Here is a 55460-nt window from a genome sequence, read left to right as displayed (position 1 = left end):
GATCGTCGGCTTCATGCGCCGCACGCACCATGCGCCGGCAATGGTGGCGAGTGGAGCAAACGGCAGCAAGGTCGCGGAGGTCGCCAGATTTTGCGTGTCGAGCTGGCCGAGTGCAAAATAGGGTACAAGCTTGACGGCGTTCAGGATTGCAAAGAAGCGAACGCTGGTGCCGGTATATTCCCGCGGCGGCAGCTGCAAGGGCAAGGCGTAGATCTGGAACGGCGCGCCGCCGGCATGGGCAACAAAGCTGCCGTAACCCGATAGCGTGCCCCACATGGTGGCAAGCAGCGGTCGTTGACCATGGGGCGGTGTGGTCTTTCCTGCTCCGGGCCCGAAGTTGTTCCAGAAATAGCGCAGGCAGAAGAGAATGGTCACGACGCCGATCACGACGCGGAGAACATTTCCGGGAACCAAGGCCGACGTGGCCCAGCCAAGTGCTATGCCGGCGATCGCGCCCGGCAGCATGATCGTCAGCGTCGCGTTGTCGCCATGTTTGCGCCAGACGACGAGCGAGATCATGTCCATGAAAACCAGGATGGGCAGGAGGATCGCTGCTGCCTGGACCGGTGATACCACGAGGGCGAGGATCGGAAGTCCGATGAGCGAGAGTGCGTCGCCCATACCGCCCTTGGCGAGGCCCACAAGCAGCACGGCAGGCACGGCGGCGTAGTAGAATGACAGGTCTTGCGGCATGCTTTTGAAATCCTCCCCTTGCCAGCCCCCTCTAACGGAATTACTCACACAAGACGAGTGCGGAGCGGCCGGGAAGCGGCGAAATCCGCTGCAAATGGAAAGAGTTCATGGCCGAACCTGCAAACCGCTGCCGCCTAGTTCTGATCGTTCCTGAGATCGCCGACGCGGACGAACAGGCAAAGATCGTCGCCGACGCCCTCAAGGGTGGCGACGTCGCCTCCGTGATCGTGCCGCAATACGGTCTCAACGACGGCGAGTTCCAGAAACATGCCGAGAAGCTGGTGCCGCTGATCCAGAACGCCGGAGCGGCGGCTCTAATCGCGGGTGACAGCCGCGTCGTCGGTCGTTCGAGGGCCGACGGTCTGCATCTCACCGGCCCCGCGACGGAGATTGCCGAAGCGATCGACAAATATGCCGACAAGCTGATCGTCGGCGGCGGCAATGCGGCTGACCGGCACCATGCGCTCGAAATCGGCGAGGAGCGGCCGGACTATATCTTCTTCGGAAAGCTCGAAGGCGACATTAAGCCGGAAGCGCACCCGAAGAACCTTGCGCTTGCGGAGTGGTGGGCGTCGATGATCGAGATTCCCTGCATCGTCATGGGTGGCACCGATCCGGCCTCGGCGCTTGCCGTCGCGGAGACCGGCGCCGAGTTCGTGGCGCTGCGGCTTGCGGTATTTGCGGAGCCGGCGCGTGCGCCGGCAATCGTCGCGGAAATCAATGCGCTTTTGGACGAAAAAGCGCCACGGTTTGAGGATTGATATCCCGCCCATGCCGATCATGAGCCGTTATTTGCGCATTTCCACTTTTGCCGCCGCCGTTGCCGTGGCGGCGATTGCGCATGACGTGTCGGCTCAGACGGTCGACAATGTTGTCACACGGCCGCTGTCCGGGTCGCAGGGGGCGCTGAAGAGCGGCCGCCCTCAGGCCGACGGCACTGTGCCATCGACCGGTGTCGGCGTCTTCGACCGCATGGGCGCAAAATTGCCGGATCTGCCGCCGGAGAAAGACTACAAGGGGCCAGTCGACGAGGCATATGGTGCCTATCAACGCGGCTACTACCTGACCGCGATGGATCTGGCGCTGCCGCGTGCCCAGCTCGGAGACGCGGCCGCTCAGACGCTTGTTGCTGAACTTCTGACCGGCGGTCTGGGTGTCCGGCGCGATGTCAAGAATGGCGCCTTCTGGTACGGCAAGGCTGCCGAGGGCGGCGATGCCGCGGCGATGTTCAAGTACGCCCTGATTCTCATGGAGGGCAGGATCGTCAAACGCGACAAGGCACTTGCGGATGAGTACATGCGCAAGGCCGCGGATGCCGGCAACCCGTCGGCACAGTTCAACTGGGGGCAGATCCTCACGGCGGACAACCCCGGCCCGAAAGGCCTGAAGCTTGCCCTGCCTTACTACGAGAAATCTGCCGAGCAGGGCATTGCCGATGCGCAATATGCCGTTGCCGAGATCTATTCGGCGCTGCCCGATCTGCCACAGGAAAAGAAGCAGCTTGCCCGCGAGTGGATGGCCCGTGCCGCGCATGCCGGGTTTGATACGGCGCAGGTCGATCTTGGAGTCTGGTTCGTCAACGGGACCAACGGGCCCAGAGATTTCGTCAAGGGCTTCCAGTGGCTGAGCATTGCCGCCAACGACGGAAATGTCGTTGCGCAGAACAAGCTTGCCCATCTCTATATCAATGCACTGGGCACCAAGCCCGATCCTGTCGAAGCCGCGAAATGGTATGTGCTGTCGCGCCGCGCCGGCCTCGCTGATCCGGCGCTGGAAGATTTCTACCTCGGGATCAACGACGATCAGCAGAAGGCGGCGATCGACGCCGCCAACAAGTTCCGTCGTCGCCGCTGATCCTTAGAACAGCGCGTCCGCGAAGAGGTCGTCGTCCTCGGCCGCTGCACTGGCGGTTTCCTCGACCTGCGTTGCCGCCTCTTCAGTCGCTGGAACGATATCGCGATGCACGGTGCGTTCCTGCGCCATGGTGTAGAGCTTGAAGATCCTCTTATCGAGCGGAGCGACGGCTTCCGCGATGTCGGAGATATCGGCGATCTCTGCCCCGGCGATCTCTTCAAGCACGTCGGCACATTGCGCCAGAACGTCGCCAAGGTCGCTCTGGAAGTCCAGCTTTGACGTCAACAGGCTGATCTTGCTGGCAACTTCGCGACCGTGCTCCGACAGGATCTTGAGTTCGTCTTCCATGGTGTCGGCAGCGGAGCGAATGTTGCTGACCGCCGAGGTCAGATCCTCGGCAAGGCCGCCAGAACCATTTCCGTTGGTCGGCACGACGTTGCCGGCAGCCGCTTCCAGGGCGGGAAGGCCGGTGACGATAGCATCGGCGGAATCGTCCAGCTTGCCGGCGAAGATGCGCAATTCCGCGGTGACGACGTTGATCGATTTGCCTTCCTCGCCCAGCCTGCTGCAGCGCAGGTTGGTGTTCAAGGCCATGTAGTGAATGTCGGTCTTGACGGCGCGGATGTTGCCGATGCTCTGCAGAAGTCTGGCGGCCGTGCCGAGCGTCGACTGACCGACCCGGTCTGCCTGCTGCGTGGCGGCATCGACCTGCTTGACGATCTCGTGCGCGGCCGAGACGCTGGTCTCCAGGGCGCGCATGAAGTTGCCGCCGCCTCCGCCGCTCATCTGGTCGCGAAGCCGCATGATCTCCTGCGTATCATGGCTGAAGCTCGCGATCGTCTTGACGACGTTTTGTGAATCCCTGTGGAAGTCCTTGCACATGTCATTCATCTGCGCGGCGGTCAGATGGTGGATGACGTTCTGCAGACGCTTGCGCGCGTCGCCGTCAAGGCTCGCGCTTTCATCGCCAGCCAGGAATGTTTCGAGGAGTTCGAACGTGCTCTGCACGTGCTCGATGCGTTGGCGAGTGATGTCGCCGATCTGCAGGGCCGACAGCGTAGAAGCCACCTTGCTCTGGATGCCGCGGGCAACGGCGGACACATCACGGGCGACCGCGGCGAGATGCTGGCGGTGGTCGGCGATCTTGCGGGCGTCGTCATGCAATGCCTTGGCGACCTCAGGCACGGTCTCCGAGTATTTGAGGGCGATATTGGTGCCGAATGCTAGCGCGGTCTTGACGTCCTTTTCCAGGCTTTCGAGGTGGCGGGCGAAGCCGTTGACCTCTTCGGTCCCCGAGGAAATGCGTTCCAGGATTTCCTGGGCGAAGCCGGCAAATTCCGGCAGGCCGGCGCCGGTGATCTTCACGGTGACGGCAAAGGTGCGCAGGTAGCGCATCGTCTCCTGCATGTCGGCGACGTGCTTGCGCAAGGCGTAGCCGGTCTCTGCCAGCGAAGAAAGCGCGCCCTGGCGGGCTCTCTCTACGCCTGGAAGGTCGGTGAGGCTCTTTACGGTCGAGCGCAGATCCGCGCCCGTATCGCTCGACTCGTTGGTGTCCAGTGCCTTGGAAATGCTGTCGAGGGAGTTCAACAGGCGGTTGAGTACATCCATCACCGACAGCAGCACGGTGCCGCCTTCGAGAAAGCGTGCCTCAACCTGACTTCTGGCAGATTCGAGCGTCTCGCTGATGCTCGATCCCGACGTCTGAAATGCGGTTAGTGCCGATGTCGCCCCGTTTGTCACGTTATTTCCTTTACTTATAACACTGGCAATTTCCGCGTCAGTTTTAGGAGCGGTGTGGAAACGTCAGGTAAACGGAACCGGACTCGAAGGCGTTGTGCTTAACGGAGCATGAAAACGCGGCCCTTTCGGCGCCGAACATGGTTTATTCGCGTTAACATGCTGCTTATAAAAGCTTTTTTTCAATGTGAGTGTGCCTCGTTATAAGTTCTCCCGGGTAAGAATTCGGGGAGTCCAGACTCGTCGTAATTGCATTCCACCACAACCGAATTTTACTCGTCGTTAAGGCTGTCATGAGATTCGTCTTTAGGTCGAAAAAGTATTTCTCCGTCCCAGGAGGCTGAGTTGAGTGCGAGTGGACAATATATTGATTCTATTTCCCTGCCAGACGTTCTAAGTATTAGAAACGTTTCAGATTTGAAGCAGAGAATTACTGAATCTTTCTCGAGTAACAATTCCGTTATTCTTGACATTCCTGAAAATGCCGAAGCGGATCTGAGCTTCATTCAGCTTGTTGAATCCGCGCGACGCCAAGCGAAAGCAGCCAACAAGACGCTCGCGCTTGGCGTTCCGGCCAAGGGACACGTCCTTAAAGTCCTCGAGCGCGCAGGCTTCATCGAAGCGTTCAACGGCGACGACACAAAATTCTGGTTGCATAAAGAGGTGACGCGATGAGCGCAAACATTCTGACTGTCGATGACTCCGCAAGCATTCGTCTGACCACGAAGGTCACGCTGACCAACGCAGGCTACTCCGTCACGGAAGCGGTCAACGGCGCGGAGGGGCTTGCGACTGCCAAGTCGGCGCACTTCGACCTCATCGTGACCGATCTGAACATGCCGGTCATGGACGGCCTGACGATGATCGAAGAGCTGCGCAAGCTGCCGACACACACTGGCGTTCCGATCATCTTCCTCACCACGGAATCCGACGCCGACCTGAAGGCGCGCGCCAAGGCCGCCGGCGCGACCGGTTGGCTGACCAAGCCCTTCGATCCGGAAAATCTGGTGAAGATCGTCAGGAAGGTATTAGGCAGATGAGTACGCTCGACCCTGTAGCGGTCTTTCGCACCGAAGCGGCGGAATGCCTCGAAACGATCGAGGCCGGTCTTCTCGACCTGACGCACCAGCTTGACGACAAGGATCTTGTCGACGCTGTCTTCCGCGGCCTTCATACGTTGAAGGGCTCGGGCTCGATGTTCGGCTTCGATGCGCTGGCGGCCTTTACGCACCATTGCGAAACGGCATTCGACCGCGTTCGCAAGGGCGAGGTGCCGGCAACGGCGGAACTCGTGGCCGCCGTTCTGGCCGCTCAGGATCATATGCGGGCGCTCGTCGACCAGCCGGACGCCGATCATGGCGACACCGGGCAGAAGCTACTGGCGCAGCTGCAGGCTGCGGTTGGCGAGAAAGCCACTGGCGCGGCGGCTGCGGTCACACCTGTCGCCGTTGCTGCGCCGGTCGCAGAGGCCAAGAAGAAGACCACCTGGCGCATCCGCTTCAGCCTGCCTTCGAACGCGATGGCGAACGGCACCAATCCGCTGGGCCTGCTTGATGAACTGCGCGATCTCGGCGAATGCAGCGTGCGGGCGAATACCGCCGGCATTCCGCCGCTCGACGAACTCGTGCCAACGGAACTCTACGTCGCCTGGGACGTCGTGCTCACCAGCGAGCAGGACCGCTCAGCGATCGATGACGTCTTCATCTTCGTGATGGACGACATGGAACTGGATGTTCAGGAAATCGCAGCGCCTGCCGCGGCCGAGGCCAAGGCTACGCCTGCTCCCACCGCTGCCGTTGCGACGCTGCCGGTTGTCCCGGTCCAGCCTGTTGCCGCCGCCGTGCCGGAGTTCAAGCCGGTGGAAGCGGTTCCCGTCAAGCGCGATGCCGCCGCTGCTAACGACCAGCGTCAGGCCAAGGCCGCCGAAAATGTTCGCGTCCCGGCCGAGCGCCTGGACGAGCTGATGGATCGTGTCGGCGAATTGGTCATCGCGCAGTCCCGTCTCAGCCAGCTCGCAGGCGCCAGCACCGACATTGCGCTTCGTTCGGTGTCGGAAGAAATCGAGCGCCTGTCCGGCGAGCTTCGCGACACGATGATGGTGCTGCGCATGGTGCCGGTGGCAACGCTGTTCTCGCGCTTCCGCCGCCTCGTTCACGATCTCGCCCGCGAGACCGGCAAGGTGATCGAACTGGTGACCGAGGGCGAAAGCACCGAAGTCGACAAGACGGTTATCGAGCGGCTCGCCGATCCGCTGGTGCATCTGGTGCGCAACTCCATCGACCATGGGCTTGAGACGCCCGAGGATCGTCTGGCGGCAGGCAAGCTCGAAGCCGGTACCGTGACACTGTCCGCCCGGCAGGCCGGCGGCGAAGTCATCATCTCGATCAAGGACGACGGCCGCGGTATCAACCGCGAGCGAGTGCGTGCAAAGGCTGAATCCTCCGGCCTCATTTCGCCCGGCCAGCCGCTGTCCGACAGCGAGTTGCTGCAGCTGATCTTCGCGCCGGGGTTCTCGACCGCCGCTGCCATCACCAACCTGTCCGGCCGCGGTGTCGGCATGGATGTCGTCAAGAAGACGGTCGAGGCCCTTCGCGGCGCGATCGACATCGAAAGCGTGCCGGGGCAGGGGTCCGAGGTTTCGCTCCGCATCCCGCTGACGCTGGCCATCATCGACGGTCTGCTGGTGCGGGTCGGTTCCGGTCGCTACGTGATCCCACTCTCGGCGGTCGAGGAATGCCTTGAGCTGTCGCTGGAAGAGGATCTGCGTTCGCGCGGTCGCAGCTTCATTTCGCTGCGAGACAGCCTCGTTCCCTTCCTGCGCCTGCGTGATCTGTTCCGCACCGGCACCAAGCCGGATGTGCATCAGAAGGTCGTGGTCATCTCCACGGGCACGGAACGCGTCGGCCTAGTGGTCGACCAGATCATCGGCGACCACCAGACGGTCATCAAGTCGATGTCCAAGCTGCACAACGACGTCGCGACCTTCTCCGGCGCCACCATTCTTGGCGATGGCAGCGTTGCCCTCATTCTCGACGTCGGCCACCTCGTGGCCGCCGGTCAGCAACAGGAAACACAGATGCGGGTGGCAGGATGAGCGCGGCAGTCGAAAAGATCGATCATCATTGGAATTACGCCGATGAAGTGGAGGTCCTGACCTTCGACATGAACGGCGAGACCTTTGCGCTCGAGGCTGTCATGGTTCAGGAAATCCTGGACCTGCTGCCGGAGACGGCCGTGCCGGGTGCGCAGCCCTTCGTAGCCAGCGTCATCAACTTTCGCGGCAAGGTCATTCCCCTTGCCGATCTTCGCCTGGCCTTCGGAATGGAAGGCACGGAAGCCACCATCGACAGCCGCATCATCGTTATCGAGATCGATATCGAAGGCGAGACAACGCTCGTCGGGCTTCGGACCGACAAGGTCAACGAGGTGACGACGCTTGCGAGGACCGCAAGCGAGCCGCCACCAAGCGTCGGGATGCGTTGGCGTCCCGACTACATCAACTGCCTGGTCAAGCGAGGAGGGGAATTCATCATTCTCCCCAACCTGCAGGCAATCTTTTCAGCTCGGCACGATGCTTCGGGATCCGCCGCCTGAAGCGTCGTCGAATAAAAAGGGGTTTTTATTATGCGATTGACGATCAAGACAAAGCTGGTGACCGCGTTCACCTTTATTATCCTCATGCTCGTGGGCACCGCTGCCTACGGCATCTTTAGCCTGGGCAAGATCAACGACACGCTGGGCGAACTGCTGGCAGGGCCAGCCGCACGACTGGAATTGACGCAGGCGGTAAACATTGCCGAGCTGGAGGTTATCCGCCAGCAGAAGAATCTCGTCGCTGCCCGCGACGACAAGGAAATGAAAGGCGCGTTTGAAAGTGGCGATGCCGCCCGCAACGACCTGACCACGGCGCTGACATCGGTTATCGCAATCGCGGAGTCGGAAGACCGCGCTCGTTGGGTCGAGATCGAAGCGATCGCCAAGAAGTTCATCGCAGCCGACGACCAGATCAGACAGTTGCTGCAGGCCAGCGACCACGACGGCGCGACGGCGGTTTCCGTCGGCGACGCACGTCAGTTCGCGCACCAGATGGACGGCGCTCTGGATGGCATGCTGGCCATTGAAAAGCAGAAGATGAAGGAAGCCGACGACAGCGCCGACCAGCAGTATGCGTCGACCCGCCTGACGCTCATTGTTGCCGCTGCGGTGGCGACGCTGATTGCCGCCATAACTGCCTTCTGGATCGCGAACACGATCAGCAAGGGTCTTGCCCGCGCCAACACCGCTGTTCGCGAAGTTGCCGAAGGCGACCTGACGAAGACTGCCGAGATCACCAACCGTGACGAAATCGGCGAGCTCCTCGGCAACGTCAACCTGATGATCGAGCGTCTGCGCGGTGTTGTCGCCGATGCGCTCTCGGCGTCGGAAAACGTCTCTGCCGGCAGCCAGGAACTCTCGGCTAGCTCCGAACAGGTTTCCCAGGGTGCGACCGAACAGGCCGCATCCGCCGAAGAAGCCTCCGCTTCGATGGAGCAGATGGCTGCCAACATCAAGCAGAACGCCGACAACGCGGCGCAGACCGAAAAGATCGCTCGCCAGTCCGCCAAGGATGCCGAGGAGAGCGGCGCGGCCGTTTCGCGTGCCGTCGATGCCATGCGCACGATTGCCGAGAAGATCGGCATCGTCCAGGAAATCGCTCGCCAGACCGACCTTCTCGCTCTGAACGCAGCTGTTGAAGCAGCGCGTGCCGGCGAACATGGCAAGGGCTTCGCGGTTGTTGCCTCGGAAGTTCGCAAGCTGGCTGAGCGCAGCCAGTCGGCAGCCGCTGAAATCAGCGCGATGTCGAGCGATACCGTCAAGGCAGCAAGCAATGCCGGCGACATGCTCGGCCGTCTGGTGCCTGACATTCGCAAGACCGCCGAACTGGTCTCCGAAATCAGCGCCGCTTGCCGCGAGCAGGACATCGGTGCCTCGCAGATCAACGAAGCGATCCAGCAGCTCGACAAGGTGACACAGCAGAACGCTGGCGCATCGGAAGAGATGTCGGCGACGTCAGAGGAACTGGCTGCCCAGGCGGAGGAACTGCAGGCTTCGATCGCCTTCTTCAAGGTCGATACCGCAGGCACCAAGACCGGCGTCCGGAAGGTTGCGGCAAACACGGCTGCCAAGCCTGCCGCACGCCCTGCCAAGCCCGCCTTCGGCAGCAACAACAACACACATGCCCGCTCGGTTTCGGCCCAGCAGGCACGCGTCAAGGGCTTCGCGCTCGATATGTCGATGGGCGGCCCCGATGCCGGCGACGACGACTTCCGCGAAAGCGCCTGATCAGTGACAACGCCGTGGCCAGGCGACTGGCCGCGGCACCGCAGATGCCAACGGATGTAAACGTTGGAAGCGTGGCTGGCACCGCCACCCGCTCACGCAAGAGTAGATGTACGGCTCTTTATCTCCTTCTCCCTCCCACACCCATCTACCGGGCAATCTTGCCCAAGCGTTCCAAGTCTCTGGAGTCTACTCATGCGCTTTACGATAAAGCTGAAGCTAGCTTTAGTCTTCGCCGCCGTCATCCTGCTCAGCGGATCGATGGCAGGCCTCGCGATCTACAATCTTTCGTCTCTGAACTCCGCGATCACGCAGATGGTCGACGAACCGATCAAGGACCTGAAGAACGTTGTTTCGCTCAGCGAAATGTTCAACGGTACGGTTCGCGCCGAAAAGAACGCAATCCTGAACTCCGACCCGACCGAGATTGCCGGTTTCGTGAAGTCGCTGCTTGATCGCCAGGGCAACATCAAGGATCTGACCGAGAAGCTCGCAGCCTCCGCAGATCCTGATGTTCGCGCCCAGGCTGACCAGTTCAAGTCGCTCTACGAGACCTATGCGCCGATCCAGAAGCGCATTGCTGATCTCTCGACCCAGAACACGACCGAGTCCAATGCCCAGGCTACAACCCTCACGATGGGTGAAGGCCGCGACGTCATGAACAAGGCCTTGAAGGTCATGGAAGACATGACTGAAACGATCTCCGGCAATGTCAACGAAACCGATCAGGCGACCGACATTCAGTACGCCAACTCTCGCTTCCTTCTGGTATCGATGACTGTCGTGCTGATCGTCTTCTCGCTCGGTTGCGCCACCTGGATCTCGCTCAACATCTCGCGCGGTCTGAAGCGTGCGGTCAATCTTGCTGACGCCGTTGCCATCGGTGACCTCGATCAGAACATCGACCACAAGAGCAACGATGAAATCCGCGATCTCGTCAACTCGATGTCCACGATGACCGGCAACCTGCGCGTCACCGCCGGCATTGCAAACCAGATCTCCAACGGCGACCTGACGGTCTCGCCGAAGCCGCTCTCCGACAAGGACACGCTCGGCATCGCCCTGGAACAGATGGTCGAACGTCTGCGCGGCGTTGTCGCCGATGCACTTTCCGCCGCCGAAAACGTCTCCGCCGGCAGCCAGGAACTCTCGGCCAGCTCCGAGCAGGTTTCCCAGGGTGCGACCGAGCAAGCAGCGTCCGCCGAAGAAGCGTCTGCCGCCATGGAAGAAATGGCCTCCAACATCAAGCAGAACGCCGACAACGCGGCTCAGACCGAGAAGATTGCTCGCCAGTCCGCCAAGGACGCCGAGGCAAGCGGTGACGCCGTTTCGCGTGCCGTCAACGCGATGCGCACGATCGCCGAGAAGATCGGTATCGTTCAGGAAATCGCTCGCCAGACCGACCTTCTCGCTCTGAACGCAGCGGTTGAGGCAGCACGCGCCGGTGAACACGGCAAGGGCTTCGCGGTCGTTGCCTCGGAAGTTCGCAAGCTGGCTGAACGCAGCCAGTCGGCAGCCGCTGAAATCAGCGCCATGTCGAGCGATACCGTCAAGGCAGCCAGCGACGCCGGCGACATGCTCGGTCGTCTGGTGCCCGATATCCGCAAGACCGCCGAACTGGTCTCCGAAATCAGCGCCGCTTGCCGCGAGCAGGACATCGGTGCCTCGCAGATCAACGAAGCGATCCAGCAGCTCGACAAGGTAACCCAGCAGAACGCCGGCGCATCGGAAGAGATGTCAGCGACGTCAGAGGAACTGGCAAGCCAGGCCGAAGAACTGCAGACCTCGATTGCCTTCTTCAAGGTCGACATGGCCGGCAGCCGCCAGAGCCGTACGCCTGCTGCTCGCGTCAGCGTCCGCAGCCCGGCTCCGGCCGCCGCTCGCAAGCCGGCGACTGCCAAGGCACCTGCCAACACGGTCTCGGCTCAGCAGGCACGCGCCAAGGGCTTCGCACTTGATATGTCCATGGGCGGCCCTGATGACGGCGACGCCGATTTCAAGGAAAGCGCATAATATGGCAACGGCATCCCTGGAAGCGCAGTTCGTGACCTTCAGCCTCGGCGATGAGATCTTCGCCGTGCCGGTGGAGGTGGTGCGGGAAATCCTCGACTATGCGGAAGCTTTCAAGATTCCAAATGGTCCTGACTATCTCCTTGGCCTCCGCGACGTGCGCGGCCAGGGCGTGCCGACCATCGATCTGCGCCTGAAACTCGGCATGTCGAAGACGGTGCCCACGCCGCATACGCGGGTCCTCGTCCTCGATATTCCGATGGACAGCCGATTGCTCACGCTCGGCCTCGTCGCAGATCGCGTCTTCGAGGTCACGCCATTCCGGCGTGACCAGATCGAGGCGGCGCCGGATATCGGCGTGCGCTGGCGCTCCGATTACATCGCGGGTGTCGTTCGTCGGGAAGGCGGCTTCGTCGTGATCGTCGATCTCGCGCGGCTGTTGTCGCGCGAAGATGCCTCCGTCTTGCAATCGGCCGCCTGAGCGGACCAGCTGGAGTATTGCTATCAATGAGTATGGCAGCAGTGGAAACCCAACTGGTCGGCGACCGGATCAGCAAGCGCAATTTCGATAAGCTTTCGCGGTTCATCTACGACTACAGCGGCATCAAGATGCCGCCGACAAAGCTGACGATGCTGGAAGGCAGGCTTCGCCGCCGTCTGCGGGCGACGAACCATGCGACATTCGACGATTATTGCGATTTCCTGTTTCAGGAAGACGGTCTCGAGGACGAGACCGTCTATCTGATCGACGCGGTCACGACCAACAAGACAGACTTCTTCCGGGAAGCGCGTCATTTCGAATACATGCAGCAGGTGGCCCTGCCGGCACTGGCGAACGCCGGCATCCGCACGCTGCGTACCTGGAGTTCGGCATGCTCGACGGGTGCCGAGCCCTACACCATGGCGATGGTGCTTGAGGAATTCGTCGGTGGTCGCAACGACCTCAACTACAGCATCCTCGCAACGGACCTCAGCACCGACGTGCTGAACACGGCCCGGCTCGGTATCTATTCCGAAGATATGGTCCATCCCGTGCCGCGTGACCTGATGCGGAAATACGTCATGACCGCAAAGCAGCCGGGGCGTCGGGAGGTGCGGATCTCTCCGGCCCTGCGTGCCAGGGTCGGTTTTGCGCGCATGAACCTGATGGACGACAGCTATCCTGTCGGTGACGGGATGCACATCATCTTTTGCCGCAATGTGTTGATCTATTTCGACAAGCAGACGCAGGCGCTGGTTTTGAAACGGCTGTGCGACCGCCTCTTAACAGGGGGCTATCTGTTCATCGGCCACTCCGAATCCATCGCCGGTATCGATCTGCCTCTCAAGCAGGTATCCAACACCGTCTTTCAGCGCGTCTAGGTAAAGGTCGCCCATGGGCAAGAAGATACGAGTTCTCGTCATCGACGACTCCGCCAGTGTTCGCCAGACGCTCGTCCGCGTCCTGCAGGAGGATCCCGATATCGAGGTCATGGGGGTCGCTACCGATCCGTTCATGGCCGCGAAGAAGATCCAGGAAGAGATTCCCGACGTCATTACGCTGGATGTCGAGATGCCGCGCATGGACGGCATCACCTTCCTCCGCAAGCTGATGTCGCAGCGTCCGATCCCTGTCGTCATGTGTTCGTCGTTGACGGAGGCGGGTTCGGAAACGTTGCTGCAGGCGCTTGAGGCGGGTGCTGTCGATGTGATCCTGAAATCCAAGATCGGCGCGGCGGATAGCCTGGCCGATGACGCGGTGCGGATCCGTGAAGTCGTAAAGAGCGCGTCCCATGCCCGGATGGGCAATGTGCGGCGCGGCGCAAGCAGCCTTCGCCCCGGCAAGGAGGCGCCTCCGCAGAAGCTGACGGCAGATGCGATGCTGCCGCCGCCGACCGGTCGCGCCATGGCCAAGACGACGGAGATGATCGTCTGCGTCGGCGCCTCGACCGGGGGCACCGAGGCGCTCCGGGAATTTCTCGAAGCGCTGCCGGCGAATGCGCCCGGCATGGTCATCGTGCAGCATATGCCGGAGAAGTTCACGGCGGCCTTCGCCAAGCGGCTCAACGGTCTTTGCGAGGTCGAGGTCAAGGAAGCTGTCGATGGCGATCCGGTGCTGCGCGGGCATGTGCTGATTGCTCCCGGCGACAAGCATATGCTCCTGGAGCGGCAGGGCGCGCGCTATCATGTATCGGTCAAGACCGGGCCACTCGTCTCGCGCCATCGCCCGTCGGTCGACGTTCTGTTCCGCTCCGCCGCCCGGGCCGCCGGCTCGAACGCGATGGGTATCATCATGACCGGCATGGGCGATGATGGCGCCAAGGGAATGCTGGAGATGCACCAGGCCGGTGCCTATACCGTGGCACAGGACGAGGCGACTTCGGTCGTCTTCGGGATGCCGAAGGAGGCGATTGCCAAGGGCGGCGTCGACCGGATCCTCCCGCTCGACCAGATTGCCCGTGAGGTTCTGATTACCCAGCAGAAATTCTGAGCCGAGCCAATCATGACGCGAGCCGGTGGCGTGCGAGCGCCGCCGGCTTTTTGTTTGCCTTCAAGCAAGGTAGCCGCCGTCGATCGTCAGGGCGGAGCCGGTGACGAACGACGCCTCGGGACTGGCGAGATAGGCTGCAAGACTTGCGATCTCGCGGTCTTCGCCCATGCGGCCCAGCGCCATCAGCGGTGACAGGTGCTCCTCTGTGCCCGGGGCGCCATTCATGTCGGTTGCTGTTGGTCCCGGCTGAATGGTGTTGACGGTGATGCCGCGCGGGCCGAGATCGCGCGCCATGCCGCGGGTCATCGAAGCAATGGCGCCCTTGGTCATGCTGTAGACCGCCGATGTCGCAAAGCCGCTGCGGTCTGCAACGACGCTTCCTATGTTGATGATGCGGCCGCCGGCCTGCATGTGCCTTGCCGCCGCCTGCACGCCGACAAAGACCGCGCGAACGTTGACCGCGAACATCCGGTCGAAATCCTCCAATGCGAATTCGTCGAGCGGGGCCAGCATCAGGATGCCCGCATTGTTGACGAGAATGTCGAGTGCGCCGAAGTGTCTGACGGTGGTCGCGACGGCATTTCGCACAGCCTCGGGATCGGCGCTGTCTGCCTTGATTGCCAGAGCCTTGCCGCCGCTCGCTTCGATCTCGGCGGTAAGCGCCTTGGCCCGGTCATCGCTACTGGAATAGGTGAAGGCCACGGCAGCGCCGTCTTCGGCGAGCCTGCGGACGATCGCCGCGCCGATGCCGCGCGAGCCGCCGGTGACCAGGGCGACCTTTTCGGTGAGGGAATGAGACATTTGCATTTCCTTTCTATTTTTGGATCAATCAGTCTATAATTGAGCATGAAGAAACGGCGTGGCCGCTTGGTGCGCCTAGCGGAGGCTGCGGATGGTCATGCGGGCGATACCGCGGAGGGTTTCAGGGGAAGCGCCGTTGCGGGCGCTGACTTTCATGCCGGAGAGGGTCGCGCCGAGGAAGTGGACGGCCTCGTCGGGGTCAATGTCGGATGCGATGGCACCGCTCTTCCGGCCGTCTTCGACGATTGTCTTCAGCGCATTGGAAAGCGCGCGGGAGGCAGTATCGGTCAGTGTGGCGATCTCCAGGTCTGTGCGCCCGAATTCGCAGACGGCGCTGACACCGAGGCAGCAGCGGCTGGCCTCCGATGACGGCCGCGAGGCAAAGGCGACGAGTGCGCCTTCGAGCGCATCGATCGGTGTCGTATGATGCTTCAGGTCGTCGATCAGTCTGGCAGTACTGTCGGCGTTGTAGCGCTGCAGTGCTTCCAAGTAGAGGCGGCGCTTGTCGCCAAAGGTATCATACATGCTCTGGCGGCTGATCTTCATCGCCGTCAGCAACTGATCCGTCGACGTGCCTTCATAGCCGTGCTCGGAGAACACGTTGATGGCGGCGCCAAGCGCCACGTCGCGGTCGAATTCCTTGTGTCTTGCCATGGGGGACATATAGGAATTTAAGACCGATCTGTCCAGAATTAATTTGCGGCCTTCCTGCGATTCAATGCAGCCATGCGGCGCTGCTCTTGAAATTTCCCCGATTTTGTGGTCTTGAAGCCGCCAATCTTATAAAGCGCAGCCTCTGCCGGCGATCAGGGACCATCCCCGCCCTGACAACGCGCACCTATTTAGCCCAAGGAAAACCGCCCACATGGCCCGTTCAGCTCTTCTCAATGTCATGGTTCAGGCTGCCATCAAGGCAGGAAAATCGCTGGGGCGTGATTTCGGCGAAGTGCAGAACCTGCAGGTTTCCGTCAAGGGACCGGGCGATTTCGTTTCCAATGCGGACCGCAAGGCCGAAAAGATCGTCAAGGATGAACTTCTGAAGGCGCGTCCGACCTATGGCTTCCTCGGCGAGGAAAGCGAAGAGATTAAGGGCACGGACGGTGCGCACCGCTGGATCGTCGATCCGCTCGATGGCACCACGAACTTCCTGCACGGCATTCCGCAGTTCGCCGTCTCGATCGCGCTTGAGCGCAACAACGAGATCGTCGCGGGCGTCGTCTTCAATCCGGCGACCGACGAACTCTACACCGCCGAGCGCGGCGGCGGCGCATTCCTCAATGATCGCCGCCTTCGTGTCGGCGCCCGCCGCGTGCTTTCCGACTCGGTCGTTGCCTGCGGTGTGCCGCATCTGGGACGTGGCAATCACGGCAAGTTCCTGGTCGAGCTTCGCCACGTGATGGGTGAAGTCGCCGGCATCCGTCGCATGGGTGCCGCCTCGCTCGATCTCGCCTACGTTGCTGCCGGCCGTTTCGACGGTTACTGGGAAACCGGTCTTTCTGCGTGGGATATCGCCGCGGGCATCCTGCTCATCCGCGAAGCCGGCGGTTATGTCAGCGATTGGGATGGCGGTACGTCCATTCTGGAAACCGGCTCCGTCGTCGCCGGTAACGAGTATATTCAGAAGGCTTTGCTCGAAGTCGCCAAGCGTCCGATCCCGACCCGCTAAATCGCTGTTGTAAAGACACGGTTTTCGCTGTCCGCGTACTTCAATTCGGCACAATGTTGCTCTAGTCTCCGGCTGCGAGAAGTCCGGAGGATGCGGATCCATGGAAAATGTGAATGTGGCGGAGTTCGGCTCGACCGAAAAAACCACGGGCAGCTATAACTATAAACTCTCCAGCCCGATGCCATTTCTTTGGACTATGGTGCTGTTTCTGGTGATCGTCGGGTTCATTGCCGCAATTCTTTTCCGGCAGACCCAGACGGCGTTCATGCATAACCCGGGACTGAACGGCTTGATCGTCGGCGTGCTCGCTGTCGGTATCATCCTGGTTTTCAGCCATGTTCTGGCGCTTCGCCCTGAAGTGCGCTGGTTCAATTCCTTTCGTGCCGCAGGCAGCGCCGACAAGGTGAACCGCAATCCCAAGCTTCTGGCGCCCATGCGTACGCTGATCGGCAGCCGGAGCACCTTTGCGGGGCTTTCCACGACAGCATTCCGCTCCATTCTGGACTCGATTGCAAACCGCCTCGATGAATCGCGTGATGTTTCGCGCTATCTCATCGGCCTTCTCGTGTTCCTCGGCCTGTTGGGCACGTTCTGGGGTCTCATCGGCACGATCGGCTCGATCAGCAACGTCATTCAGTCGCTGGACGCTGGCACCAATGGGTCGTCCGACGTCCTGGCTGCACTGAAGGAAGGGCTCTCCACGCCGCTATCCGGCATGGGCCAGGCGTTCTCGTCTTCGCTGCTCGGTCTCTCGGGTTCGCTCATCCTCGGCTTCCTAGACCTGCAGGCCGGTCGCGCCCAGAACCGCTTCTACATGGAGCTGGAAAACTGGCTGTCGTCCGTGACCGACGTTGGCTCCGATGCCGTGGTTCCGGCGATCGATCAGTCGTCCGGTGTCTCGCCTGACGAGATCAAGGCTCTGTCCGACTACATGCGCAAGGCCTCGGAAGACGGCGGCGCCAGCAGCCAGCGTTCGGTGGCCGCGATGGCAAATCTCGCCGAAGGCATCCAGGGTCTCGTGAAGAACATGCGCAACGAGCAGCAGATGCTGCGGGACTGGATCGAAGCCCAACAGGACGAAGCGAAAGCCATGCGCCGAACGCTCGACCGCTTGGCGGAACGGATCGGCTCCCAGGAAAAGCATGCATCGTCCGAACGCCAACGTCTGACCCAGGCCGAGAAGAGCGAGGGCAAGTAAGCCATGCCTCTTGCTCGCAACCGCCGCCGCGAACGCGCCGTCGATTATTGGCCGGGCTTCGTCGATGCGTTGTCGACGCTTCTCATTGCGATCATGTTCCTGCTGACCGTCTTCGTGGTCGGTCAGTTTATCTTGAGTCGAGAGATTTCCGGTCGCGACGAAGTGCTCAACCGGCTGAATAGCCAGATCAACGAACTGACGCAGCTGCTCGCCTTGGAAAAGGGCAGCAAGCAGGATCTCGAGGATAATGTCGCGAACCTGCAGGCGTCACTGTCGTCTGCCGAGAGCGAGCGCTCCCGCCTGCAGGCATTGCTGTCGGCCGGCTCGGGCGGGCAGGATGCGGCGCAGCAGCGCATCGGCGGCCTGACCAAGGAACTCGACGAGCAGAAGCAGATGAGCGAGCGGGCGATGAGCCAGGTCGAGCTTCTCAACCAGCAGATCGCTGCCTTGCGCAGCCAGATTGCGGCCGTCGAAGTCGCGCTGCAGGCGTCCGAGCAGAAGGACCAGAGTTCGCAGGCGAAGATTGCCGATCTCGGCCGTCGTCTGAACGTGGCGTTGGCGCAGCGCGTCCAGGAGCTAAACCGCTACCGATCGGACTTCTTCGGGCGGTTGCGTGAAATTCTCTCCGATCGCGAGAATATCCGCATCGTCGGCGATCGTTTCGTCTTCCAGTCGGAAGTGCTGTTCCCATCGGGTGGCGCTGACCTCAATCCGGACGGGCAGGCTGAAATGACCAAGCTCGCCAGCGCGCTTCTTGATGTCGCCAAGGAGATCCCGCCTGAGATCAACTGGGTACTCCGCGTCGACGGTCATACCGATAACGTGCCTCTGGCCGGAACGGGCAGGTATGCCGATAACTGGCAGCTTTCGTCGGCACGCGCGATTTCCGTGGTGAAGTTCCTGATCGCGCAGGGCGTGCCTGCCGACCGTCTGGTCGCCGCAGGTTTCGGCGAGTTTCAGCCGATTACTCCGGGAGATACGCCCGAGGCGCGCGCAACGAACCGTCGCATCGAGCTGAAGCTGACCGAGAAATGACTGATTTCATCTTGTGAGGAGTAACCTCTTCGCGAGATCCGGCCTTGCATATCGCCTTGGGCGTTGGCCGAGCGGCAAGAACCTGAGAACCTTGCCTGTCTATAAGAAGGTGAGGCGGCGCTTGTGGCGCCGCCTGGGTTCTGGTCAGGATTCGGCCTTCGTCGTGTCTTCGACCGTCGCGCCGGGAGAGTTCTTCTTGATGGATTCGATCGCGCTCAGGGCAGAAGCCTTGGCCTTGTAACCTTCGGAGCCAAACATCGTTTCGCCGTTCGAGGCCTTGAAACGGAACCGGAATTCGCCTGCCTTGTCCTTATAAACTTCGAACTTATACATCGATTTTTTCTCCCGGAATCAGGATGTTGTTTAAATCAGCAAGGACAGCCTAAAACAAAAAACACAACTATTCCATCTGGATATTTTAGTCTTTTGCAACCCCGGTCGCGATCAGCACGCGCGGCATTATCACGGCTTGAAGAACGAGAATGCCGAGGAGAATTTGTTGACGATGTAGGGGGCAAAGAGCACGAGGCCGGAGTAGAAGAAGTTCGAGCCATTTGACATATCGGGAATCCCCTTGCCGCTTGCGAAGTTGTGAAGGCAGGCAAGGCCGAAGCCGACGTAAAGCATGAGGATCGCGACGGTTCCGATCATGGCGATGAACCTGCTGGAACTGGCTTTCATCTCGGTAATATTGAGGGGGGCTTCCCCGACGGCAAGGATATTGCCGGCGGCATTAACGGGATTTCCCGCTTGGTCTGTCTTCGTCAACGTGACGTCTTCCGAAAGGGCGTCGGTCAACGACCAGCCGCGTGCCTGATGCAGCGACCGGTAGAACAACAGCATCGATATCACGACGCTGGCGGCAACGAGCGTCACGAGTGTTTCGGCAAAGCTGATAGAATCCACCTGGCAATCTCCACGAAAAGATGACGAACGGTTTCAATACAAAACCGAGTGTAATCTATACGTGTATTATGTCAATGTTCGCGCATAGGTGAAACCTGCAGCAACCCGTGGGATCGGATTGCGGGGCGCGTTGGATGTTATCGGCAGCTTACTTAACGGCGCTCAGAAACTCTTCCGCACCGGTCTCGAACTGCAGCTTGGCAAGCTTGGCGTAGATACCGCCATGGCGGATCAGGCTTTGATGCGTGCCTTCCTCGACCACGCGGCCTTGATCGAGGACGAGTATCCGATCAGCCTTCAGCACGGTCGCCAGGCGATGGGCGATGATGAGGGTCGTGCGTCCGTCCATCAGGACATCCAGCGCCTTCTGCACCAGCGTTTCGCTCTCGGCATCGAGTGCCGAGGTCGCCTCGTCGAGAAGCAGGATCGGCGCGTTCTTCAAGATCGCGCGGGCAATGGCAATTCGCTGCCGCTGGCCGCCGGAAAGCGTGACCCCGCGCTCGCCGACCTCAGTGTCATAGCCCTTGTCGAGGCGGGTGATGAACTCGTCTGCCTGGGCGGCGACTGCGGCTGCCCGTACTTCGTCGCGCGTCGCATCAGGGCGACCGAAGGCGATATTCTCATGAATGGAGGCGGCGAAGATTGTGACATCCTGCGGGACGATCGCCATGCGCTGGCGCAACGCGTCCGGATCGACGGCGCGGGCGTCCACGCCATCGACCATCACGGCTCCCTGCTGCGGATCATAGAAGCGCAGCAGCAGCGAGAACACGGTGGTCTTGCCGGCGCCGGAGGGGCCGACGATCGCGACCGTCTCCCCCGGCTTGACGTGACAGCTCAGGCCATGCAGGGCCGATCGCCCGGGGCGCGAGGGGTAAGCGAAATGGACATTGGAAAACTCGACTCGGCCGAGGGCAGGGGTAGGCAGTATTTCAGGCTTCGCCGGCGTCTGGATCGGCGAGACCTCGTCCAGCAATTCCGTCAGGCGATCGGCAGCGCCGGCGGCCTGCGACAGCTCTCCCCAGACTTCCGAGAGCGCACCCAGCGAGCCAGCCGCGATAACCGAGTAAAGCAGGAACTGCCCGAGGGTGCCCGCAGAAAGGGTGCCTGCGAGAACGTTGTGGGCACCGACCCAGAGCACGGCGACCACACTGCCGAAAATCAGGGTGATGGCGATACCGGTGAGCAGGGCACGCGCGCGGATCGCGGCGCGGGCGGCGCCATAGGCCGTCTCGACGGCGCTTCCATAGCGACCGGCGGCCGCGGCCTCGCCACCGAATGCCTGCACGGTGCGGGTGGCGGCAATGGTCTCGTTCGCAAAGGCGGAGGCCTCGGCAAGCGTATCCTGGGCGGCGCGCGACCGTTTGCGCACCGAGCGGCCAAAGGCGACGAGCGGAAAGACGATCAATGGGATGGCACCGAGCGCCAGGCCCGCAAGCTTTGGCGACGTGACGATCATCATGCCCATCGCGCCGAGGCAGAGGATCAGGTTGCGCAAGGCGACGGACGCTGTCGCGCCGACAGCGGACTTGATCTGGGTCGTGTCGGCCGTCAACCGCGAGACAATCTCGCCAGACTGATTGACATCAAAGAACGATGGGGAGAGCCGTGTGACGTGGGCAAAGACGTCGCGGCGCAGGTCCGACACGATCCGTTCGCCCAGGGTGATGACGAAGTAGTAGCGCAGGGCGCTGGCGATCGCGAGAACGACCGCCATCACCATCAGCATCAGGAAGTAGCTGTTGATGAAGCTGCCATCGGCCTGGGTAAAGCCGTGGTCGATCATGCGCCGGACGGCGAGAGGGAGGGCGAGGGAGGTAATGGCGGCGAGCGCAAGCGATATCAGCGCGCCGGTAACCAGGCCGCGATACCGCATGACATAGGGTGTCAACCTGCCGAGAGGCCTCAGTGAACGTGATTTCTTCTCCCCGGCCTGCACTTCGTCTGTCAATTCGATCTCCGATCGCCTTCAACACCGTGCAAGACGGTTGTGGGCTCTTGTTATCCTGATGGCCTTCATGTATAGGCACGGCATCCTAATGGGAAGCCGTAGCCATAAGCGACTGCGGCTTCATTTATTCAATCGGTCCTCTTGTCGCAACGTGATGCGTCAATTTGGACGTTGCATGGCAGGAAGATTGTTATGAAGGCAGAAATCCATCCCGACTACCACACGATCAAGGTGGTCATGACCGATGGCACCGAGTACGAAACCCGCTCGACCTGGGGTTCTGAAGGCGCTGTCATGAACCTCGAAATCGACTCCAAGTCCCACCCGGCCTGGACCGGCGGCAACCAGCAGCTCATGGACCGCGGCGGCCGCGTTTCCAAGTTCAACAAGCGTTTCGGCGGCCTCGGCCTCTAATCGCTGCTGCATGGCAGAATTTGGAAAACCCCGCTTCGGCGGGGTTTTTTGTTGCGCGGCCCTCAGTCAAGCGCAGGCGGCAACATCGACTTTCCCCAACGGTTGAGGCGGGGCAGTTTTCCAATCTGGGTAGCGGCCCTTGGAAATCTGTTCGATCCAAGACAAGATCATCCGGCTCTAGCTCTGAGGGAGACCGGGATGGAAAACCATGAGCCGTTTTTGCGAGAGGCGATCGCACTCTCGAAATCCGCGATGGAACGCGGAGACGAACCGTTTGGGTCAGTGCTGGTCAAGGACGGCAAGGTCATCCTGCGCGCCGAAAACAGCGTCTTCACCGGTCGTGACATGACGAACCACGCCGAGCTGAACCTGATCAAGCTGGCGGCGCAGCATTATGACGCTGCCGTCCTGGCGGATTGCACTCTCTATACCAGCACGGAGCCATGTGCGATGTGCTCCGGAGCGATCTACTGGTCGGGGATCGGGCGCATGGTCTTTGCGTGCTCGGAGGTGCGGCTGGGCGAGATTGCGGGGATCGGCCTGAATGTCCCGAGCCGGGCAATATTGGAAACCGGTGCGCGCATCGTCGCTGTGGATGGCCCAAACATCGAAGAGGAAGCTGCCGCGGTTCATCAGGAATTCTGGCCGAAGCATCTGGGCAAGGCGTAGAGCCCCGGCTGAAGCCTTTGAGCGGCCAGAGGTCATTCGACACTCTTGTTAGCGGCGCGCAAAAGAAAAACCGGCCGCGCAGTGCGCAGCCGGTTTCATGAGTACGGTATCGAAGCGGCTTAGTTGTTGCCGAATGCCGTCTGCAACAGGCTCAGCTGTGCCTGAACGCTATTTTGGTTGTCAGGCACGATCGGCGCCTCGTTCGGGCGGTAGATCTCGCGATCGAGCAGGGCAACGCGATTCTGCAGGCGCAGCGAGCGTTCGATCAGGTCGCGGAAGGATTCCGGAAGATCGTTCCAGCCCGGTGCATTGCGATCGACGTTGAAGCCATCGAGGCGAACCTTGTTCTTCTCGGCCAAAACCTGATCGCGCGACATTTCGCCGTTGTTGACGGCGCGCTGCAGCAGCAGCCAGGACGCCATCTGCATCAGGCGGGTGGTGAGGCGCATCGATTCCGCTGCGTAGAGAACGGAGGCCATGCGCGGCAAAACCTTGGAAGCAGCGCGGCCGTTGCCATCGAGGTAGGCGGCGGTTTCTTCAACCAGCGACATGCCTTCCGAGTACAGCGTCTTGAACTGCGAGGATGCGGCAGCGCGACCTGCAAAACTGATTGTGTTCAATCCAAGCTCTGACATTTAGATAGTCCCTGTTGCACGCATCTACTTATGGTCAGGTAACGCCGGCTAAAGGTAAAAGTTTCCTCAACCGGTCTTTATGACATTAAGATGGTAGCTTTAGCCCAATTGCGCAAGGCGTTTCTTAAGAAAGGGTTAACTTCCACAGTTTCATGGATTTAGTCCCCAGCCAAGAAAAAAAGAAGAGCCGCAAAAAGCGGCTCTCAAGGTAAAACAGGGAGAAAAATCAGACCAATTCACCGCATGGAAAACTGTCTGAAATCCAGAGCAAGTCTGGATGAATGTAGTAATACCTTATAAAGCTTAATGTCCCATTAAGTCTGTGCCGAAATAGCGCTTGCGTGCCGGATATAGATCGAATCCGCACACGTGCGACATCAGGATCGGAAGAGGTTTTCTGCGGCCAATCTACCGGATGCCTTGCGCGCCGCCTCGGCCTCGATGCGGGCGATCTCGGCCTGCAGCAGCTCGATCCGGCTTTTCAGCTCATCGACCGACATCATGGAGAGATCCATGCCGATTTCGTGAGTCGCTTTCTTCTGTGGCCGGTCGTCTTCGATGAAGCTCATGGGTAATCCTCCGCTTTCGTCTCAGTTGGATTTTAACCCAGCTTCGCCCACTTCGGGAGCCTTGTTCGGGTTGCGGTCCGCGAGCGACATGCTTTCGGGCGTCAGGGTCTGCGAGGTCGCCGTCGGCAGGGTGGTAAAGGTGTCGCGGCTGCCCGCCGGGATGGCTGGCCGCATCCGGCTGCGCAGGATCGCATAGGCCGTGATCAGGACATGGGCGACCGCGGTGACGAGAAACAGCGCGTGTGGGTTGACCATGGACATGACCGGGCCGCCGATCGTCGGGCCGATGATCGTGCCGATGCCGTAAAGCAGGAGAAGGCCGCCCGAGACCTTCACGAAGTCTTCGGCTGCGGCGTAGTCGTTCGCGTGGGCGACAGCGATCGGGTAAAGTGTATTGGCAACCGCGCCGTAGAGGATGACGAGCCCGATGATGAAGACGGGCGAGGACGGATGCAGAATCGCCAACAAAATGCCAGCAAAAGCGGCGACCGCCGACATGGCGGCCAGCACGTAGCGGCGGTCGATCCGGTCGGAAAGGCGGCCGGCCGGCAACTGCATCAGCGCTCCGGCAAAGATCGTCGAGCTCATCATGATGGCGATGCTGGTGTCGGACAGGCCAGCGCCGGCGCCGAAGACGGCGCCGAGCGTTCCGTAGGCGCCGTTGGCGATGCCGACGAGCAGGATGCCAAGGCAGGAGACCGGCGAGTTGCGATAGAGCGCTGGCAGGTCGAGCTTGACTGCCTTCAGCGGCTGGGGCGAGGCGGCGGTAGACAGCGTCGTGGGCAGCATGGCGATGCAGTAGAAGATGCCGCACACCATGAAGAGGACAGGGGTTCGCACGTCTTCCAGCGGGATCATCATCTGGCCGGCGACGACGCCGAAGAGGGTGATGGCGATGTAGAGCGAGAAGATCGCGCCGCGGCTTTCGTTGGTAGCGCGCTCGTTGAGCCAGCTTTCGATGATCATCGATGTGCCGGCGGTTGCAAAGCCGGTGACGGCGCGTAGCAGGACCCACCAGACCGGGTGAATGATGATGCCGCTCACAAGCGCGATGATGGCGATGATGGCGATGAAGCCGGAAAACGCCCGCACGTGACCAACGCGGCGGACCATTTTCGGCGCGACCAGGCAGCCGATGACGAAGCCCGCCGCCCAGGAGGTGCCGAGCAGGCCGAGCGTGGTGGTGGCGTAGCCTTCGAGATTGCCGCGGACGGGAAGCAGAATGCCTTGCAGGCCGTTGCCCATGAAGAGGAAGAGTGTGCCGAAGAGCAGTGCGGCAACGGACAGCAGGTTTCTTTTCATTTTCCCCAGACTCTGCGCATGACGATCAAAAACCACATAAGGCGATACTCGGTATCGCCTAGCCTCAAGATTGTTGATTGTGCCCCCAAATGCCTTTACGGCATGAATAAATGCAGTCGTTGCGCGAAATAATGTCCGTCCTGTGACATTGATAACCGTTGGAAAAATAAAGACATGACGAAGCTGATCGCGCTGCTGCTCATCCTGGCGATGGCAATACAGGTGATCAAGCCGCTCGGCTTGCCCGGCCTGCGGCGGCGGGCAGATTTCTGGAAGATTGCGTTGATCGCCTTCGCAATCTGGGCCATCGCGCTGGTTGGGCGAGACCTGTTCGTCTAGTAGTCGATTTCGCCGCGCATGACGGGCGCGCAGGCGCCGGAGATTGTCACATCGGTGACGATGCCGTCCTGCTTCGCGACGTCGATGCCGATGATGCTGCGACGGCCCATTTCAACGCCCTGCTCGATGGTGAGCGATACCCTCATGGTCGGATCTGGCGCGAGCGAAACCAGATAGGCGCCGAGCGCTGCCGAGGCGCTACCGGTCGCGGGATCCTCCGGCACGTTGTCGAGCGGTGCGAACATGCGCGCACGGATCGTCCATGGGGCTTGGTCCGAGCGGACATAGACGAACAGTGAGAAGTCATGATTGCCCTCGGCGGTCGGCGTGGCTGCGTCCTGGAAATAGGTAAGATTCGGACGGGCGCGGCCAAGGGCATCGAGGTCCGCAAGTTCGGCAAAGACGAAACTCAGGCCAACTGACGCCACCACCGGTTCGTGATTGGCGAGGCGGATATCCTCAGGCTCGATCCCGATGCAGCGGGCGACTGTTTCCTTCGCTATTGCATTGCCGATCGCAAGCGGCTTGGGCGCGCGAATGGAGGCGGTGAGTACCTTGTCGCCGTCACGCTTCAGATTGACCGTCACGAGGCCGGCCTTCTCTTCAAAGCGCAGATGATCGCCGACCGGGCGCCCGAAGACTTCTCCCTGCCGGCCTAGCACATAAGCGGTTCCGACATTGGGGTGTCCCGCGAAGGGCACTTCCATGGTGGGCGTGAAGATGCGGACGCGGGCCGTATTTGCCGGGTCTTGCGGCGGCAGCACGAAGGTAACCTCGGAGTAACCGAATTCGGCGGCGATGTTCTGCATGTCGGCATCGCTGAGCCCGCGGGCATCGGTCATCACGGCCAGCGGATTGCCTTCGAAGCGGGTGGTGGTGAAGACATCGACAGTCGTGAAGGCAACGGTTTTCATGTCGGCTCCGGTAGCGTGTTACGGACGCCATACTGGCGCGCGGCGAGGCCCGCCGATAGACGCAAATTTGTGCCGGTGACAATCTTCGGATGTTTTCGGAACTCTCGTCAGCAGGGCTACGATCTCTTGGCGGTCGCTCGCCGGCCGCCTGCCGATCCTGAAATGCAAACGGCTGATTTTGCTCGCGTGGTCAAATCCTCGGCACAAGGCCGAGGACGATGTCAGGGTGAAGGCATGGGCTCGTCAGGCGCCGTTTCGAAAACGGTCCTGGCTCTGCTGTGGCCTTGTGCGCATCAGGCCTTGTTGACGCTGGCGGCGTAGATCTCATCGATCGTTTTGGCCAGGCTGGCTTCGAACTCTGCGTCGCTCATCGAAACGCGCAGGTTTTCCGTCAGTGCGCGCGAGAAGCTTGCGATCATGCCATGGTTGTGGCTGAGCTTTTCGCAGGCATCGGCGCGGCTGTAGCCGCCGGAAAGGGCGACGACACGCACGACCGATTTGTGGGCGGTCAGAGGCGCGTAGAAATCGGCGACCGTCGGGAGCGTCAGTTTCAGCATGACGGTTTCGCCGGCCGGAAGCAGGTCAAGCTGCTTGGCGATTTCGTCGCGAAGAATGGCCTCGGCCTCTTGCTTCGTCGGGCTCTTGATGGAGACTTCAGGCTCGACGATCGGAACGAGGCCGTTGCCGATGATCTGGCGTGCCACCTCGAACTGCTGCTTTACGACCGCTGCAATGCCTGCTCTGTCCGCGTTTGATATCACCGAGCGCATCTTGGTGCCGAAAATTCCCTTGTCGCGGCCGCGCGCCAGGAGGGCATCCAGATCGGGCATCGGCTTCATCGCCTGGACACCGTTTTCTTCGGCAGCCAAGCCCTTGTCGATCTTGAGAAGCGGCACGACGCCGCGCTTTTCCCAGAGATAGGAGGGAACCGGCTGACCATCGACATCGCCGTCCATGGTCCGCTCGAACAGGATTGCGGCGATGATCTTTTCGCCTGTGAAGGCGGGGGCGGTCATGATGCGGACGCGCATGGCGTGCATCAGGCGGAACATTTCCTCGTCACCCTGGTACTCTGTGTCGGGAATGCCATACAGGCGTAACGCTCCGGGTGTCGAACCACCGCTCTGATCCAGCGCTGCAATGAATCCTGGCGCCGAACTGATCTTGTTCAACATCTTCGCGTCCACCATAGTTCACTCCTTCCCTCAGACCGGCGCATCGCGCGCACGGATTTTTTCTGTTTAAAAACCTATCGGCAATGCTCAATCGATCAAATCGGCGGATCGATAAGCGGCAGGACTCTTCACATCGCGAAAAACTGCGTTTCGATGAATATAGGTCGCCGATAACAGAAGTTTATGGGTGGGAAAACGGCAGCTAAAATGGCTAAAACGTTTGAATTTTTTTTAATCGTTTGAATGTTTGGGCTTTTGCTCAAGACGACAACAAAAGACCGCGGAGCTTTCGCGCCGCGGTCTATCTACATGTAAAATTTGTTAAATCGGCTTGCGCTGATTATTTCACCTTGCTCAGAATAGCGACGCCTGGGAGTACTTTGCCTTCCATCCACTCGAGGAAAGCGCCGCCTGCGGTCGAGACATAGCTGAAATCGTCGGCCACGCCGGCATGGTTCAGCGCCGAAACCGTGTCGCCGCCACCGGCAACCGACGTCAGCTTGCCGGCCTTGGTGCGCTCGGCGGCATACTGTGCAGCCGCAACGGTCGCCTTGTCGAACGGTGCGATTTCAAACGCACCGAGCGGGCCGTTCCAGACGAGCGTGTTGGCGCGCTCGATCCATGCCTTGACGGCTTCGACCGACTTCGGGCCGACGTCGAGAACCATGGCGTCTGCAGGGATGGCATCGATCGCGACCGTCTCGTTGGCGGCTCCGGCCTTGAACTCGCGGGCGATGACACCGTCTTCCGGCAGTACGATGGCGCAGCCGGCCGTTGCCGCTTCGATCATGATCTGGCGTGCCGTGTCGGCGAGATCGTGTTCGCACAGCGACTTGCCGACATTGGTGCCGCGGGCGGCCAGGAAGGTGTTTGCCATGCCGCCGCCGATCACCAGCGCATCGACCTTTTTCACGAGGTTCATCAGCAGGTCGATCTTGGTGGAGACCTTGGCGCCGCCGACGATGGCAACGACGGGGCGGGCCGGATTGCCGAGGCCCTTTTCGAGCGCCTCAAGCTCAGCCTGCATGGTGCGCCCGGCATGGGCCGGAAGGTGGTGCGCCAGGCCTTCGGTCGAAGCATGGGCGCGGTGGGCGGCCGAGAAGGCGTCGTTGACATAGATGTCGCCATTGGCGGCCAGCGCCTTGACGAAATCGGGATCGTTCTTCTCTTCGCCCTTGTGGAAGCGGGTGTTTTCCAGGAGCAGGATGTCGCCGTTCTTCATCGAGGCGACTGCGGCTGCAGCCGCTTCACCGATGGCGTCGGTCGCCGTCAGTACCGAATGGTCGAGAACTTCCTCGACCGAGGGAGCGATCAACGATAGCGACAGGTCCGGCGACGGGCCATCCTTCGGGCGGCCGAAATGCGCAAGCAGAATGACCTTGGCGCCCTTTTTGGAGAGTTCAAGGATCGTCGGGGCGACACGCTCGATGCGCGTGACGTCCGTGACTTTGCCGTCCTTTACCGGGACGTTGAGATCGACGCGAACGAGAACGCGCTTTCCGGCAATGTCGTTAAGGTCGTCGAGAGTCTTGAAGGAAGGCATGGAAAAGATCCGTTCGTTATTGCCCAAAAAGATGCGGGGACCATAGCAAGGATGATCGTGGACGCAAGGCGTTCAGCGCGGGTTTTCATCACCTTTGGGGACCGCGGCGGCGGCCGCAGCTTCCTTGTTCTTTCGTCCCTTCAACCGGTCGCGAACGCGGTCCATGATATCGCGCATATTGATGAAGATCGGCAGCGTCGTGGCGGGTTCCACGGCCTCCAGCGACATGCCGACGGAGCTGATGTGATCCTGGTCATCGAGATCGCGAACGATCAGGATGATCGAGCCGAGGCGCACGCGGTCGGCATAATCGGCCTTGCCGCCAAGCCGCTGGCGCATCATTTCGGCGATGGTCAGGCCCTTCTCGTTTTCGTTGAGAAGCCCCGGCCCGTAAGCAGCATCCAGATCCGATGCCGGACGCGCCGGCGACAATGCGAAGGCGCCGAAGAAGTCGGCATCGTCTTCATCCACCGGGGCGCGGCTGGCGAAGAGCTTGTCCAGCAGGCGCGAGTAGGACGGCATGATGAAGAGGTAGACGAGGTCGTTTTCGCGCAGACGTCCCGCATACTGGTAACGCATCGACTTGCCGTCGCGAATGACAAGCGAAGGGGTCGCCCAGCGCGGGATGCGCTCGCCGCGCAGAACGGGGCTGTCCTTGACCACGCGGTAGGAGAGAAGCTCGTGATTGGCCGCTCCCGGCAAGTCGACTTCGACCTTGTCGACCGCCCCCATGCGGGGCGGGATGATCAGACCGAGCTTCTTGGCCACCGGCTTGATCGTCCAGCCCTGAACGAGAAGCGACACCAGCACGATGATGAAGGCGGTGTTGAAGTAGACCTGCCCGTTTTCCAGCCCACCGAGGATGGGCATGATCGCCAGCAGGATCGACACGGCGCCGCGCAGCCCCACCCATGCGACGAAGCCGATTTCCTGCTGCGTGTAGTCGAAGGGCAGGAGGGACAGCCAGATCGCCAGCGGCCGGGCGATGAAGATCAGGAAGAGGGCGAGCAACACTGCCGGGATGGCGATGGCCGGGAACTGGGACGGCGTCGCGAGCAGGCCGAGCACGAGGAACATGATGATCTGGGCAAGCCAGGTCATGCCGTCCTGGAAGCGCTTGATCGAGGCATAGCCCGGCAGCTTTCGATTGCCGGCATAGATGCCGGCGACGTAGACCGCGAGGAAGCCGCTGCCGCCAACCGCGCCGGTCGCCGAGAAGACGAGCAGGGCGAGCGCCAGAACGAAAATGGGCGTCAGGCCACGATCGGTTTCCAGCTTGCTGACGATCAGCACGATCATCATGCCGCCGAGCAGACCCAGGATCACGCCCAGGCCCATCTGCTGGACGAACATGGCCAGCATCCCGATATTGATGCCGTGATAGCGCTCGCCTGATGCCAGAACCTCGACGAGCGCGATCGTCAGAAAGATCGCCATCGGATCGTTGGTGCCGGATTCCACTTCGAGCGTCGAGCGCACCTTGTCGCGGATGTTGATGCCGCCGATACGCAGCAGGAAGAAGACGGCGGCGGCATCGGTCGAGGCGACGATCGAGCCAAGCAGCATTCCCTCAAGCCAGCTGAAATTCAGCAACCACATCGCGGCGATGGCGAAAAGCCCGGCGGTCATCAACACGCCGATCGAGGCAAGCGTCAACGACGGCACCGCCGCCAGCTTGAACGCCTGTATCGGTGTTCCGAAGCCGGAATCAAAAAGGATGACCGCAAGCGCGATCGAGCCAAGGATGGAGGCCAGGTAGTTGTTGGTGAACTGGATGCCCAGACCGTCGGTGCCGGCCAATAGGCCGATGGCGAGGAAGAGCAGCAGCAAAGGCGCGCCGAAGCGGAAGGCAAGCAAGCTGGAAAAGGCCGCCAGAAGCACCAGCGTCGTTGATACCAACACGACGATGTAAAATGCTTCCATGCCGATCCCCTTATCCGCCTATCAAGGTTGCAATACCGCCCCCGTATATTGCAGCCGCCTAAAATCGCCCTCTCTTGCGCTCCGTATCCGGCAGTTAACGGCAAAATCCAACGCAAGGGTAGACCTTATGGGCCAACCTTGCATTTCTGCTGCGTCATGCTGCTGATTGGTCTGCCGAATGGCAAATCGGATGAACGGTTCGAGAGTGAGCCTGAGAGAAGTTTAGGATCAAATCAGGCGAGAGCAGGGCAGAATGCGCCGTGCTGAATCTTTCTTGGAGATTTTCTTGCAGGTGGCGGAAGCGCCTCTCGACGAGGCGCTTCGACGTCCATTTTGGCCGGCCGAATTCTCTCGGCGCGGGGTCTGTTACGCCTCGTCGTCCTCGCCGTCATCCATGTCGGAGATCGGAATCAGGAAGACGACGAACTCATCATCGATGGTTCTGTCCGGATCGTCGTCGAATTCGTAGGCATGCTGCACTTCGTTTGCTTCCTCGGCGGTCGCCTTGCGCAGGTTGAGGGGGCTGACGCCGTCCCACACCGGCTTGCCTTGCGATTGCAGGATCGTCAGATCCTCGCGGAAGTCTTCCGCCTGGAAGAAATGAGTGGCGTCGTCGACGTTTTCCGAACGGAAACACGCAACGGCCTGTCCGCCGACTTCAATCGTAAAGTAGTCCATCAAATTCTCTCTCGCTGCTGCGCGGTTCGCGCCCTCTCAACACTACGGCGAACGGCAGATCGGCGCTAGTAAATATCTCTGCCGATCAGCGCGGCCCCATCGTGCGCGTCGTCTCCATCAGCGATTGCCCCTTGGCAATCTGCGTGGAGCGACGACCGCCAACCAGGCTGATGCTCAGAACGCTCGCGATCATGATCAAAACGATCACCGTCATCAGGATTCTCATATCGAACCCGCCAGCTCTTGATCCGGCCATGTGCGGCAGTGTTGCCGCGTAGTGAAAGGTAGTTGGTTTGTCCGCCATTGCCACAATGAAAAGCGGCCCGGTTTCCCGAGCCGCTTTCCGAAGTCTTGTCGCGAGGACCTTAGATGGTCTTGGCGTAGGCAACAGCCGTGTCGGACATGCGGCTGGAGAAGCCCCACTCGTTGTCGTACCAGGTGAGGATACGAACGAAGTTGCCTTCCATGACCTTGGTCTGGTCGGTCGCGAAGATCGACGAGTGGCTGTCATGGTTGAAATCGCGGGAAACCAGCGGCTCGTCGGTGTAGCCGAGGATGCCCTTCAGCTTGCCGTTTGCGGCAGACTTGATGGCTTCGTTGATTTCGGCAACCGAAGTGGCCTTCTTGGCAACGAACTTGAAGTCGACGACCGAGACGTTCGGGGTTGGAACGCGGATCGAGGTGCCGTCGAGCTTGCCCTTCAGGTGCGGCAGAACGAGGCCAACAGCCTTGGCAGCGCCGGTCGAGGTCGGGATCATGGACAGGGCTGCGGCGCGGGCGCGGTACAGGTCCTTGTGCATGGTGTCGAGCGTCGGCTGGTCACCGGTGTAGGAGTGGATCGTGGTCATGAAGCCGTGGTCGATGCCGACCGCATCATCGAGAACCTTCACAACCGGCACGAGGCAGTTCGTCGTGCAGGATGCGTTGGAGATGACCAGGTGCTCCTTGGTGAGCTGGTCGTGGTTGACGCCGAAGACGACGGTCAGGTCAGCGCCGTCGGCAGGTGCCGAAACGATGACGCGCTTGGCGCCGGCCGTCAGGTGGGCGGCAGCCTTGTCGCGCGATGTGAAGATGCCGGTGCATTCCATCGCGATATCGACGCCGAGTTCCTTGTGCGGCAGCTGTGCCGGGTCGCGAACGGCCGTCACCTTGATCGGCTTGCCGCCGCCAACGGTGATCGTGTCGCCTTCGACCTTGACCTCTGCCGGGAACTTGCCGTGGATGGAGTCATAGCGCAGCAGGTGAGCATTGGTTTCGACCGGGCCGAGGTCGTTGATGGCAACGACTTCGATGTCGGTGCGACCGGATTCGACGATCGCACGGAGGACGTTGCGGCCGATGCGGCCGAAGCCGTTGATGGCAACCTTTACAGTCATGTGTTTCACTCCCGATGAGTAGGGGCTTGCGTTATGGAATGGGGAGCGCCGACAGGCGCTCCTTGATCAAAGCTTGGCTTCTGCAGCAGCAACCACGGCGTCGGCCGTGATGCCGAAATGCTTGAAGACGTCCTTGGCCGGGCCGGAAGCGCCGAAGCTCTTCATGCCGACAAAGCTGCCTTCCGGTCCGATGAACGCATCCCAACCTTCGCGAACGGCGGCTTCAACGGCGATTTTGACCGGCGAGTTGCCGATGACTTCCTTGCGGTAGGCTTCGGACTGCTCGAAGAACAGCTCGGTGCAGGGAACCGATACGACGCGGACGCTGACGCCCTTGGCTTCCAGCGTGGCGCGGGCAGCAACGGCGAGTTCGACTTCGGAACCCGAAGCGAAGATCGTCACCTTGGCGTCGGCCTTGCCGGCCAGCGTGTAGGCGCCCTGTTCGCACAGGTTCTTCTCGTTGTACTCGGTGCGCACAGCCGTCAGGTTCTGACGGGTCAGGGCGAGAGCGGACGGGCGGTTTTGCGTCTTGGCAGCGATCTGCCAGCACTCAGCCGTTTCCGTCACGTCGGCCGGGCGGAAGACCAGCAGGTTGGGTACAGCGCGCAGGCTGGCAACCTGTTCGACCGGCTGGTGCGTCGGGCCGTCTTCGCCAACGCCGATGGAGTCGTGCGTCAGAACGTGGACGACGCGGATGCCCATCAGGGCAGCCAGGCGGATCGGCGGGCGGCAATAATCCGAGAAGATCAGGAAGCCGCCACCATAAGGAATAAGACCGCCGTGCAGTGCGATGCCGTTCATGGCAGATGCCATGCCGTGCTCGCGGATGCCCCAGTGCATGTAGCGGCCGGAGAAGTCGGTCGGGGTGATCGACACCATCTGGCTGGTCTTGGTGTTGTTCGACGGTGTCAGGTCGGCAGAACCGCCGAGCATTTCCGGCAGGATGCCATTGATGACTTCGAGGGCATCTTCCGATGCCTTGCGGGTTGCGACCGTCGGCTTGGTTTCGGCGACCTTCTTCTTATAGTCGCTGATGGCGGCGTCGAAGCCTGCAGGCAGCTCGCCGGCAAAGCGGCGGTTGAATTCAGCCTTGGCTGACGCCTTGGAAAGACCGTCTTCCCAGGCCTTGACCGTTTCGACCGAGCGGGTGCCGGCGGCGCGCCATGCGTCGAGAACGTCGGCAGGAACGACGAAGGGCTCGTATTCCCAGTCCAGCGCCTTGCGGGTGGCCGCGATTTCGTCGGCGCCGAGCGGGTTGCCGTGGACCTTGTGGGTGCCCTGCTTGTTCGGTGCGCCGAAGCCGATGATCGTCTTGCAGGCGATGAAGGTCGGGCGGTCGGACTTGTGAGCGGCTTCGATCGCAGCCGAGATGGCTGCCTGGTCATGGCCGTCGACTTCGATCGTGTTCCAGTGAACAGACTTGAACCGGGCAATCTGGTCGGTCGAGTCGGAGAGCGACACGGCGCCGTCGATGGTGATCGAGTTGTTGTCCCAGAAGAGAACGAGCTTGTTCAGCTTCAGGTGACCCGCGAGAGCGATCGCCTCATGGCTGATGCCTTCCATCAGGCAGCCGTCGCCGCAGATGGCATAGGTATAGTGATCCTGAAGATCGGCGCCGAATTCCTCGCGCAGCTTGCGCTCGGCAATCGCCATGCCGACGGAGTTGGCAATGCCCTGGCCGAGCGGGCCGGTCGTCGTTTCGATACCGGTGGCGTGGCCGTATTCCGGGTGACCAGCGGTCTTCGAGCCGAGCTGGCGGAACTGCTTCAGGTCTTCGACCGTCATGTCAGGGTAGCCGGTCAGATACAGCAGCGAGTAGAGCAGCATCGAGCCGTGGCCGGCAGACAGCACGAAACGGTCACGGTTTGGCCAGTGTGGTTTCTTCGGGTCGAAACGCAGATATTTTGTGAACAGGACCGTTGCTACATCGGCCATGCCCATCGGCATGCCGGGGTGCCCGGAGTTTGCCTTTTCGACTGCATCCATGGCGAGGAAACGGATCGCATTGGCCATCCGGTCGTGTTGTTCAGGAGAGATCATGGCTTTTCCGCAGGTTCCGGGTGTCGGGGGATGGCCTAAAGCCTCTTTGGACCATCAATGAAAGCGGCTGACACATAGCAGTTGGATCAGCCAAGTCAATAAATTGCAGGCCGTTTCCGGGCCGTTCCAATCGATTTTAGACATTTGACCGTTAAGTTTTACAAAAGTTAAAACCCATGAGAGGCGGGTGTTGATTTTCTTCATCCACAGATAGGTCGCCTGTCGTCGTGCGGCCTTTATTGACGGGCAGTTGGCGAGCCGCATATCCTTTTTGAAACATCGGATCGGCTTCTGGCGCCGATTCGCGAGTCTTGCGCGGGGAACCGGAAAGACATGACGCCCACAGGCACAACCATCGAGGCAGCGCTTAACGAGCTGCGCAAGGCGATTTCGGGACTCGAAAACGCCGTGGACATGCGCATCGAGAGCCAGCGCGAGCATGGCGAGATCGAAGGCGAGGTGCGTCGCGTTCATGCCGATCGCTCCAAGCTGGCGCAAGAGCTCGATCAGGCGGAATTTCGCGCGAACCGGCTTGAAGAGGTCAACCGCGAGGTTTCGCGGCGGCTGGTGACGGCCATGGAAACGATCCGCGCGGTTCTCGACCGCTAGCAAGGACAAGTGAGATGGCGCAGGTAACGGTAACGATCGACGGCAAGGCCTATCGCATGGCCTGCGAGGAGGGGCAGGAGGATCACCTGACCGATCTCGCGACCCGCTTCGACCGCTATGTCGGCCATCTCAAGAGCCAGTTCGGCGAAATCGGCGATCTCAGGATCACCGTCATGGCCGGGATCATGATCATGGATGAGATTTCAGAGCTGACGCGACGGGTCGCCAGCCTGGAGACGGAGCTCGAAACGCTTCGCGGCAATCGGGACACGGTTCTTGCGGCCACCGCGCGAACGGAAGAGAGCGTTGCCGCGGCGATCGCCGAGGTGACCGGCCACATCCGCGGCATTACCGACAAGCTGAACGGCCGCGCACCCTCTGAACTCAACTAGATAATAAATGGGGAGCGCCTCGCCGGAGCCTCTGGCGCACCCCAAAGTTCAGCCTTATATAGAGACTGCGATCTGCGCCTCTCGACAGGAACCACAATCCCTGGGGCCATACTCGATCCAAAGGGAGCTGTCCCTGACCAGGCTCGTGGGCTTGGTCATATGGCGCCCACCTACGTTTGTAGGCACCCAGGATCGTAAACCTCCATCGGTTGCCGCGGATCGCACTTTCCCATCACTTTATGGATACGGCCTATTCGGATGTGAGGAGAGGCGCGCCCGGAGACGCGCCACAGATTTCGCTGTGGTCGGTCGCTTACTCCGCGCCTTCCTTCTGCATGCATGCGAGCAGATCGGTAAAGGCCTGTTCGGTGCCGGCCAGCGGGAGGCTTGCATCGACGCCATTTGCGGTCACGTTCAGTTCCTCGCCCTGAGTCAGTGTGGCCACCGCTTCGGAAGCGTTCGGGACATCGATCGTCGCGGTGTGGGCGCTGTCGGCGGTCGAGGAAAACTCCGCTTCGTCGCCGTCGTCCACCGACCAGCTTCCCTTGACCTGCTGGCCTTTCTCGATCGGGAACTTGTCGGTATTGGCGAACATGGCAAGCTTGTCACCGACCGCGAGAAAGCCGATGCCGGATTCGGTGTTCTGTGCCAGGCAGCCAAGGAAACTCTCGCCATCCTTCATGGGCGTTACGGTAAAGCCGGCAGCGTGTGCCGAGCCCGTCGAAAGCGCTGCGACCGTGGTGAGGAATGCCGTGACGAGGGTCTTCTTCATGTCGATGTCCTTGTTGCGAGATCGTGCCTCGCTGGATTGGGTCAATGCCGGAAAGCAGCGTGTCTTGACGCAAGAAATGGGCGCTGACAATGCGATTTGCGGTCTGTTCTCAATGGCAGAACCGACCATTATTGGGTGGCCGGCGGTGAGGCCTTCAAACTGCAAATGACGTATGCGTCTCATGCACGTTTTCATGCGATCCTGAATTGCGGGCGATTGCGCCACCCATTCCAGGTGGATCGAGCGATGTTCGCGCGTTAAAACGTTTAAAAATCCTTAAATTCCTACGTTATCCCGGCTCGTCGCTTAACCATATTCGCCCATTGCGGAGTGAGAATCCCTCTGGAGTGTCGCCAATCGTGTCGAAAAAAGCAGCAGAGCGTTCGGGGAGGTGTCGGTCGTTATGCATTTGGTGCATGGGTGGCGTGACGCTTTAGCGCTGTTCGGTCCGGGGCTGTCGACGTATATTCACTTCAACAAACAGACAAACGCAGCAAACACGCTGCAGACACCGGACAGCCCTAGAAAGGGGATCATCATGAACGTAGCACGCTCTTTCAATAACTGGCGCAAGTATCGTCAGACGGTCAGCGAACTGGGCCGTATGTCGAACCGCGACCTGCACGACCTCGGCATCGACCGCGCGGACATCCAGCGCGTCGCACGCGAAGCGGTTGCCCGCTAAGAATTTGGACACTGCTCCTTGCGAGCAGGTCATCGATCAAAACGCCCGTTGCCTTGCAGCGGGCGTTTTTCGTTGTAGCGCCAAGATCGGGCACGGTTGACGGCTGCAATAGTTTTGCTTGCGGTCGGGTCGGTCGCGACGATATGGCAGCTTCATGTTTTCATTGGAACGCATCGAGACCCTCGAGCAGATCGTCAAGAAGAGCCGGTTTCGCGCCGTTGCCCGACCGATCGCGAGCGAGCAGGATGCGCGGGACTTCCTTGCTGCTCATGCGGATGCCGGGGCAAATCACAATTGTTGGGCCTGGCGTATCGGCCAGAGCTATCGATTCAATGACGACGGTGAGCCGAGCGGAACGGCGGGAAAGCCAATTCTGCAGGCGATCGACGGGCAATCGCTCGACCAGGTGATGGTGATCGTCACCCGTTGGTTCGGAGGCGTCCTGCTCGGAACCGGGGGGCTCATCCGTGCCTATGGCGGAACGGCGGCTGCCTGCCTGAAGGCGGCGAGTGTCGTCGAGCTGGTGGCGACGGTCGAAACGACCGTGCAGGTGAGCTTTTCCGATCTTGCGCTCGTGAAGGCGCGGTTTGCGGCAGCGGCCGGTGTGCGGATCGCCAATGAAGAGTTTGTCGATTCCGGCGCCTGCCTGACGCTTTCGATACCGCAGGCGATCGTGGAGGAGGTGTCGCAAACGATCGCGGATGTGACAAGCGGGCGCGTCGTGGTGTCTGTCCAGCCGGCGCTTCCTTAGCGCTATCCCTCCAGATCTCCCTTCAGTCGATCCAGTATCGACAAGGCATGTCCGGCATAGGCGCTGATCCATCGGTCATAGATGGACTTGATCGGCAGGCTGTTGAGGTGGTTCCAGCGTTCGCGACCCTCCCGCCGGGCCATCACGAGGTCAGCCTCTTCCAAAACTCTCAGATGCTGCATGACGGTGCATCGGTCCATGGCGGGAAAGGCTTCGCAGAGCATTCCTGTCGTCCGCGGGCCTTCCTTCAAGAGGTCGAGAATCTCGCGACGCCGGTGATGGGCGAGGGCCTTGAAGACGGGATCGTTTTCCGATTCGCTTGACATGTTATTTTTTTATAACATGATTGTCTCGGTATCAACGGCAGGACGGAGGAAGGGTCATGTCCCTCGGTATTCGTATTGGCGGCCGCATCGGTCGCCCCGTCGCGGAGGTCTTCGACGCGGTCGTCAATCCAAAGAAGCTTTCGGGCTATTTCACGACGATCGGCGGGGCGAGCGCGCCGCTCGTGCAGGGCACGACAGTGACGTGGTGGAAGGATGCTCCGGTCGAAGTCGTGGAGCTTGTGCCGGAGAGAAAGATCGTGCTGCGCTGGGACGGAGGGACCGGCGAAGACAAGATACGCTACAAGACGCTGGTCGAAATGACGTTCGAACCGCTCGACGATGGCGGCACGATGGTAACGATCTCCGAAAACGGCTGGCGCGACGATGAAGCCGGTCGGCGAGGCACCTATCTCAACTGCGAAGGCTGGACGCAAATGCTCTGCTGCATGAAGGCGTTCGTCGAGTATGGGATCAATCTGCGCGAAGGGTTTTTCCAGAGCGAAATGCGTGGGGAGCAGGCGACTGCGCCGGAATATTGATGCGCCGTACGGGGGCTTAGTCCCGTTGCCGCCATTGCGTCTTCATCTCATGACTCAAATGTGACGTAGACTTCGCTTGCCTGTGCCGGTGCGAGTGCTAATTTCGGGGAATTATATCGATTAGATTCCCAGGAGAATTACAATGCAGCTTGGCATGGTTGGTTTAGGCCGTATGGGCAATTACATGGTTCAGCGCTTGATGCGCGGCGGCCATGAATGCGTCGTCTACGATGCGAAGCCGGAAAGTGTCGCCGATCTGGTTGGCAGGGGCGCTGTCGGCAGCGCTTCTCTTGAGGAGTTCGTCTCCAAGCTTTCGCGTCCCCGCGCAATCTGGCTGATGCTGCCGGCCGCCATCACCGACAGAGTGATCGCGCAGCTTCTGCCGCTGTTGCACGACGATGACATCATCATCGATGGCGGCAACTCGTACTACCACGACGATATCCGCCGCGGCGCGGAACTGATCACCAAAGGCATTCACTATGTCGACGTCGGCACCAGCGGTGGCGTCTTCGGGCTGGAGCGCGGTTATTGCCTGATGATCGGCGGCGAGAAGGCCATTGTCGAGTCGCTCTCGCCGATCTTCGCGACGCTCGCGCCGGGTGCCGGCTCGACGCCGCCTTCGGCCAATCGCGCCGCCAACCCTCACAGCACGGCCGAGGAGGGCTACCTGCATTGCGGCCCCCATGGCGCCGGCCACTTCGTCAAGATGGTTCATAACGGCATCGAATACGGGCTGATGGCCGCCTATGCCGAGGGGCTGAACATCCTGAAGCATGCCAATATCGGATCGGCTACGCACGAGGCGGACGCCGAGACCGCGCCACTCGCGCATCCCGAACATTACCGTTACGACTTCAATCTGCAGGATGTCGCGGAAGTGTGGCGTCGCGGCAGCGTGATCACCTCCTGGTTGCTCGATCTGACCTCCGATGCGCTGCATGCCGACCCGCAGCTTGCGCAGTATGCGGGCCGCGTCTCGGATTCCGGAGAGGGGCGCTGGACGATCATGGCCGCTATCGACGAGAGCGTGCCGACACCGGTTCTGAGCGCTGCGCTCTATGGTCGCTTCTCCTCTCGCGATAACGACGAGTTCGCCAACAAGGTGCTCTCGGCGATGCGCGCCGGCTTCGGTGGCCACATAGAGAAGCCCAAGGGCTAAGTTACTCCATTTGAACGACTATCAAGCCCGCGCTGCATCCGCCGCGCGGGCTTTTCTTTCCCGCAGGGCGATATAAGGTGTGGAGGGATAACCAGACCGGAGGGGTCGGCGGATGGGTGTGGTAAATGGTGCGCGCACGTTGCTGAGGCTTGTGCTGCTGATTGTGGGAATGGCAGCAGGGAGCGCTGTGGCACAGACGCCGGCGCCGGCGACAAGTTCCGCTGCGCCTGCCGCTCCGCCACCGGCGGAAGTTCGGCAGATGCTGCAACTTATGGAAACACCACAGGTCAAGCAGTGGATGGCGGCGCAAACGAAGACAGCGCCTGCCGCGACCCCGCAAACGGACGACCAGATGTCGGTTCTGTCGGAGTTCCTGGGCCATGCGCGCGAGCACTTCGACCTCGTGACCGAAGCGGCTATGGGTCTGCCGCATGAAGTCGAGGCAGCCTCGGCAACCGTCGAGCGGGAAGTCGAGCCCGCGGGCTGGGGGCTGACCGCGATCAAGGTTCTGACGCTGCTGTTTGCCGGCGCGATCGTCGAGCTGCTGTTTCGGGTGCTGGTACCGAAGCCCAAGATCAAGCGGGAAGACGGAGAAGTCGTCACCGTCGCGCACCACGCTGCCGCCAACCTGACCTATCGCATTGTGCCGGCGCTCGTCTTCGGTGTGGCCACGCTGGTGCCGCTGGTTCTTTTCAACTGGCCGCCGATCACGCAGTCGATGGCGATCGCCGTGGCCATCGCGCTGATCGTGGCGCGCCTTACGATCTCGCTGGGGCGCTTGCTGGTCGCGCTCCTGACACTGCCGCGTCCGGACGGCACGCGTGAGGTGTCGAGAGCCACGGCGCTGTTCTGGTTCCGGCGTACGGCAATCTTCACGATCTATTTTGCCTTCGGCTGGGTGATCATCCAGCTCATGCTGCCGCTCGGATTTTCGCCCGGGTCACGTTACCTTGCTGCATATACGCTTGGCATCGGGCTGCTGCTGATCGCGACCGAGGCCGTCTGGTCGCGCCCCGTCGAGGAGGGACACCGGAGCGTAACCGTTTCCTGGCTGATGACGATCTATTTCGTCTTCCTCTGGCTGCTGTGGGTCGCCGGTTTCGGCCTGCTTCTGTGGATCGGTATCTATCTCGTGCTTCTCCCGCGTGCGCTGCGGGTTGCTACGCTGGCGGTGCGTTCGCTGCACCAGGCCGAGGCCGGGTTCCTTGCGAAGCGCCGGATTGCGGCGGTTCTTCTCGATCGCGGCGTGCGCGCTGTCATCATTGCGTTTGCGGCGATCTGGCTGGGGCGCATCCTGGGATTTGCCGCCGACCGGATGGCAGCGGGCGATACCATGGTTGACCGCATTACCCGCGGCGCCATCGGCGGCATCGTCATATTGCTTGCGGCCGATCTGCTGTGGCATCTGGCACGTGCTTATATCAATGGTCGCCTGGAGGACTCGCCGCTGGACGGCGCCTCCAACGACGAAGAGAAGGCGAGGCGGGCGCGGCTGCAGACCTTGTTGCCGATCTTCCGCAATATTCTCGCCGTCGTCATCGCGGTGATCGCCGTTCTGATGGTGCTTTCCGGCCTCGGCGTGGAAATCGGGCCGCTGATCGCGGGTGCCGGCGTCGTCGGTGTCGCTGTCGGCTTCGGGGCGCAGACGATCGTCAAGGATGTGATCAGCGGCATGTTCTATCTGTGGGACGATGCCTTCCGCATTGGCGAGTATATCGAGAGCGGCAGCCACAAGGGCGTGGTCGAAGCCTTCAGCCTGCGTTCGGTCCGGCTCCGGCATCATCGCGGACCGTTGACGACCGTCCCCTTCGGAGAGCTCGGCGCCGTCAAGAATCTCAACCGCGACTGGACCATCGACAAGATCACGCTGAAGGTGACCTACGACACTGATCTCGTGAAGGCCAAGAAGGTGATCAAGCAGATCGGCCAGCAACTGCTGGAAAATCCGGATTGGGGTCCGAACATCATCGAGACCCTGAAGATGAAGGGTGTCGAGCAGTTTGGTGATTTCGCGATCGAGATCAGGCTGGCGATGATGACCAAGCCGGGCGAGCAGTTCGTCATCCGGCGCAACGCGCTTGCCATGATCCGCAACGCTTTCAAGGAAAACGGCATCGAGTTCGCGGTGCCGACTGTGCAGGTTTCCAGCGAGGGGCGCGAGGCGGAAGGTCATGCCGCTGCGGCGCGTCTCACCGCCGTTCAGGCTGCGGGTGGGGAGCCCGCAACGTGAAATCCTGCCAACTTCGGTAGTATCAAGCGGTAGCGATCGCCAACCTTACGAAAATGCAATGTGTTAGGGCGGCGATTGCGCCAAAATTGCCCCAATTAAATTAGAAGCAAACGTCGAAAGCGGCGCTGGGGTAGCGCGTGCATGTATGGCTTTGCCAACATGCCGATTATGTTGCGTACGCGGAACATGATTCCCGCCTGGATGGAAGATTGCGACGGAACGAGATGTCGGGGCACGGCAATTTAGAAGAAATCGAGGATATCGAAGAATCCGCTCTGCGCGGTTTCTTCAGACGATATCGCACGCAGCTGGCGGCAGTCGCGACGCTGGCCGTATTCTGTATCGTTGGCTACGCGATCGTCCAGCTGACCAACGAGGTCCGCTACGATGACGTGGTACAGGCGCTTGCCGATACGAAGGTCAGCTCGATCCTGCTGGCGCTGTTCTTCACCGCCCTCAGCTTTCTGGCGCTTGTGTTCTACGATGTGAACGCGATCGAATATGTCGGAAAGAGGCTGCCGTTCCCGCAGGTGGCGCTAACCGCCTTCAGCGCCTATGCGGTGGGCAACACGGCCGGCTTCGGCGCTCTCAGCGGTGGCGCCATTCGCTATCGCGCCTATTCGCGCCTTGGCCTGACGCCGGAAGAGATCGGGCGCGTGATCGCTTTCGTCACCGTTGCCTTCGGGCTCGGGCTGGCCGGCGTGGGCTCCATCGCGCTTCTCGCCATTGCCGACGAGATCGCGCCGCTGGTGAATGTCAGCAGTCTGCTGCTTCGGCTGGTGGGCGGATCGATCGTCGCGGTCCTTGGCGCGCTCGTCATTCTCGGGAGTGGCGGGCGTGTGCTGGAGCTTGGCAAGTTGTCGCTCCGCCTGCCGGATTCGGCGACATGGTCGCGACAGTTTCTGGTTGCCGCTTTCGATATCGCGGCCTCCGCCACGGTTCTTTACGTGTTGCTGCCGCAGACGGCCATCAGCTGGCCGGTGTTCCTGGCGATCTATGCGATTGCCGTCGGTCTCGGCGTTCTCAGCCACGTTCCCGCCGGCCTCGGCGTGTTCGAGACCGTCATCATCGCTTCGCTCGGCAGCGCGGTGAACATCGATGCGGTGCTTGGTTCGCTCGTCCTTTACCGCCTGATCTATCATGTCCTGCCGCTCGTCATTGCGGTTCTGGCAGTTTCGGCGACCGAGCTGCGGCGTTTCGCCGATCATCCTGTGGCAACCGGCGTGCGGCGGATCGGCATCCGTCTGATGCCGCAGCTGCTGTCGACGCTGGCGCTGCTTCTCGGCGTCATGCTGATCTTTTCGAGCGTGACGCCGACCCCGGATTCGAACCTCGAATTCCTGTCCACGTACCTGCCGCTGCCGATCGTCGAAGGCGCACACTTCCTGTCCAGCCTGCTCGGGTTGACGCTGGTGGTCGCGGCGCGTGGCCTTGGCCAGCGGCTGGATGGCGCGTGGTGGGTTTCGATCCTTTCCGCGGCAGCTGCCCTTGCGCTTTCGCTTCTAAAGGCCATCGCGCTTGTCGAAGCCTGCTTCCTTGCCTTCCTGATCTTCGGCCTGTTTGCTAGCCGTCGTCTTTTTCGCCGCCATGCATCGCTGCTGAACCAGACGCTCACGGCATCCTGGCTGACGGCGATCGCCGTCGTGTGCGTCGGCTCGATCGTGATCCTGCTCTTCGTCTACCGCGACGTCGAATACAGCAACGAGCTGTGGTGGCAGTTCGAGTTCGCCGGCGAGGCGCCGCGTGGTCTGCGAGCCGTGCTCGGCATCACCATCATTTCGTCGGCAATCGCCATCTTCAGCCTTCTCCGCCCCGCCACGACGAGGCCGGAGCCGGCGTCGGACGAAGCGCTGCAGCGTGCCGTCAATATCGTCGAGAAACAGCGCTATGCCGACGCCAATCTGGTGCGCATGGCCGACAAGAGCATCATGTTCTCCGAAAAGGGGGATGCTTTCATCATGTACGGGCGTCAGGGCCGTTCATGGATTGCGCTGTTCGATCCGATCGGTGACCGCAGCGCGATCCCCGAGCTCGTCTGGCGCTTCGTGGAGACCGCACGCGCCGCCGGATGCCGCGCCGTGTTCTATCAGATCTCGCCGGCGCTGCTTTCGCACTGCGCTGATGCAGGGCTGCGCGCCTTCAAGCTGGGTGAGCTTGCCGTATCGGATCTGAAGACGTTCGAGATGAAGGGCGGCAAGTGGGCGAACCTGCGCCAAACCGCCAGCCGCGCGCAGCGCGACGGACTGGAGTTCGAGGTGATCCCCGCCGACGCCGTTCCTGAAATGATGGACGAGCTTGCTGAGGTTTCCAACGCCTGGCTTGAGGATCACAATGCCAAGGAGAAGGGCTTCTCGCTCGGCGCCTTCGAACCGGATTACATCGCGGCCCAGCCCGTCGGCATCCTCAAGCGCGAGGGAAAGATCGTAGCCTTCGCCAATATCCTGATCACCGATGCGAAGGACGAGGGCACCATCGATCTGATGCGTTTTTCGCCGGATGCGCCAAAAGGCTCGATGGACTTTCTTTTCGTCCAAATCATGGAGTATTTGCGCAACGAAGGCTTCGCGCATTTCAACCTCGGCATGGCGCCGCTATCGGGCATGTCGAAGCGTGAAGCGGCACCCGTATGGGATCGTATCGGCAGCACCGTCTTCGAACACGGCGAACGCTTCTACAACTTCAAGGGCCTGCGGGCTTTCAAATCCAAGTTTCACCCTCAATGGCATCCGCGTTATCTTGCGGTTTCCGGAGGAGGCAATCCGATGATCGCATTGATGGACGCTACGCTCCTGATCGGCGGCGGATTGAAAGGGGTCGTAAGGAAATGATGAAAAGATACCTTCTTGCAGCCGTCTGCGCGCTGTCGCTGGCGATACCTGCTGCCAGAGCGGCAAGCGAAACGACGCAGAGCTTCGAAACCGGTCTTATCCCGCCGCCGCATATCTTCCTGCCTACGGGAGACGTGAAGAGCGCGGTCATGCTGATTTCGGACGCCGCCGGCTGGGGCGACAAGGAAAAGGCCGAAGCCGACAGGCTGGTGGGCCAGGGCGCAGTCGTGATCGGCGTCGACTTCCCGTCCTACATCGACGCCATGCGGAAGTACGACGTCAGCCAGAACGACGGTTGCATCTACCTCGTTTCCGACATCGAGGCGCTGAGCCAGCAGGTTCAGCGTGCTGCCGGCAACAGCGCCTATCATTTGCCGATCATCGCCGGGATCGGCGAGGGCGGCGCGCTGGCGCTTGCCATTGCCGCCCAGACCCCTGATGCGACCATCGGCCAGACGCTGGCGGTCGATCCCGTTGCCGGGATTCCGTTGAAGCAGGAACTCTGCACGCCGGCGAAGAAGCAGACGGTCGGCGACCGGATGATTTATGGCTTGAGCGATATCTCCCTGCCGGATCCGATCATTGCGTCTTTCACCTCGGCTGCGAGCAAGGACGGGCGGGCGCATGTTGAGGATCTCAAGAAGGAGCACTCTGATATCGACATCCGCGATTCCGAGGATGACGCCTGGACCACGCTCAGCGATACGCTCGACGACCTGATCGCCGCATCCGGCAGCGCCGACAACGCGCTCGGTCTTCCGCTGACGATTCTGGATGCCAAGCCGGTCTTCGACACCATGGCGATTATCTATTCCGGCGATGGCGGATGGCGCGATATCGACAAGGAAGTCGGCGCTTCGCTGCAGAAGCAGGGCATCCCGGTCGTCGGCATCGATTCCCTTCATTACTTCTGGTCCGAGCGCAAGCCGCAGGAAACGGCTGATGATCTCGGCAGGATCATCGAGTTCTACCGCAAGCAATGGAAGGTCAAGCATGTGCTGCTGGTCGGCTATTCCTTCGGTGCCGACGTCGTGCCTGCCGCCTTTTCGCGCCTGAAGGCGGCGCCGAAGAGCGCAGTCACACAGATGTCGTTGCTGTCTCTTTCGCACGCCGTCGACTACCAGATCTCGGTCATGGGCTGGCTTGGCCAGAAGACGGAAGGTGCCGGCGGCGATCCGGTGGACGACCTGAAGAAGGTCGACCCAAAGATCGTCCAGTGCATCTACGGCACGGAGGACGACGATGAGGTGGCTTGCCCGGATCTGAAGGACAGCGGCGTTCAGGTCATCACGCTTCCCGGCGATCATCACTTCGACGAGAACTACGAGCTTCTCAGCAAGACGATCATCGACGGGCTGAAGTCGCGCTTGCAGGATTGAGGTGGCAGGACTAGCGCATCAGCATATCTTCGCTCCATCCGAGGGCGGCGATTTCGTCGCCCCGGAAACGCGCATCGTCCGCGACGATGAACTCGTCGAGTTGCGGCGGCGCGACGCTGCTGCCGGCAAGCATGGCGTGGACCTGACCTCGATGGTGTGTCTGGTGCTGGAAGAGATGGCCCAGAACATCTTCCATGCGCTCCTGCTGGATGCGCCCGCTGCGGTGAAGATCGACGGTCGACATCATGCTCTCAGGGGTTAGCGCTTCCGCCAGGGCAACGAGCCGTTGGTCGACGGCGGCCTGCGCGCGGGCGAGGTCCGCGATATTGTCGTACGGCTCCTCGACTTCCCAGGCTTTCGGACCGAGCGCGCCGCCTTCGAGGCCGTCGACGTAAAACCAATCGACCGTGAGGATATGGTTGAGCGTCGCCTTAATCGACGGGAAGAAACTCACGCGGGTTGCCTCGAACTCGCCTGGCGCAAGGCAAGCGCAGGCGGCGTGCAGCCGATTGTTTGCGAGCGCGTTGTTATAGGCGAGCTTGCGGAGGGAGCGGCAGGGGTCGAAGGTGGGCATCGCTATTGTCTCCGCTGCTCCGTCGCTAACCGCTGGGGTCAATCGTCTTCCTGAAATAGCCGGAACTGTGCCGCTTCCAGATCCTTGGGCGGCTGCATGCCGAGGTGTTTCCAGGCGGTTGCGGTCAACACGCGGCCGCGCGGCGTACGCTGGATGAAGCCCTGTTGGATCATATAGGGCTCGATGATGTCCTCGATCGCGTCACGCGGCTCCGACAGGCCGGCGGCGATGGTCTCGATGCCGACCGGTCCGCCGGCGAAATTGACGGCGATCATGTTGAGGTAGCGCTTGTCCAGCTGGTCGAGGCCCATATTGTCGACGAGGAGGCGTGTCAGCGCTTCGTCGGCGATTTCGCGGGTGACCGCTTCCGCCTTTGCCACTTCCGCGAAATCGCGAACACGCCGCAACAGACGGCCGGCTATGCGCGGGGTGCCGCGGGCGCGTCGTGCGATCTCGCGCGCGCCGTCGTCGGTCATCGGCAGGTTCATCAGGCGCGCGCCGCGCCGCACGATCAGTTCCAGCTCCTCGACGGTGTAGAAGCTCAGGCGCACCGGAATGCCGAAGCGATCGCGCAGCGGCGTGGTAAGCAGGCCGAGGCGGGTGGTGGCGGCAACCAGGGTGAACTTCGACAAGTCGATCTTGACCGAACGGGCGGCGGGTCCTTCGCCGATGATCAGGTCAAGCTGGAAATCTTCCATCGCAGGATAGAGGATTTCCTCGACGGCCGGGCTGAGGCGATGAATTTCATCGATGAAGAGAACGTCGCGCTCTTCGAGATTGGTCAGAAGCGCGGCAAGGTCGCCGGCCTTGGCGATAACCGGGCCCGAGGTCGAGCGAAAGTTGACGCCGAGTTCCTTGGCCATGATCTGGGCCAGTGTCGTCTTGCCGAGGCCCGGTGGGCCGACAAAGAGCACGTGGTCCAGCGCTTCGCCGCGGTTCTTCGCGGCCTCGATGAAGATCTTCAGGTTGGCGCGCGCTTCCGCTTGGCCGGTGAACTCGTCCAGTGACTGCGGGCGCAGCGTCACATCCAGGTCTTCGCCTCGCTTTTCCGAGGATATCAGGCGCGCGGCGTCGCTCATGCTGGCACTTTCCAATCTTCAAACACTGTGGATCAATACACCAAGCCGGCCATTTTGGCACCCCGCCGAGATGCACAGGTCACCGCGCCAGCTCCTTCAGGCCGAGGCGGATGAGCTTGGCGCTGTCGGCGCCTTCGCCGGCGGTCTTCATCGCCGCGGCCACCGCGTTGGCAGCCTGGTCGCGGGAATAGCCGAGGTTCGTCAACGCCGACACGGCATCGGCAACCGGTGCGGCGGCAACACCTTCGCCCAGCTCCTGCTTCAGGCCGATATTGGCGGATGCTTCGCCCGCAAAGGCCGGCGCCTTGTTCTTCAGTTCGGTGACGATACGCACCGCAACCTTCGGGCCGACGCCCTGGGCGCGGGAAACGGCGGTACGGTCTTGCAAGGCGATGGCGTTTGCAAGCTCGCTCGGGGTCAGCGTCGAAAGGACCGCGAGCGCCACCTTGGCGCCAACGCCCTGTACGCTCTGCAGCAGGTTGAACCATTCACGCTCCAGCGCGGTCATGAAGCCGAAGAGCTTGAGCTGGTCCTCGCGGACGTAGGTTTCAATGAAAAGGATGCAGGCCTCGCCCACAGAGCCGAGGCGCGACAGCGTGCGTGCCGAACAGAAGGCGACGTAGCAGACGCCGTGCACGTCGACGAGGATGTAGTCGTCGCCGATTTCGTCGATGGTGCCTTTGAGCTTGCCGATCATGAATTGGGTCCGTCAGGGGTAGGTTTCGGGATTGATAAGGCAAAGAAAAGCGGCGGACGGTCCGCCTCTGTCACGACGGTCACCCGGCCAGGGCTGCCTGCCGCATGCGGTTGCCGCCGCGATTGTGGGCATGGCAGATCGCGATGGCAAGCGCGTCGGCGGCATCGTCGCCTTTGAACTCGACCTTCGGCATCAGGATCTTCAACATCATGTGGATCTGCCGCTTCTCGCCATGGCCGACGCCGATCACCGATTTCTTGACCGCATTGGGGGCATATTCGGCGACCTGCAGCCCGGCGCGAGCGGGAACCAGCATGGCGATACCGCGTGCCTGCCCGAGTTTCAGGGTGGCAACCGCGTCCTTGTTGACGAAGGTCTGCTCCACGGCGGCTTCATCCGGCTGATAGCTGTGAACGACTTCCGCCAGGCCGTCATGCAGCTGGCACAGGCGCGAGGCGAGATCCATATCGCCGTCCGAGGTCACCGTGCCCGAGGCGACGAAGCGCAGCGAGTTGCCGAGCGTTTCGATGACGCCCCAGCCGGTGCGGCGCAGGCCGGGGTCAATGCCGATGATGCGAATCGTGTTTTGCATGCTTCACCCTATTGCAGTTGTAAAATAACTGCCATCGATATGTGAACAAAACAAAAACATTGCCTGATTTCAAGTGTTGCCGTTTACGTCAATTTAAACTCCGTGCGCAACTTTTGGTCCATAAAATGTGAGAGGAGCCGGCTTCTCCGGAAGCAAAGGCTCCCCGTTTTCTGTTTTCAGGTCTGCCGATCGGACGTTCGCGCGTCCGGTCGTCATGTGCCGTTCCGGAAGGGGTTCGTCGTTCCATGGCTCAGAGATTCCAGTCCCTGTCGTTCAAGGTCATTGCTACATTCATTCTGCTGACTGCGCTGTCCATCGCGGTCATTAACGGTCTTGCCTATTTCGCCAGCAGCCGCATTTCCGGCGAGCAGGCGTTGAAGGCCAAGGAGAGCGTGCTCATCTTCCGCGGCGACATGCTGCAGGAACAGTTGCAGCAGCTCGAAAATCAGTCGAATTCCATCGCGCGCATCGAAGCGCTGCAGATGTCGATCACCAGCCTGAAGAGCGGCTGGAAGACGATCGAGAAGACCTCGGGCGATGCCCGCGCCGAACTGAAGAAGGTCTTCATCACCAACAATCCGAACCCGGCCGATCAGCGCGAGAAGCTGCTGAAGCCGGATGCGCCGAGCGGTTTCTACTATTCGAACCATGAGACGACGCAAAGCGAGGTTGCCCGCGACCTCGAGAACACGCCGTTCAGCGACCTTTTGATCGCCGATCTCGATGGCAATGTGCTCTACTCCTACAAGAAGGGCGACGAGTTTGCCGAGAATCTGAAGGCGGATGCCTGGAAAGCGACGGGGGCGGGGCTGGCCTTCAGCAAGGCTCTCGAGAACGCGAAGAAGGCGACCGACGATTCCGCGCCGGCGGCGTTCTCCGGACTTCGCGTCGATGCGGCGACCGGCAAGGCCGCGATCTTTTACGCGGTGCCGATCGTCAAGCTCGGGGCGCCGAAGGGGATCTTCCTCTTCAAGGTGCGTGACGACATCTTCACCAACATCCTGGCAAAGGGCATCGTGTCGGGCAGCACCGCGCAGGCGGCAATCGTGTCCGACGATGGCTCCGCCGTTGCGGTCGACGCGAGCGGCCAGCTTGTCACCCTCGATACGGCTCCCTTCACCTTCATCAAGGATGCGCTTGCCAGCAGCGCGATGACGGTGGACGACTTCGCCCGCGCCGACGGCACGGCACGCGCCTACGTCAAGGGCATCGATTACCAGGGCGGGCGCTATCTCGTGGTGGAGAGCGTGCGTCTCAGCGAGATCAACGCCGGTTCGATCGAAATCGCCAGCCTGCTGACGATGATCGCGATCGCCGTTCTTGTCGTCATGGCGATCGCCACCGGTATCATTACCAAGATGCTGTTTTCGCCGTTGGCTAAGCTTGCCGGTGTCACGCGCGAGGTTGCTGACGGCAATCTCGCTGTCGACATCGGCAGCCAGAACCGTGGCGACGAGATCGGCACCATGGCCAAAGCCCTGGCGCGCTTCAAGCAGTCGCTGATCGAGAGCCGGGAGATGGAGGCTGCAAGCACCGAGACCCGTGCTCGCGCCGAACGGGACCGCCAGCAGCACATGGCGGAGCGCGAAGCGGAAGCGAAAACCCTGCAGGACGTCGTTGAATCGATCGACGAGGGCCTGCATCATCTGGCGAATGGCGATCTTGCCTATCAGATCGACCGCCGTTTCCCGAACGAGCTGGAGGGCCTGCGCGTCAACTTTAACCAGGCGCTCGCCGCACTCAGCGAAACGATGACCGCGATCGGCGGAAACTCGATGGCTGTGCGTGGCGGCTCCGAAGAGATGCGCACCGGCGCCGACGAACTGGCGGGCCGTACAGAGCGGCAGGCGGCATCGATCACCGAGACCGCGAATGCCATCGACGCGATCACCCAATCCGTCCGCGTTCAGATCGAGCGCGCCGAGCAGGCCGAGCGCATCGCACGGGACACGAAGCGTGAGACGACCGGGTCCGGCCAGATCATGCGGGACACGATTGCCGCCATGGAAGCCATTCAGGCATCGTCGCGGCAGATCAATTCGATCATCACCGTGATCGATTCCATCGCCTTCCAGACGAACCTTCTGGCCCTGAACGCCGGCGTCGAAGCCGCCCGTGCCGGCGAGGCAGGTAAGGGGTTTGCGGTCGTCGCCATGGAAGTGCGCGAACTGGCGCAGCGCTCGTCGAGCGCGGCCAAGGAGATCGCCAACCTGCTACAGAAATCCACTCATGAGGTGGAGGCGGGCGTTGCCCTGGTCGAGCGGGCAGGTGAGGCGTTGACCGGGATCGGCAGCCACGTCGAGGCCATCAACGGCCAGATCAGCGAGATCATGGAATCGACCCGCGAGGAGGCCGATACGCTTCGGCAGATCAACGCCGCCGTGGCCGAACTCGATACGATGACGCAGCAGAATGCGGCCATGGTCGAAGAGACCACCGCAGCGATCCACCGGCTTGCCACCGAGGCGGTCGAGATGGACCGGCAGCTTGCAAACTTTACCCTGGCGCCGAGCCACTACCAGCATAGCGCAGAGGTGCATGTGCTGCGTCGCAAGGGCTGATCGAACAACGAAGGAAAAGCCCGTATTTGCGGGCTTTTCCACTCTCCCGCCCCGAAGGTGCCGAGAATGCTGTCGGCGCAAACCGATCCAGATCAGATATTGACGACGCTGCGACGCAGGCCGCTCGCCAATGTCGTGCTGCTGAAGTTTCTCACCTCACGCCCTGAAGGTGTGCGTGTCCATCAGCTTGTGTCGGGCGATCGTGTCGCGACGCTTCTGCTGATCGACCACGCGTTCAGCGAATATGATCTTGCGACTTATCCCGATGCGCATGCGTCGGCGATCATCGCCAGTGATGAACCGGAGATGACGCGCTCGCTGCTGCCGTTTGTGCCGCGTGACCGCGTGCTTGTCTTCAAGCTTGGCTCCGACGATGACAGGGCGATCGTCGAAGAGGCGTTTCCGATGGAGAGACGGACCTCCTTCATCTCCTACACCTCGACGGATTTTTCTCTGACTGGTGAAACGGCGCGCATCGGAACGGTCACTGCAGAAGCGCCCTTTCATCTTTTTGCTGCACAGGGCCATCGTGCCGCGTGGCTGCAACCGCTCATGGAGCGTGGGGAGGCGTTCACCTCCACAGCGGAGGTCGACGGCGAGTGCCTGTCCGGCTGTTTCGCCTTTAAAATCGATGGCGACATATGGGAAATCGGTGGTGTCTATACGCTTCCCGAGGCGCGTGGTCGCGGTCTGGCTCGCGGTGTCGTTCAAGCGGCACTTGCTGAACTGAAACGCCGGGGACTTGTTGCTCGCTATCAGGTGGAGGACACGAACCTGCCTTCCATCCGATTGGCCGAGGCCCTTGGAATGACGCGGTTTCTCACGTTAACCCACTACATCAGCGCAACGGTTGCGGGCCGGTGATGCGGCGCGACGCTGCTTGTCGTTACAGCCGTCGCTATGCCACCGACGCGGAAGACGGTGTGGCAATTGTCGCCGGGAATGCAGCGGGCGGTCGGGCTGCCCGAAGCCTGTGTTTCCCGACGCTGTTGACAGCCGAAGGCCTGTTCGCCTATCCAATGCACACGGTAATGGATTCTGCCGGACCAATAATGGTCGAACCGCTTCCCCGACGAAGCTGATGACTCCTACTCAACGCGCTGACGCGAAGGAGTAGAGTCGTGCCTGGAACTAAGTCATCCTTGTCTTGTCGTTTTGATACGAGCGCCGGAGGAAACTTCTGATGGGTTTCTCCGAGCTTGTCGGCCTGCGCCTGCGGCAGGTCCGCGCCTTGTTGAAATGGGCCGCCGTCGTCACGCCGATGGCCATTGTGGTCGGTTCGCTCGTTGCGCTGTTTCTCTGGGCGCTTGATGAGGCCACCGCGCTCCGCTTCGATTATCCCTGGCTGATCTATGCCATGCCGGTCGCCGGTTTCGCGATGGTCTTCGTCTATGGCCGTTTCGGCGGTGCTGCTGAGGGTGGAAACAACCTGATCGTCGACCAGATCCACGAACCCGATGGCGGCGTGCCGTTGCGGATGGCGCCGTTCATCCTGGTTTCGACCGTCGTCACTCATCTCGTCGGCGGCTCGGCGGGTCGTGAGGGGACCGCGGTGCAAATGGGAGGGAGCCTCGCGAGTTCCTTCGGGCGGATGTTCAGGCTGAGCCCGGCCGAGACGCGCATCCTGTTGATGGCGGGCATCGCGGCCGGTTTCGGCGCTGTGTTCGGCACGCCGATTGCGGGTGCCGTGTTCGCACTCGAGGTGCTGACGATCGGTCGCATCCAGTATGAGGCCCTGCTGCCCGCGCTGCTGGCGGCGATCGTCGCGGACTGGACCTGCCATGCCTGGGGCATCGAGCACACCCGATATCACATCAGCTTTCTTGAGAGCGCGGCCGTCGGCTTTCACCTGCAGCCGCTGCTGCTCGTCAAGGTAACCATTGCCGCCGTCGCCTTCGGTATCATGGCGCATCTCTTCGCGGAGGTGTCGCATCGGCTTTCGGCTGTGCTGAAGAGCGCGATACCCTATGCGCCGCTGCGTCCGGTGCTGGCTAGCGCGGCGCTGCTGTTGCTCGTTTATCTGCTTGGCACGCGCGAATATCTGGGGCTAGGCGTCTGGTCGCCCAATCCCGGGGATGCGACCATTCCGGGTTTCTTCCAGCCTGGGCATGTCGATTACTGGAGCTGGTTCTGGAAAACGCTGTTTACGGTCATAACCCTGAGTTCCGGCTTCAAGGGTGGCGAGGTGACGCCGCTGTTCTTTATCGGTGCGGCACTCGGAAGCGCCCTGGCCGGTGTGCTCGGCGCGCCGGTCGATCTCTTCGCGGCACTCGGTTTCGTCGCGGTTTTCGCGGGCGCCACCAACACGCCGCTCGCCTGCCTGATCATGGGCATGGAACTGTTCGGCACCACCCACGCGGTCTATCTCGCCGTGGCCTGTTTCGTCTCCTACCTCTTCAGCGGGCATTCCAGCATCTACCTTGCACAGCGCGTCGGTGTCCCGAAGACGATGGGGCGTAGCGATCTACCGGCGGGCGTTGCGGTGCGTCACCTTCGCGAGCACCGGCCGCCGGGCGAGTGATCCTCGAAAAGCCGTTCGCTTTTGCGGGCACGGCATGGCGGCGGTGGCGACCCGCTACCGTCGTTTTTCTTCCGACGCCCTTTGGTCGGCCTGTGCGAGCACCTACATAGGGCATTCAGTCCAATTACCGACAGGCCCTCCCATGGTTCCCTTCTCGATTCTCGATCTCTCCCCTGTTCCGGAAGGCGGTACGATCCGTCAGTCCCTGGATGCTTCGGCGCGGATGGCGCAGAAAGCCGAGGAATTCGGATACAACAGGTTCTGGCTGGCCGAGCATCACGGCATGCCGGGCATTGCCAGTGCGGCGACGGCGGTGGTGATCGGTCACGTCGGCGCGGCGACGAAGCGCATCCGCATCGGTTCCGGCGGCATCATGTTGCCCAACCATTCGCCGCTGGTGATCGCCGAGCAGTTCGGCACGCTGGAAGCACTTTTTCCCGGACGCGTCGATCTAGGTCTCGGGCGTGCGCCGGGAACAGACATGCGGACAGCCCAGGCGTTGCGGCGCAATCTTGACGCCGGAGCACAGAGTTTTCCGAACGATGT

At 61.2% G+C, this 55460-nt stretch carries 54 protein-coding genes, 1 other RNA gene and 1 riboswitch (2 of these 56 cut by a window edge); of the genes, 31 read left to right on the top strand and 24 right to left on the bottom strand.

Features of this window, described 5'->3' with window-relative positions; genetic code table 11:
* Nucleotides 1–693: the 5' portion of a sulfite exporter TauE/SafE family protein gene (locus QTL94_RS07685; RefSeq protein ID WP_289801125.1), read on the bottom strand. 72 nt of this gene lie to the left of the window's left edge; the window shows 693 of its 765 coding nt (coding positions 1–693); the start codon lies at nt 691–693; its stop codon lies beyond the left edge, outside the window.
* Nucleotides 694–800: 107 nt separating this feature from the next.
* Here QTL94_RS07685 and QTL94_RS07680 point away from each other — a divergent pair, with 107 nt between their 5' ends.
* Both QTL94_RS07680 and QTL94_RS07675 read left to right on the top strand, forming a co-directional pair.
* Nucleotides 801–1454, top strand: coding sequence for a thiamine phosphate synthase (locus QTL94_RS07680; protein ID WP_065691598.1), 654 nt, complete (start codon nt 801–803; stop codon nt 1452–1454).
* Between the two features lie 10 nt (nt 1455–1464).
* On the top strand, nt 1465–2547 hold the full coding sequence (locus tag QTL94_RS07675; RefSeq protein ID WP_065691599.1) for a tetratricopeptide repeat protein: 1083 nt from the start codon (nt 1465–1467) through the stop codon (nt 2545–2547).
* A 3-nt stretch (nt 2548–2550) separates the two neighbouring features.
* Here the strand turns inward: QTL94_RS07675 and QTL94_RS07670 are convergent, their stop codons facing one another.
* Entirely contained in the window at nt 2551–4287 is a 1737-nt protein-coding gene (locus QTL94_RS07670; RefSeq protein WP_289801124.1) for a methyl-accepting chemotaxis protein, read from the bottom strand.
* 342 nt (nt 4288–4629) lie between these two features.
* On the opposite strand from QTL94_RS07670, the gene QTL94_RS07665 reads away from it, so the two are divergent.
* The 9 genes from QTL94_RS07665 (at nt 4630) to QTL94_RS07625 (ending at nt 14083) form a co-directional block, all read left to right on the top strand.
* Nucleotides 4630–4959, top strand: coding sequence for an STAS domain-containing protein (locus tag QTL94_RS07665; protein WP_289801123.1), 330 nt, complete (start codon nt 4630–4632; stop codon nt 4957–4959).
* Complete coding sequence (locus tag QTL94_RS07660) at nt 4956–5324, top strand: response regulator (protein ID WP_065691601.1); 369 nt, start codon at nt 4956–4958, stop codon at nt 5322–5324. Before QTL94_RS07665 ends, QTL94_RS07660 begins: the two co-directional genes overlap by 4 nt.
* A complete protein-coding gene (locus tag QTL94_RS07655) occupies nt 5321–7378 on the top strand; it encodes a chemotaxis protein CheA (protein ID WP_289801122.1) in 2058 nt (685 codons plus the stop codon). The genes QTL94_RS07660 and QTL94_RS07655 overlap by 4 nt, the downstream gene beginning before the upstream one ends.
* Entirely contained in the window at nt 7375–7878 is a 504-nt protein-coding gene (locus QTL94_RS07650) for a chemotaxis protein CheW (protein WP_056820852.1), read from the top strand. Before QTL94_RS07655 ends, QTL94_RS07650 begins: the two co-directional genes overlap by 4 nt.
* A 30-nt stretch (nt 7879–7908) precedes the next feature.
* The gene (locus QTL94_RS07645; protein ID WP_289801121.1) at nt 7909–9606 is read left to right on the top strand and encodes a methyl-accepting chemotaxis protein; all 1698 of its coding nucleotides are present in this window, start codon (nt 7909–7911) and stop codon (nt 9604–9606) included.
* Nucleotides 9607–9798: 192 nt separating this feature from the next.
* Nucleotides 9799–11616 carry a methyl-accepting chemotaxis protein gene (locus QTL94_RS07640; protein ID WP_065691604.1) on the top strand — a complete coding sequence of 606 codons (1818 nt, stop codon included), beginning with the start codon at nt 9799–9801 and terminating at the stop codon, nt 11614–11616.
* Between the two features lies 1 nt (nt 11617).
* Nucleotides 11618–12094, top strand: coding sequence for a chemotaxis protein CheW (locus QTL94_RS07635; protein WP_065691605.1), 477 nt, complete (start codon nt 11618–11620; stop codon nt 12092–12094).
* Nucleotides 12095–12120: 26 nt separating this feature from the next.
* Nucleotides 12121–12975: a CheR family methyltransferase gene (locus QTL94_RS07630; RefSeq protein WP_113521859.1), complete on the top strand. Its 855-nt coding sequence runs from the start codon at nt 12121–12123 to the stop codon at nt 12973–12975.
* A 13-nt stretch (nt 12976–12988) separates the two neighbouring features.
* Nucleotides 12989–14083: a protein-glutamate methylesterase/protein-glutamine glutaminase gene (locus QTL94_RS07625; protein WP_065691607.1), complete on the top strand. Its 1095-nt coding sequence runs from the start codon at nt 12989–12991 to the stop codon at nt 14081–14083.
* A gap of 60 nt (nt 14084–14143) precedes the next feature.
* On the opposite strand, the gene QTL94_RS07620 is transcribed toward QTL94_RS07625, so the two are convergent.
* Nucleotides 14144–14884, bottom strand: coding sequence for a 3-oxoacyl-ACP reductase family protein (locus tag QTL94_RS07620; protein WP_289801120.1), 741 nt, complete (start codon nt 14882–14884; stop codon nt 14144–14146).
* A 75-nt stretch (nt 14885–14959) separates the two neighbouring features.
* Nucleotides 14960–15538 carry a TetR/AcrR family transcriptional regulator gene (locus QTL94_RS07615; RefSeq protein WP_289801119.1) on the bottom strand — a complete coding sequence of 193 codons (579 nt, stop codon included), beginning with the start codon at nt 15536–15538 and terminating at the stop codon, nt 14960–14962.
* A gap of 211 nt (nt 15539–15749) precedes the next feature.
* On the opposite strand from QTL94_RS07615, the gene QTL94_RS07610 reads away from it, so the two are divergent.
* The 3 genes from QTL94_RS07610 (at nt 15750) to QTL94_RS07600 (ending at nt 18783) form a co-directional block, all read left to right on the top strand.
* Nucleotides 15750–16550 (top strand): inositol monophosphatase family protein, encoded by an 801-nt coding sequence (locus tag QTL94_RS07610; protein WP_289801118.1) that lies wholly within the window; start codon nt 15750–15752, stop codon nt 16548–16550.
* A 100-nt stretch (nt 16551–16650) separates the two neighbouring features.
* Nucleotides 16651–17748 (top strand): flagellar motor protein MotA, encoded by a 1098-nt coding sequence (locus QTL94_RS07605; protein WP_289801117.1) that lies wholly within the window; start codon nt 16651–16653, stop codon nt 17746–17748.
* Nucleotides 17749–17751: 3 nt separating this feature from the next.
* Entirely contained in the window at nt 17752–18783 is a 1032-nt protein-coding gene (locus QTL94_RS07600; protein WP_113521856.1) for a peptidoglycan -binding protein, read from the top strand.
* 144 nt (nt 18784–18927) lie between these two features.
* Here QTL94_RS07600 and QTL94_RS07595 read toward each other — a convergent pair whose 3' ends face one another.
* The 3 genes from QTL94_RS07595 to QTL94_RS07585 form a co-directional block, all read right to left on the bottom strand.
* Nucleotides 18928–19116, bottom strand: a complete 189-nt coding sequence (locus QTL94_RS07595; RefSeq protein WP_065691613.1) for a YegP family protein — start codon at nt 19114–19116, stop codon at nt 18928–18930.
* Nucleotides 19117–19245: 129 nt separating this feature from the next.
* A complete protein-coding gene (locus QTL94_RS07590) occupies nt 19246–19689 on the bottom strand; it encodes a hypothetical protein (RefSeq protein ID WP_289801116.1) in 444 nt (147 codons plus the stop codon).
* Between the two features lie 148 nt (nt 19690–19837).
* Nucleotides 19838–21640, bottom strand: coding sequence for an ABC transporter transmembrane domain-containing protein (locus tag QTL94_RS07585; protein WP_289801115.1), 1803 nt, complete (start codon nt 21638–21640; stop codon nt 19838–19840).
* Nucleotides 21641–21832: 192 nt separating this feature from the next.
* Here QTL94_RS07585 and rpmE point away from each other — a divergent pair, with 192 nt between their 5' ends.
* Entirely contained in the window at nt 21833–22054 is a 222-nt protein-coding gene (gene rpmE / locus QTL94_RS07580; RefSeq protein WP_037182697.1) for a 50S ribosomal protein L31, read from the top strand.
* 198 nt (nt 22055–22252) lie between these two features.
* Nucleotides 22253–22723: a nucleoside deaminase gene (locus tag QTL94_RS07575; protein ID WP_289801114.1), complete on the top strand. Its 471-nt coding sequence runs from the start codon at nt 22253–22255 to the stop codon at nt 22721–22723.
* 119 nt (nt 22724–22842) lie between these two features.
* Here QTL94_RS07575 and rcdA read toward each other — a convergent pair whose 3' ends face one another.
* The 3 genes from rcdA to QTL94_RS07560 form a co-directional block, all read right to left on the bottom strand.
* Nucleotides 22843–23358, bottom strand: a complete 516-nt coding sequence (gene rcdA, locus QTL94_RS07570) for a protease adaptor protein RcdA (RefSeq protein WP_065691617.1) — start codon at nt 23356–23358, stop codon at nt 22843–22845.
* A 377-nt stretch (nt 23359–23735) separates the two neighbouring features.
* Nucleotides 23736–23927 carry a DUF1192 domain-containing protein gene (locus QTL94_RS07565; RefSeq protein WP_065691618.1) on the bottom strand — a complete coding sequence of 64 codons (192 nt, stop codon included), beginning with the start codon at nt 23925–23927 and terminating at the stop codon, nt 23736–23738.
* A gap of 21 nt (nt 23928–23948) precedes the next feature.
* On the bottom strand, nt 23949–25229 hold the full coding sequence (locus tag QTL94_RS07560; protein ID WP_065691619.1) for an MFS transporter: 1281 nt from the start codon (nt 25227–25229) through the stop codon (nt 23949–23951).
* A 174-nt stretch (nt 25230–25403) separates the two neighbouring features.
* On the opposite strand from QTL94_RS07560, the gene QTL94_RS07555 reads away from it, so the two are divergent.
* Complete coding sequence (locus QTL94_RS07555) at nt 25404–25568, top strand: hypothetical protein (protein WP_289801113.1); 165 nt, start codon at nt 25404–25406, stop codon at nt 25566–25568.
* On the opposite strand, the gene QTL94_RS07550 is transcribed toward QTL94_RS07555, so the two are convergent.
* The 8 genes from QTL94_RS07550 to tkt all read right to left on the bottom strand — a co-directional run bounded on the left by QTL94_RS07550 (nt 25565) and on the right by tkt (nt 35217).
* The gene (locus QTL94_RS07550) at nt 25565–26482 is read right to left on the bottom strand and encodes a PhzF family phenazine biosynthesis protein (protein WP_289801112.1); all 918 of its coding nucleotides are present in this window, start codon (nt 26480–26482) and stop codon (nt 25565–25567) included. The genes QTL94_RS07555 and QTL94_RS07550 overlap by 4 nt on opposite strands.
* A 293-nt stretch (nt 26483–26775) precedes the next feature.
* Nucleotides 26776–27672 (bottom strand): fructose bisphosphate aldolase, encoded by an 897-nt coding sequence (locus tag QTL94_RS07545; RefSeq protein ID WP_289801111.1) that lies wholly within the window; start codon nt 27670–27672, stop codon nt 26776–26778.
* Nucleotides 27673–27997: 325 nt separating this feature from the next.
* Entirely contained in the window at nt 27998–29200 is a 1203-nt protein-coding gene (locus tag QTL94_RS07540) for a phosphoglycerate kinase (RefSeq protein WP_289801110.1), read from the bottom strand.
* A 72-nt stretch (nt 29201–29272) separates the two neighbouring features.
* Entirely contained in the window at nt 29273–31123 is a 1851-nt protein-coding gene (locus QTL94_RS07535) for a potassium/proton antiporter (protein ID WP_289801109.1), read from the bottom strand.
* Nucleotides 31124–31489: 366 nt separating this feature from the next.
* A complete protein-coding gene (locus tag QTL94_RS07530; RefSeq protein ID WP_065692425.1) occupies nt 31490–31801 on the bottom strand; it encodes a hypothetical protein in 312 nt (103 codons plus the stop codon).
* An 85-nt stretch (nt 31802–31886) separates the two neighbouring features.
* Nucleotides 31887–32015: a hypothetical protein gene (locus tag QTL94_RS07525; protein ID WP_275078410.1), complete on the bottom strand. Its 129-nt coding sequence runs from the start codon at nt 32013–32015 to the stop codon at nt 31887–31889.
* A gap of 151 nt (nt 32016–32166) precedes the next feature.
* The gene (gene gap, locus QTL94_RS07520; RefSeq protein ID WP_065692427.1) at nt 32167–33177 is read right to left on the bottom strand and encodes a type I glyceraldehyde-3-phosphate dehydrogenase; all 1011 of its coding nucleotides are present in this window, start codon (nt 33175–33177) and stop codon (nt 32167–32169) included.
* A gap of 66 nt (nt 33178–33243) precedes the next feature.
* Nucleotides 33244–35217, bottom strand: coding sequence for a transketolase (gene tkt, locus QTL94_RS07515; RefSeq protein WP_289801108.1), 1974 nt, complete (start codon nt 35215–35217; stop codon nt 33244–33246).
* A gap of 333 nt (nt 35218–35550) precedes the next feature.
* Between tkt and QTL94_RS07510 the strand changes: the two genes are divergently transcribed.
* The 3 genes from QTL94_RS07510 (at nt 35551) to ssrS (ending at nt 36443) form a co-directional block, all read left to right on the top strand.
* Entirely contained in the window at nt 35551–35826 is a 276-nt protein-coding gene (locus QTL94_RS07510; protein WP_065692429.1) for a DUF4164 domain-containing protein, read from the top strand.
* 14 nt (nt 35827–35840) lie between these two features.
* On the top strand, nt 35841–36218 hold the full coding sequence (locus QTL94_RS07505) for a cell division protein ZapA (protein WP_065692430.1): 378 nt from the start codon (nt 35841–35843) through the stop codon (nt 36216–36218).
* Nucleotides 36219–36284: 66 nt separating this feature from the next.
* A non-coding RNA gene (gene ssrS, locus QTL94_RS07500) (6S RNA) lies at nt 36285–36443 on the top strand.
* Nucleotides 36444–36531: 88 nt separating this feature from the next.
* Here the strand turns inward: ssrS and QTL94_RS07495 are convergent.
* Nucleotides 36532–36990, bottom strand: coding sequence for a hypothetical protein (locus QTL94_RS07495; protein WP_289801107.1), 459 nt, complete (start codon nt 36988–36990; stop codon nt 36532–36534).
* 538 nt (nt 36991–37528) lie between these two features.
* On the opposite strand from QTL94_RS07495, the gene QTL94_RS07490 reads away from it, so the two are divergent.
* The gene (locus QTL94_RS07490) at nt 37529–37675 is read left to right on the top strand and encodes a DUF1127 domain-containing protein (RefSeq protein WP_065692461.1); all 147 of its coding nucleotides are present in this window, start codon (nt 37529–37531) and stop codon (nt 37673–37675) included.
* A 154-nt stretch (nt 37676–37829) separates the two neighbouring features.
* Nucleotides 37830–38426, top strand: coding sequence for an IMPACT family protein (locus QTL94_RS07485; RefSeq protein ID WP_289801106.1), 597 nt, complete (start codon nt 37830–37832; stop codon nt 38424–38426).
* 2 nt (nt 38427–38428) lie between these two features.
* On the opposite strand, the gene QTL94_RS07480 is transcribed toward QTL94_RS07485, so the two are convergent.
* Nucleotides 38429–38752: an ArsR/SmtB family transcription factor gene (locus QTL94_RS07480; RefSeq protein ID WP_065692433.1), complete on the bottom strand. Its 324-nt coding sequence runs from the start codon at nt 38750–38752 to the stop codon at nt 38429–38431.
* Nucleotides 38753–38808: 56 nt separating this feature from the next.
* On the opposite strand from QTL94_RS07480, the gene QTL94_RS07475 reads away from it, so the two are divergent.
* The 5 genes from QTL94_RS07475 (at nt 38809) to QTL94_RS07455 (ending at nt 46890) form a co-directional block, all read left to right on the top strand.
* Nucleotides 38809–39291: an SRPBCC domain-containing protein gene (locus tag QTL94_RS07475; RefSeq protein WP_289801105.1), complete on the top strand. Its 483-nt coding sequence runs from the start codon at nt 38809–38811 to the stop codon at nt 39289–39291.
* 142 nt (nt 39292–39433) lie between these two features.
* Nucleotides 39434–40453, top strand: coding sequence for a phosphogluconate dehydrogenase (NAD(+)-dependent, decarboxylating) (gene gnd, locus QTL94_RS07470; protein ID WP_065692435.1), 1020 nt, complete (start codon nt 39434–39436; stop codon nt 40451–40453).
* A 112-nt stretch (nt 40454–40565) separates the two neighbouring features.
* Nucleotides 40566–42683: a mechanosensitive ion channel family protein gene (locus QTL94_RS07465; RefSeq protein ID WP_289801104.1), complete on the top strand. Its 2118-nt coding sequence runs from the start codon at nt 40566–40568 to the stop codon at nt 42681–42683.
* A 224-nt stretch (nt 42684–42907) separates the two neighbouring features.
* Nucleotides 42908–45511 carry a bifunctional lysylphosphatidylglycerol flippase/synthetase MprF gene (mprF, locus tag QTL94_RS07460; RefSeq protein WP_289801128.1) on the top strand — a complete coding sequence of 868 codons (2604 nt, stop codon included), beginning with the start codon at nt 42908–42910 and terminating at the stop codon, nt 45509–45511.
* Entirely contained in the window at nt 45508–46890 is a 1383-nt protein-coding gene (locus tag QTL94_RS07455; protein WP_289801103.1) for a virulence factor family protein, read from the top strand. The genes mprF and QTL94_RS07455 overlap by 4 nt, the downstream gene beginning before the upstream one ends.
* Nucleotides 46891–46900: 10 nt before the next feature.
* Here the strand turns inward: QTL94_RS07455 and QTL94_RS07450 are convergent, their stop codons facing one another.
* The 4 genes from QTL94_RS07450 to ruvC all read right to left on the bottom strand — a co-directional run bounded on the left by QTL94_RS07450 (nt 46901) and on the right by ruvC (nt 49832).
* A complete protein-coding gene (locus QTL94_RS07450) occupies nt 46901–47464 on the bottom strand; it encodes a DinB family protein (RefSeq protein ID WP_289801102.1) in 564 nt (187 codons plus the stop codon).
* 38 nt (nt 47465–47502) lie between these two features.
* Entirely contained in the window at nt 47503–48543 is a 1041-nt protein-coding gene (gene ruvB, locus QTL94_RS07445) for a Holliday junction branch migration DNA helicase RuvB (protein WP_065692440.1), read from the bottom strand.
* A gap of 79 nt (nt 48544–48622) precedes the next feature.
* Entirely contained in the window at nt 48623–49240 is a 618-nt protein-coding gene (gene ruvA / locus QTL94_RS07440) for a Holliday junction branch migration protein RuvA (RefSeq protein WP_289801101.1), read from the bottom strand.
* A gap of 79 nt (nt 49241–49319) precedes the next feature.
* Nucleotides 49320–49832 (bottom strand): crossover junction endodeoxyribonuclease RuvC, encoded by a 513-nt coding sequence (gene ruvC, locus QTL94_RS07435; RefSeq protein WP_065692442.1) that lies wholly within the window; start codon nt 49830–49832, stop codon nt 49320–49322.
* 245 nt (nt 49833–50077) lie between these two features.
* On the opposite strand from ruvC, the gene QTL94_RS07430 reads away from it, so the two are divergent.
* The 4 genes from QTL94_RS07430 to QTL94_RS07415 all read left to right on the top strand — a co-directional run.
* Nucleotides 50078–52393 (top strand): methyl-accepting chemotaxis protein, encoded by a 2316-nt coding sequence (locus QTL94_RS07430; protein WP_289801100.1) that lies wholly within the window; start codon nt 50078–50080, stop codon nt 52391–52393.
* Between the two features lie 66 nt (nt 52394–52459).
* Nucleotides 52460–53257 (top strand): GNAT family N-acetyltransferase, encoded by a 798-nt coding sequence (locus QTL94_RS07425; protein WP_289801099.1) that lies wholly within the window; start codon nt 52460–52462, stop codon nt 53255–53257.
* Nucleotides 53258–53411: 154 nt separating this feature from the next.
* Nucleotides 53412–53491, top strand: a riboswitch (Fluoride riboswitch).
* Nucleotides 53492–53576: 85 nt separating this feature from the next.
* Entirely contained in the window at nt 53577–54914 is a 1338-nt protein-coding gene (locus tag QTL94_RS07420; protein WP_289801098.1) for a voltage-gated chloride channel family protein, read from the top strand.
* Between the two features lie 142 nt (nt 54915–55056).
* A protein-coding gene (locus QTL94_RS07415) for an LLM class flavin-dependent oxidoreductase (RefSeq protein WP_065692446.1) crosses the window boundary here: on the top strand, nt 55057–55460 show its start. The gene runs 601 nt beyond the window's last position; 404 of the gene's 1005 nt are visible here — the first part of the coding sequence; it begins with the start codon at nt 55057–55059; its stop codon lies beyond the right edge, outside the window.

Source organism: Rhizobium sp. S96, from assembly GCF_030382195.1.
In the GTDB taxonomy this organism is placed as follows: domain Bacteria; phylum Pseudomonadota; class Alphaproteobacteria; order Rhizobiales; family Rhizobiaceae; genus Rhizobium.
Note: the sequence above shows the minus strand (reverse complement) of the source record. Positions and strands in the feature narration are given on the sequence as shown.

Coding starts and splice junctions, on each gene's coding strand:
- QTL94_RS07565 (WP_065691618.1), bottom strand. CDS start 23,927: ATGAGCTTCATCGAAGACGACCGGCCACAGAAGAAAGCGACTCACGAA.
- QTL94_RS07450 (WP_289801102.1), bottom strand. CDS start 47,464: ATGCCCACCTTCGACCCCTGCCGCTCCCTCCGCAAGCTCGCCTATAAC.
- QTL94_RS07420 (WP_289801098.1), top strand. CDS start 53,577: ATGGGTTTCTCCGAGCTTGTCGGCCTGCGCCTGCGGCAGGTCCGCGCC.
- QTL94_RS07680 (WP_065691598.1), top strand. CDS start 801: ATGGCCGAACCTGCAAACCGCTGCCGCCTAGTTCTGATCGTTCCTGAG.
- QTL94_RS07605 (WP_289801117.1), top strand. CDS start 16,651: ATGGAAAATGTGAATGTGGCGGAGTTCGGCTCGACCGAAAAAACCACG.
- QTL94_RS07595 (WP_065691613.1), bottom strand. CDS start 19,116: ATGTATAAGTTCGAAGTTTATAAGGACAAGGCAGGCGAATTCCGGTTC.
- QTL94_RS07655 (WP_289801122.1), top strand. CDS start 5,321: ATGAGTACGCTCGACCCTGTAGCGGTCTTTCGCACCGAAGCGGCGGAA.
- QTL94_RS07675 (WP_065691599.1), top strand. CDS start 1,465: ATGCCGATCATGAGCCGTTATTTGCGCATTTCCACTTTTGCCGCCGCC.
- QTL94_RS07495 (WP_289801107.1), bottom strand. CDS start 36,990: ATGAAGAAGACCCTCGTCACGGCATTCCTCACCACGGTCGCAGCGCTT.
- QTL94_RS07615 (WP_289801119.1), bottom strand. CDS start 15,538: ATGGCAAGACACAAGGAATTCGACCGCGACGTGGCGCTTGGCGCCGCC.
- QTL94_RS07635 (WP_065691605.1), top strand. CDS start 11,618: ATGGCAACGGCATCCCTGGAAGCGCAGTTCGTGACCTTCAGCCTCGGC.
- QTL94_RS07660 (WP_065691601.1), top strand. CDS start 4,956: ATGAGCGCAAACATTCTGACTGTCGATGACTCCGCAAGCATTCGTCTG.
- QTL94_RS07630 (WP_113521859.1), top strand. CDS start 12,121: ATGAGTATGGCAGCAGTGGAAACCCAACTGGTCGGCGACCGGATCAGC.
- QTL94_RS07545 (WP_289801111.1), bottom strand. CDS start 27,672: ATGGTGGACGCGAAGATGTTGAACAAGATCAGTTCGGCGCCAGGATTC.
- QTL94_RS07510 (WP_065692429.1), top strand. CDS start 35,551: ATGACGCCCACAGGCACAACCATCGAGGCAGCGCTTAACGAGCTGCGC.
- QTL94_RS07485 (WP_289801106.1), top strand. CDS start 37,830: ATGTTTTCATTGGAACGCATCGAGACCCTCGAGCAGATCGTCAAGAAG.
- QTL94_RS07530 (WP_065692425.1), bottom strand. CDS start 31,801: ATGGACTACTTTACGATTGAAGTCGGCGGACAGGCCGTTGCGTGTTTC.
- QTL94_RS07555 (WP_289801113.1), top strand. CDS start 25,404: ATGACGAAGCTGATCGCGCTGCTGCTCATCCTGGCGATGGCAATACAG.
- ruvA (WP_289801101.1), bottom strand. CDS start 49,240: ATGATCGGCAAGCTCAAAGGCACCATCGACGAAATCGGCGACGACTAC.
- QTL94_RS07620 (WP_289801120.1), bottom strand. CDS start 14,884: ATGTCTCATTCCCTCACCGAAAAGGTCGCCCTGGTCACCGGCGGCTCG.
- QTL94_RS07550 (WP_289801112.1), bottom strand. CDS start 26,482: ATGAAAACCGTTGCCTTCACGACTGTCGATGTCTTCACCACCACCCGC.
- ruvC (WP_065692442.1), bottom strand. CDS start 49,832: ATGCAAAACACGATTCGCATCATCGGCATTGACCCCGGCCTGCGCCGC.
- QTL94_RS07535 (WP_289801109.1), bottom strand. CDS start 31,123: ATGGAAGCATTTTACATCGTCGTGTTGGTATCAACGACGCTGGTGCTT.
- QTL94_RS07525 (WP_275078410.1), bottom strand. CDS start 32,015: ATGACGGTGATCGTTTTGATCATGATCGCGAGCGTTCTGAGCATCAGC.
- QTL94_RS07600 (WP_113521856.1), top strand. CDS start 17,752: ATGCCTCTTGCTCGCAACCGCCGCCGCGAACGCGCCGTCGATTATTGG.
- QTL94_RS07480 (WP_065692433.1), bottom strand. CDS start 38,752: ATGTCAAGCGAATCGGAAAACGATCCCGTCTTCAAGGCCCTCGCCCAT.
- QTL94_RS07425 (WP_289801099.1), top strand. CDS start 52,460: ATGCTGTCGGCGCAAACCGATCCAGATCAGATATTGACGACGCTGCGA.
- gnd (WP_065692435.1), top strand. CDS start 39,434: ATGCAGCTTGGCATGGTTGGTTTAGGCCGTATGGGCAATTACATGGTT.
- tkt (WP_289801108.1), bottom strand. CDS start 35,217: ATGATCTCTCCTGAACAACACGACCGGATGGCCAATGCGATCCGTTTC.
- QTL94_RS07610 (WP_289801118.1), top strand. CDS start 15,750: ATGGCCCGTTCAGCTCTTCTCAATGTCATGGTTCAGGCTGCCATCAAG.
- QTL94_RS07640 (WP_065691604.1), top strand. CDS start 9,799: ATGCGCTTTACGATAAAGCTGAAGCTAGCTTTAGTCTTCGCCGCCGTC.
- rpmE (WP_037182697.1), top strand. CDS start 21,833: ATGAAGGCAGAAATCCATCCCGACTACCACACGATCAAGGTGGTCATG.
- QTL94_RS07575 (WP_289801114.1), top strand. CDS start 22,253: ATGGAAAACCATGAGCCGTTTTTGCGAGAGGCGATCGCACTCTCGAAA.
- QTL94_RS07455 (WP_289801103.1), top strand. CDS start 45,508: ATGATGAAAAGATACCTTCTTGCAGCCGTCTGCGCGCTGTCGCTGGCG.
- QTL94_RS07430 (WP_289801100.1), top strand. CDS start 50,078: ATGGCTCAGAGATTCCAGTCCCTGTCGTTCAAGGTCATTGCTACATTC.
- gap (WP_065692427.1), bottom strand. CDS start 33,177: ATGACTGTAAAGGTTGCCATCAACGGCTTCGGCCGCATCGGCCGCAAC.
- QTL94_RS07465 (WP_289801104.1), top strand. CDS start 40,566: ATGGGTGTGGTAAATGGTGCGCGCACGTTGCTGAGGCTTGTGCTGCTG.
- QTL94_RS07650 (WP_056820852.1), top strand. CDS start 7,375: ATGAGCGCGGCAGTCGAAAAGATCGATCATCATTGGAATTACGCCGAT.
- mprF (WP_289801128.1), top strand. CDS start 42,908: ATGTCGGGGCACGGCAATTTAGAAGAAATCGAGGATATCGAAGAATCC.
- QTL94_RS07540 (WP_289801110.1), bottom strand. CDS start 29,200: ATGCCTTCCTTCAAGACTCTCGACGACCTTAACGACATTGCCGGAAAG.
- QTL94_RS07625 (WP_065691607.1), top strand. CDS start 12,989: ATGGGCAAGAAGATACGAGTTCTCGTCATCGACGACTCCGCCAGTGTT.
- QTL94_RS07475 (WP_289801105.1), top strand. CDS start 38,809: ATGTCCCTCGGTATTCGTATTGGCGGCCGCATCGGTCGCCCCGTCGCG.
- QTL94_RS07505 (WP_065692430.1), top strand. CDS start 35,841: ATGGCGCAGGTAACGGTAACGATCGACGGCAAGGCCTATCGCATGGCC.
- ruvB (WP_065692440.1), bottom strand. CDS start 48,543: ATGAGCGACGCCGCGCGCCTGATATCCTCGGAAAAGCGAGGCGAAGAC.
- QTL94_RS07490 (WP_065692461.1), top strand. CDS start 37,529: ATGAACGTAGCACGCTCTTTCAATAACTGGCGCAAGTATCGTCAGACG.
- QTL94_RS07560 (WP_065691619.1), bottom strand. CDS start 25,229: ATGAAAAGAAACCTGCTGTCCGTTGCCGCACTGCTCTTCGGCACACTC.
- rcdA (WP_065691617.1), bottom strand. CDS start 23,358: ATGTCAGAGCTTGGATTGAACACAATCAGTTTTGCAGGTCGCGCTGCC.
- QTL94_RS07645 (WP_289801121.1), top strand. CDS start 7,909: ATGCGATTGACGATCAAGACAAAGCTGGTGACCGCGTTCACCTTTATT.